This window comes from Pseudoalteromonas sp. S2893 (assembly GCF_005887105.1).
Lineage (GTDB): Bacteria > Pseudomonadota > Gammaproteobacteria > Enterobacterales > Alteromonadaceae > Pseudoalteromonas > Pseudoalteromonas atlantica.
In genome coordinates this window covers 57,672-115,342 of sequence record NZ_PNCY01000005.1, presented here as the reverse complement: position 1 = coordinate 115,342, position 57,671 = coordinate 57,672, and the positions used below count along the sequence as shown (strand labels likewise).

The following is a 57,671-nucleotide window of genomic DNA, read 5'->3' as shown; positions in this document are numbered from 1 at the left end:
GCGCTTTACGCCATGACCGCTACATTCGCCCCAAATTTAGCTATTTGGCTAAGCGGGCAGTGGGCTGATGTGTTATCGGACTGGCGCTGGATTTACTGGCAAGTTATTCCGCTTTGTATTATTGCAGGCTTACTAACTGCGTGGGGGCTCCCAAAAGAGGGTGTTAAATATGCGCGCTTTAAAGAAGGAAACTGGTTAGGCCTAGTATGCGGCGTATCGTCTTTGACGTTAATTGCCACCGCGCTTGATCAAGGTGTGCGTTTAGATTGGTTTAATTCATCGCTTATTAGTGTGTGTTTTTTTGGTGGGCTAATTTTATTTGGCTGCTACGTATTAACCGAGTGGCATCACAAAGCGCCATTTATGAGACCGCAATTATTAGGCCGACGCAATTTAGGTATTGGCTCTGTACTACTTACCATGTTGTTAGTGGTGTTGATGTCGGGCTCAATGTTGCCCTCAACCCATTTAGCCAATTTGCATAGCTATAGAGCACTACAGCTAGCGCCAGTAGGGTTATTAATTGCGCTACCACAACTTGTACTTGGCTCGGTAGTGGCACTGCTTTTATACAAAAAATGGGTAGACGCCCGCATTGTGATGTCAATTGGATTATTTTTAATTGCGCTGGCCTGTTTTAGCTGCGCACAAATTACGCCTTTATGGCATCGCGATCAATTTATCACAGCGCAGCTGTTGCAAGCATTTGGGCAGCCCATGGCAGTGGTCTCTATTTTATTTTTAATGACCAGTGTACTAGACCCAAGCGAAGGGCCGTTTTTTTCGGGAACCATAAACACATTACGTGTGTTTGGCTCCCTTATTGGCGGGGCTGTTGTGGGGCAGCTATTAACGGTGCGCAGTCATTTTCATAACGAAATGCTATTAGACCGCGCCTCTATGGTCGGTAACTCATTGGCAAACACCATACCTAATGAGCAATTAGGCGGCGTTATTGCCCAGCAATCGTTAGTGATGTCGGTAGGTGATGCCTACTTGGTGCTTGGTGTGTTAGCACTTGTATTAATTCCGCTGGCGCTATGTATGAACTTTGTACCAGCCCCGAATCTTAGTAAATCTTAAATTTTAATCGTTGAGTAATATATTATGGCCTTACCAAAAGTAGTTAAATTAACCGTTGCAGCAACTATACTTGCCGTTGTTGCAGGCAGTATTATTTATCTTAATAAACCGGAGTCGCAAAGTGCAACTCAAACAACTGACGATGCCTACGTGCAAGCCGACTTTACCTTTGTGGCGCCTCAGGTATCTGGCACGGTAGATCAAGTACTCATTAAAGATAACCAGCGAGTACAAAAAGGCGATTTAATTGCCACCATAGATAATCGCGATTTTGTAGTGGCCCTAGATTCCGCTAAAGCCCAAGCTAATAGTGCTAAAGCTAGTGTAGCTAGCTTGCAAGCTAAGCTAACTTATCAAGATTCGCTGGTACAACAAGCGCAAGCTGCGGTCGAGGCCGATACTGCATCACTTAAATTAGCGCAGTTAAATTTAAAGCGTTATACCAACTTAGCAACCGATGGCTCAGGCACTGTGCAAGCACGAGAAGAAGCACAAGCAAAGCTGGCTATTCAAAAAGCAAACTTGCATAAAAACCAAGCAGGCCTTGCAGCAGCAAAGCAGCAGATTGAAATTTTACGTGCCGATATTGAAAAAGCCAAAGCTGTGCTTGTACAAGCTAAAGCACGTGTAGTAGATGCCGAGCTTAAGTTATCGTATACCCAAATTACTGCGCCTATTGATGGCATAGTTGGCCAAAAATCGGTGCGTGTAGGGGCGTATGTAAACCCAGGCAGTCCGCTATTGGTTGTTGTACCCCTTGATAAAGTGTTTGTTAGTGCAAACTACCGTGAAACTCAGCTAGCTAATGTAAAAGTAGGCCAAGAAGTTGAAATAAAAGTGGATGCACTACCAGGGCAAATTTTACGCGGCCATGTTGATAGCCTAAGCCCTGCCAGTGGCGTGAGCTACTCAGCCATTGGTGCTCATAACGCCACGGGAAACTTCACCAAAATTGTGCAGCGTTTACCGGTTAAAATTAGCTTAGATGCAAACCAGCCGGCGCTTAAGCAGTTACGAGTAGGTATGTCGGTGGTGCCAAGTATTTCAATAACGCAGTAGCACATTGCGTTAATTACAGGGCCAGTAACCATGTTGCTGGCCCTTAAAATTAGTTACTCCTTCCTTTTGAATATAATGCCAAGATATTTTTGAGTTAGATAGCACACTTTTATACCGACTCCTGTTACAATTGCCACTATTAAAAAATTAGCTATATGGCGTTAATTGTTGTCAATTTATTCACACTAAATTGCTCAAAGCCCAGTTAATAACGATCAACTTAACGGGTTGCCTTGCATACACTCAATGTTATGCATGTAACTTGGCATCAAACTAAAAGAACTTATTAATGGCAGACCAGAATATTATCAACGAAATTAGCAAGCGAAGGACTTTTGCAATCATATCGCACCCGGATGCTGGTAAAACCACCATCACCGAAAAAGTACTTTTGTTCGGACAAGCGATTCAAAAAGCCGGTACTGTAAAAGGCCGTGGCTCTAATCAGCATGCAAAGTCTGACTGGATGGAAATGGAAAAAGAGCGTGGTATATCGGTTACTACCTCTGTAATGCAGTTTCCGTATAACAATGCGCTGGTTAATTTACTTGATACCCCTGGACACGAAGACTTCTCAGAAGATACTTACCGTACATTGACCGCAGTAGATTCGTGTTTAATGGTTATTGATGCCGCAAAAGGTGTAGAAGAACGTACCCGTAAGCTAATGGAAGTTACGCGCCTACGTACCACGCCTATTGTTACCTTTATGAATAAGTGTGACCGTGATATTCGTGACCCAATGGAACTACTCGATGAAGTAGAAACAGAGCTAAATATTGCCTGTGCGCCTATTACTTGGCCAATTGGTTGTGGTAAAGAGTTTAAAGGTGTTTATCACATTCATAACGACGAAGCGGTTTTATACAAAACAGGCCAAGGTCATACTATTCAAGAAGTTCGCACTGTAAAAGGCCTAGATAACCCAGAGCTTGATACCGCCATTGGTGAAGAACTCGCTGAGCAATTACGTGAAGAGCTAGAGCTGGTAATTGGTGCCTCAAATGAGTTTGATCTTGAATTGTTTTTAGCGGGTGAGCTTTCACCGGTGTACTTTGGTACAGCCCTTGGTAACTTTGGTGTAGACCATGTACTTGATGGTTTAACGCAATGGGCACCAACGCCATTACCGCGCGAAACAGATGACCGCCAAGTAATCGCAACAGAAGAAAACTTTACCGGTTTTGTGTTTAAAATTCAGGCCAACATGGACCCTAAACACCGTGACCGCATTGCCTTTATGCGTATTGTGTCGGGTAAATACAGCCAAGGCATGAAAATGAACCACGTACGCCTTGGTAAGCAAATTAGTATTTCTGATGCGGTAACCTTTATGGCGGGCGATCGTGAGCGTGCAGCAGATGCATATGCGGGCGATATTATTGGTTTGCATAACCACGGTACCATTCAAATTGGTGATACCTTTACGCAAGGCGAAAAGCTTAAATTTAGCGGTATTCCTAACTTTGCGCCTGAGCTATTTCGTCGTATTCGTTTGCGCGATCCGCTCAAACAAAAGCAATTATTAAAAGGCTTAGTACAACTTTCTGAAGAAGGTGCTGTACAGGTATTTAGACCGCTTACTAACAACGATTTAATTGTAGGCGCGGTAGGTGTACTACAGTTTGACGTAGTTGTAGCGCGCTTAAAAGCTGAGTACAACGTAGATGCAATTTACGAAGGCGTAAATGTAAATACGGCACGTTGGGTAAGCAGCGACGATGTTAAAAAGTTTGAAGAGTTTAAACGTAAGTGCGAAAGCAACTTAGCACTCGATGGTGGCGATAACTTAACTTACATAGCACCGAGCCGTGTAAACCTTAATTTATCGGTAGAGCGTTACCCAGAGGTAACCTTTAACCATACGCGCGAAAACTAGAATCGACTGACTAAAGTTAACTGAAAGCCTGCTATGGCGGGCTTACAAAGGTAAATAATATAATGAACATTCGTACTATTTTAGTAGAAAAAGCCATTGCCGCCATGACCGCAGCAGGCCTACCAGAAGACACAAACCCAGCTGTTACACAAAGCACACGCCCACAGTTTGGTGATTACCAAATTAATGGTGCAATGGGCGCCGCTAAAAAAATGAAAAGCAACCCACGTGAGCTTGCGCAAAAAATTATTGATAACCTAGATGTAACCGACATCGCTGAAAAAACAGAAATTGCCGGCCCAGGTTTTATTAATATTCATTTAAAGCCGGAGTTTTTAGCCAACAGTGTAAAAGCAGCAAACAACGATGCAAAACTGGCTGTAAACGAGCACGCAAATCCGCAAACTGTCGTGGTAGATTACTCATCACCTAACCTTGCAAAAGAAATGCACGTAGGCCATTTACGTTCAACCATTATTGGTGATGCCATTGTACGTGCGCTTGAATTTAGAGGCGACAAAGTCATTCGTCAAAACCACATGGGCGATTGGGGCACACAGTTTGGTATGCTAATTGCGCATTTAGAAGATCAAATTAGTCAAGGCGTAGACTTAGAGTCGGTAGCGCTTGCTGATTTAGAAACGTTTTACCGCGATGCAAAAAAACGTTTTGACGATGAAGAAGGCTTTGCCGATAAAGCCCGTGACTATGTAGTTAAACTACAAGGTGGCGACGCACACTGTGAAAAGCTATGGAAGCTATTTATAGCGACCTCTGTTAAGCACTCTGAAGAAGTTTACAAACGTCTAAACGTAACGCTTAGCCAAGACGATATTATGGCTGAAAGTGCTTACAACAGTGAGCTTAACGATATTATTAGCCTATTAAAAGATAAAAACATAGCGGTAGAGTCGCAAGGCGCACAAGTGGTGTTTTTAGATGAACTTGCCAATAAAGATGGTGAGCCATCGGCGTTTATCGTGCAAAAATCTGGCGGCGGCTTTTTATATGCAACCACCGATTTAGCCGCGTGTAACTACCGCTCAAATACCTTAGGTGCTGAGCGTATTTTAATATTTGTAGATGCACGCCAAAGCCTTCACTTTAATCAAGTGGAGCTTACCGCACGTAAAGCAGGCCTTTTACGCGATGAAACCAGCTACGAGTTTTGCCCGTTTGGCACCATGATGGGCGCCGATGGTAAACCATTTAAAACCCGTACAGGTGGTACAGTAAAACTTGCTGATTTACTTGAAGAATCAATTAGTCGTGCAGCAACAAAACTTGCTGAGCGTGAGTCTGATTTATCAGATCATGATCGCAGCGAAATTGCGCGTAAAGTAGGTATTGGCGCTGTTAAATACGCTGATCTTTCTAAGCATCGTACCAGCGATTACATATTCAACTGGGACACCATGTTAAGCTTTGAAGGCGCAACAGCACCTTACTTACAATATGCTTATACTCGTGTGCGCAGTATTTTCCGTAAATCAGGTGTCGACGCCGCTACGCTAAATGCAGATGTAGCCATAGCTGAGCCACAAGAAAAAGCACTCGCGCTTAAACTGTTACAGCTTGAAGAAGTCCTTGATTTAATGATCTCTGAGGCTACTCCGCACGTACTATGTAGCTACTTATACGAGCTAGCTAGCCTATACATGACATTCTACGAAGCCTGTCCAGTACTAAAAGAAGGCGTAGAGCCAAACGTACGTGACAGCCGTTTAGTGTTATGTAATTTAGTGGCAGATACGCTAAAAACAGGATTGGATTTGCTTGGCATTGAAGTCATGGAGCAAATGTAATCACCGTCGTATTTTAACCTAATACTGCGTTATCCACCCCAACTTACCCTAATCACATACAAACCGTATGCTCATAGGGATAAGTAGGGGTGAATGCCTTGTCTTAGGCTAAACTACTTAGGTGAACCTTCTGCCTCGTGTAGTTCGCTTTAGCTGCGTTGGTAAAACTATTTATCCTAAGTCACATACAAACCGTATGCTCCTTGGCATAAATAGTTTTACCGCCTTGCTATCACTTCTACACTTGCAGATGGTAGGTTTGACCGTAGGTTGGGTTGAGTGAAACGAAACCCAACATTAACCAAGCACTAACCCAAAATATAAAATTGTTCTTATTACTGATTACTATTGATTGCCTGACCTTAACTTACCCACATACGCTTTAATAAACAGAGAAGGATTTGTTTATGAAACTCGAAGACATCCGCCGTGAATACCTGCAAGACGCGCTAAGCGAAGATAACTTGCAAGATGATCCATTCAAACAATTTGAAACGTGGCTTGAGCATGCTGTGGGCAGTAATATCCCAGACCCAACGGCCATGGTTGTGGCAACGGTTGATGAAACCGGGCAACCTTCACAGCGTATTGTATTGTTAAAACATTTAGATGATAACGGGTTTGTATTTTTTACTAATACCGGCTCACGTAAAGCGCAAGAGCTAAAAGGCAATAACAAAATATCGCTGCACTTTCCGTGGCACCATATGGAGCGCCAAGTGATTGTATACGGCGAGGCAAAACCATTACCGACAGCTGCAGTCGCTAAATATTTTTTATCGCGCCCTAAAGAAAGCCAATTAGCAGCATGGGCCTCAGCGCAAAGCAGGCCGGTCTCATCGCGCAAAGTACTTATGGAAACCTTTGCTAATATGAAGAGTAAATTTGCTAATGGTGAAATTCCATTGCCTGATTTTTGGGGCGGTTACTGCGTAGTCCCTTCTAAAATTGAGTTTTGGCAAGGTGGCGCACATCGTTTACACGACCGCTTTATATATCAGCGCCAAACCGATAATAGCTGGCAAATAACACGTTTAAACCCTTAACCGGTTTACGCTGTGAAGTTTATAGATTCCCACTGCCACCTCGATTTTACTGAGTTTGACGCAAACCGCGAAGCACTCATAAAAGAGTGTACGGCTAAAGGTGTTGAGCGCTTTGTTGTGCCAGGTATTAGCTTGGCGCAATCTCAGCAGCTAATTGAATTTAAAGCTAAATACCCACAAGTACATATTGCCGCAGGGCTTCACCCTTACTTTTTAGATGAGCATAAAGATGCTCACTTAGCGCAGTTATTCGATTTTGCAAAAGCCAATAAAAAGCAGCTGGTGGCAATAGGGGAGTGCGGGCTTGATAGAAGTATTGATGACCTTGAAAAACAAACCAACCTATTTGAACAACACATTACCCTTGCTAATGAGCTCAAGCTGCCGCTTATTGTGCATCACAGACAAAGCCATGATTTAATTGCGCATGCGTTTAAGCGCTGCAAGCCAAAATATGGCGGCGTGATACATGCATACTCAGGCTCCATGCAACAAGCACAGTATTATATTAAACAGGGCTTTAAATTAGGTGTAGGTGGCGTTATTACTTATGAACGAGCAGCAAAAACCCGTGATGTAATTGCTCAAATAGAACCGCAGCATTTAGTGCTTGAGACGGACGCACCCTCCATGCCATTAAGTGGCCATCAGGGAGAAATTAACACCCCTGCGCATATTCCTGCTGTATTTGAAGTTTTATGCAGCTTAAAGCCAAATAGTAATAAAGCCGAACTTGCTCAGCAGCTTTACGATTCTTGCTCTGAGGTTTTTTGCATATAGCGATTTACCTGCCAACGTTTTAGGCCTCGCCCTAGCTGCCATGTAAAAATACAGGCTATTACTAGCATTAATAAAACTTGCCTGCCTAAATCATGAAAGTGATTGTGGCTGTCAGATATTGCCGCGCGGGTTAAATAAGTAATAGATACAAAGCCTAAAGGCTTATCTATGTCGCTTACAACAGGCTCAACAAACGGGGTTTTTAGTTTACTAATCCCTGGGGTGGACTCTGGCAATTGGCCAAATATATGGTGCGATTGCCAGTGATCGCTGCTGGCTATAAGTACGCCTTGCTGATCGTAAATTGTGGCTGAAAGTACAAACTCGTCTTTGCTTATATCATTACACAAAGCTCTAAGCTGTGGCTTATTTTTAGCAAGCAATGGCTCTTTAGCATTAAGTGCCATAAATGAGGTTAAGCTTTTGGCAGTATTATCGGCACTATTATAAAGTAGTTGGTGGCTTTCAAAGCTACTGTTAACACCTACAAAACTCAGTAATACAAAACAGCCCGCAGCCAATAACAAGCGAACGATTCGCTTTCTTTGTGATGCAGACAAAGGGCTTTTTATATGGTTATTTTTCATAGTCACCGTATATGCTACTGACAGCATTTTGATTTGATGTTACAACTACGCTAACTATAACCTTAAATCTACCCCGATGGCGAATTTAGCGTTATGAATACCCTAATTGATACGCCAAATTAGAAAAATAAATAACAAACACGGAGAACCCATGTCGCAAATGAACATGGCACAGCCAGCTGCTGAGCAAGCATTACATTCTTTAACGCTAAACACATGGTTTGATTACAAAGAAGGGAGTTTTACTCCTGCTCAAACAATACCAGATAAAACCGTTGGGTTATTTAGTATTGCGTTTGCGGGCGATTTCGAACTAAAGCATGTAACGAGCATTATCGACTTTTTAAAAACGCACGCGCTTAAAGTAACCGCTGTATGTCAATATCAGCCCGACTTAGGGTTAGCCCCAGCTTTGTGTTTTTATAGCCCAGAGGCAGAGCAAAAAATTAACCCGCTTGCGCTAAGAGAGTTTGCAAACACGCTTGATTTTCAGCTAGTGCAAGTTACAACGCCACCTAACCTATATGAGCCAGGGCTGCTGGTTATGGATATGGACTCTACCGCCATCACCATAGAGTGTATTGATGAAATTGCACGTTTAGCAGATGTATATGACGATGTGGCTTCGGTGACCGCGCTTGCAATGGCGGGCAAACTAGATTTTAGCGAAAGTTTAAATCAGCGTGTAGCAAAGTTAGCCGGCATAGAGCAAAGTTTAATTGAAGACTTAAAAAACACCTTACCATTAATGCCAGGTATTAAAGCGTTATGCCAAATATTAAAGCAGCATAATTGGTATCTTGCTATAGCATCAGGCGGGTTTGTACCCTTTGCCGAGCGTGTGCAGCAGCTGATTAATTTAGATGAAGTACATGCTAATGTGCTTGAATTTGCAAACGATAAACTCACAGGAAAAGTCTCTGGTGCCATTGTTGATGCGCAGCAAAAAGCGGTTGTTTTAGAAACACTGCAGCAAAAGCTGGGCTTAGCAAATACGCAAACGGTAGCCATTGGCGATGGTGCAAATGATTTGCTCATGATGGAAAAAGCAGGATTAGGCGTTGCCGTACATGGTAAACCAAAAGTGGTGGAGCAAGCTCAAGCGGCTATATGTCAGGGCTCGTTACTGCAATTGCTGTATATGCTGGCTATTCCCTTAAATAAGTAACCTGAGAATAACTACCAAAATAAGTTATACCAATCGGGTTAGGTTGTTACACATTTATAGCGATAGATAAATAGCGTGATAACAAGGCATAAATTTCGACATGTAGTTGTTCTACATGAGAAATTTATAATGCCGCTAACGTTTTATTTAGCACGCTATAAACTTTTAAGTCGATTGGTATTAAGCCGCTTAGCGCAAGCGGTTTAACCACAGCAGCTTTCTGCGGCCCATTTGAGCGACCTGCTTTTGATCTAACTCTAAATGACTAAGCGCTTCGTCGGTTATATCTACAATATCACCCACCCCAGATACTGCCCACAGCGCTTCTTCTATGTCTTTTGCTTTGTGCATTGCATATTGGCTTACATATTTAAGTTCGTTTGATAGGTAGTCTGTATCTGGGCGGCCCGTTCGCGATAAGTACAAGCGCATAACAAATACCAGCTCAGACTTAACGCCTGCGCTAATTTGCTCACTAAAGCTTGAATAGTTTTCGCCTAGTACGCATTGGCTCGTCACAGCCTTTTCAATGTTATCTTGTTTAGGGTCAAAATTAATTGCGAGTGTAAACGGTAAAGGCGGGTCTTGTCGGCTACGATCTTTAATGCTTGGGGTGATCACATCAATAATTTGTTGCTGCGTTAAAATATGGCTTAGGTCAGTTTTATTATTTAATAAGCCAAAATTTTGTAAAATCACGTGAATTGGGCTGGCATATAAACCAAAACCTATGGCTCCTGGAATAAAGTGGCTTGCTTCTTTATGTAAATAAAGCGGGAATTGGCACACACTTTTGGTCACCATATTTCTCAGTGCGGTAGAAAGGCCTTCTATTTTAGGGGCTTCTTCAGACACTTTTAATTTATCTTTATTACTTTGAATTAATTGGGTAAAAAAGTTAACCCCTGCATGTGGTAAGTCAGCAACTCTGTTGGCTTTTAAATTAATGGTCGTTAACGACTTACTAATTGCCATCACTTCGTATTTAAGCTCACTTAAATTATGCTTTTTAGTTATTTTTTGTAAATCGGGGAAAGACAGTAAAACAATATCGCCTTTTTTAAAGCTAACCGGCGAGGCTGACTCTAATTGCAAGCCCATAACCGAAAAATCCCGAGTATGAGCCTGATACTGCTTATCCTCAAACGTAAGCTCGGCAGGTGTTTTATATAAGTAACGTTTGTGAGAGCGTAAATTTACATACTCTAGTGGCACAATATCTAAATAAGGAGGCTTATTATGCTTAGCGTGGCCAAAATGTTTAAGCTGGTTAACTAACGCCTTATCGTAGGGCTGCTTCTTATAATGCGCTTGTTCTTCACTGTTGCCAATGGCGGTTAAAACCGCAATGTATTTTACATCTTTTATAAGGCCAGCCACTCTTGGAGAAGGTGGCTTATTTAGCTTTTCTATGTTTTTACCCGCCGAATTAGGCAACGATAATGGAATAAACGAATCATCAGGGTGGCTTGGCATAACTTGTAACTTAAAGCATTGCCAGCTGTCTTTTTGGCTACCAAACCCTAAAAACAGGTTTCTTAATTTAGGGTTGTTATTAAGCTCTGTACGCGTGGCTGAGTAGTAATAAATTTTTCCTGCAGAAACATGAGTAAACGTATATAAGTAATCTTCTTTTACTGCGTTTACTTGGGTAAGCATTTGGCTAATACGTTGATTATTTAAAATGCTATATAAGCAGGGCACTTTTCGTTCATCAGTAAAATAGCGCTGAATAAAAATATTATTTTCAGTGGTTAGGCTTAAACTAGGAACAATTTGTTCGCCTTTTTTACTTAAAAATACGTATAAAGAGGTAACGCGCGGAATATAATATTGCTCATAACCCTTTGAAACAACAGCATCTAGGGTGTTATCTAGGTTCACTTTATAGCGGCGTTTATTACCGTTTATAAAGCTATCTAAAAAATTATCGAATGCTTCATTTTTTTCTATAAAAGTACGCTTTAAACGAATGTGGTTATATTCACGAGATATGTTTTCTACTGCAACTACTTCATATTGAATGCCATTTTTAAGGCCTAGCTCAAAATCTTGCTCAAGCCCTACTAGCCGCATGGCAATTAGCTGCCCTTTTTTTATAATTTGGCGGGTAGGAAGTTTAATTTTACAACCACTCAAAGAGATATCTGAGGTACTCGCGGCAATGTTTTTATTATCGTTGTACTCAATTTTAACTTTAATCGAGTAGTTCATTCGCTCCTCAGAGCGGCTTTCATAAGAGGCAAATTTTATTACGCTGGTAGTCAGAGTGTCGTTTTCAACTTGTGTATCACTTTGCTCTTGTGCTTGTTTTTGTAATACGCGATGGTTGTTTTCGGTATTCATTACCGCTTCGTATACCGCTAAAGTATAGCCGCCGTGTTGTTTTAAGGCTGCCTCAAATACTTCTATGGCGGTGTCATCCATAAAGTGTTGTTTACCATTGTGCTCATACGGGCGAACTTGGCCTGTTACTAAGCCTCGCAGGTCAACAAAACGGGCAACTGGCTGAGATAGGCGCGACATTTCCATTTTCATTAAAAACTGCTCAGGCTTTGTTAAACCTGCCGTTTTAGATTTGAAAATTAGGTCGAACTTTGTGTTACCTAAATAGGTTTTTAGCTCATTTACGAGGTCTTCGTGTTTGAGCAGTATGTCTTCAGCCATTTATAAATCGTCACCGTCTAATTGAAAAGTAGGTATACTGTAAAGTCCATTTATTTGAAAAATTCAATAAACGTAACATCGTGCTATGTTATTAATATAGGTACGATTTTTCGTGTAAGTACAGTTTAACTCTTGTTATTATGTGTTAAATGCCAATTTGTTGGCAAGTTACTTTAAAGTATTTAAAAGCAATAAGTATGCCCTAACTTAAAGTAAAAGAGAAAATTACATGTGTTTGTTTCTAATATAGATCCTTGATTGGCTTTAGCAATGTAGCGCTGCTATGTCGTTCTCCCCATGATAAAATAAACAACTAAATGTATGCATTTTAAATTAAAGAATAGTAGGTAAGGTTATAAATGGCTAAAGCGGCAAAAGTAGAATTTGTTTGTACAGAGTGTGGTATGAACTATCAACGTTGGCAAGGTCAGTGTCGCTGTGGTGCGTGGAACACGTTGGCAGAATTTAAACCCTCTGCAGGGCAAAGTAAAAAAGCCGCTGCGCGAGCAACCGTTGGTGGTTATGCAGGTGGCATTGGTGGCGGCTCTAAAAAAATTGATGATGTAGCCACCACCGAGGCCGAAAAGCAGCTAACAGAAATAGGCGAGCTTGACCGTGTATTAAGCGGCGGCGTAACCACGGGCTCGGTTAATATTATATCGGGCGACCCAGGGGCAGGTAAAACAACGCTATTATCTGATTTAGTAGCCAGAATGTCGCAGCGTATGCCATCACTTTACTGTACTGCTGAGGAGTCGTTGTCGCAGTTTAAAAACCGTGTAAACCGCTTAAAGCTTAACTATAACGCCGATGAGCTTTATTTACTTTCTGAAACTAGCGTAGAAACCATTATTGAAGAGCTTGATAAAAATAAAATTAAGTTTGCTGTTATCGACTCTATTCAAGCTGTTGTAACCGACACTGCAAATGGCAGCCCTGGTTCGCCTTCGCAAGTAAAAAGTGCCGCGCAAGCGCTTACTCAGTATTGTAAGCAAAACGATGTCACTATGTTTATTATTGCCCATGTAAATAAAAACAACGAAATTGCAGGGCCGCAAACATTAGTGCATATAGTGGATGCCTTATTGCACATTGACACGAATGATGGACAGGTACGTACGCTTAGAGCTAACAAAAACCGTTTTGGTGATATTGATACCGTAGGCATTTTTAAAATGTGCGAACGCGGCATGCTGAGTGTTGATAACCCCAGCGAGATTTTTTTATCGGGATCAAGTACTGAATCACCAGGCTCTACTATTACGTGTATCCGAAAAGGTAACCGTAATTTATTGCTCGAAATTCAATGTTTAACCACCGAAACCGAAGCCGAATTTCCGCAGCGTGTGTGCGTGGGTTTAAACATGAACCGAATAAAAATGCTCACTGGTATTTTACGCAAACACACCAAAACTAAAATATTTCACGATACGTTTTTTAATATTGTGGGCGGCTTACGAATCGATGAAACCGAAACCTGTATTGATTTAGCGTTAGTAACCGCGCTTTTAAGCAGCTTAAACGAGTTTGTTGTACCGCGTACAACCTGCATCATGGGTGAGCTTAGTTTAAACGGCGATGTTCGCCCAATCGACAGCGGTGTACCACGGGTTAAAGAAGCGGCTCAGCATGGGTTTACTGAAATATTTATTCCGTTTCGTAATTACCATAAATCGATGGAAGGACTAGGAGCTAAAATTACGCCAGTAAAAACCGTGCACGAGTTACTGAGTTTAATTAATTAACGCTTACAGCGGCTGCTGTGCAATGTTACTCTTGAGCAAACACAATTTATATACAGATCAGAATAAGGAAATAGCATGAAAAAACTCGTAATAGCCATAGCCATTGTTGCAGCTGGCGTAGGCGGTGTTAGCTACGCAAACTATGTAGCAACTCAAGAAGTACGTACCGAAGTAGACAAGCAGCTTGCTTTAGTGAGCGATCAAACCGGTGCAACATTTAAATACGCGGGTTTATCGGCAAGTGTTATTTCTCAAAGTGTTGAAATTACTAACATGGAAGTAATTAGCCCTGAAGGTGATAACGTAGCGCATATTCAAAGTATTGAAGTAACCGGTTATGAAACCGATAAAATATCGCCACATACATCGTTTACAGTAAAAAGCTTTCAGTTCGATAAAGACTTTGTAGCAAAACTACCTGCTGATACAAACGAAATGCTTGCCTCTGCAAGTTACGACTTAAGCTCATCACTCGATTACGATGAACAATCTGGCGACAGTGACGTAGTTTTAAAACTAGATGCAAAAGATATTGCTAGTTTTAATATGGATGTAGGCCTTGCCAATTCTAAAGCATTAATGGACGCATCCCTTGCGATAAGCAAAGCACAGCAAGAAGCAGGTGACACGCCACTTACGTACGAGCAAGAGTTACAACAGCAAACCTTAGTTATGCAAGCTATGAGTAAGCTTGAGCCACGAAATATTAATTTAGTACTTAATAACCAAGGCAAATTAAAAGAGCTATTTGTGAGCGAGCTTGAAAAACAAGGTATGACGCTTGAGCAAATGCAAATGACGCTACAGCAACAGTTACAGCAAGCTCCCGTAACTGAAGAAATTGCACAGGCGCTAACTGATTTTGCCAAAGGTTTAAACTCATTAAGCATATCGGCAAAATTGCCTGAAGGTAAAACCATGATGGAAGTAAACCAGCAAATAATGATGTTAGCTGGCCAGCCAGAAGAGCTAGTTAAATTTGTCAATTTAGAAGTTAAAGGCGAGTAAAGTCGTTTTAGCTTTGTAGTTGCCTATATGGTTGGCTGCAAACAATGAAGTTGTTAGAGCGTGGGTATATCTCACGCTTTTTTGTGCAATATAATAATCTGTTTTTAAATGCTTTTTCATTGGTTGAACTGCTTGTTTTTTAGTCTCTGTTTGGCTAGTGTATTAATTATACATACGGAAATGGACCTAATTATGCGCTTATTTTTAATTCTTACCCAAGTAATAACCTTATCACTTTCGCCTACCTTATCAGCAAAAACTAATTTTGAGCACAATATCAAGGTGGAGTCATGCTCTTCAGAAAAATGTAAGGAAGAGTTTAAAAAACTAAAGCGATACTCACGTCAACAGATCCCACTTGCTCAAGAGATGTTGGGCACTTTTTATTATAATGGTTATGGTGTAGAGCAAGATTTAAAAAAAGCAAGAAGGTACTTTTATGAAGCCGCTCGTTGGGGGCTGCCTAATAGCCAGTTTAAACTTGGCATAATGATGATTGAAGGCCAAGGTGGTGAAGTTAATAGAAGCCTTGGCTTTACAAACTTACGACACGCCGCTAAAAAGTTACCAAAAGCAAATTATTATATTGCAGCATATATGCTAACTAATAACCCGACAAAAGATGATGCTTTAGAAGCAAAAGAAAAGCTAGAACTGGCAGCAAATAAGGGCTATGTGAGGGCAAATTTTTTACTAGCTAAAGTGTATGAATCAGCAATTTTAGGTCAATCCAATAAAGAAAAAGCAATTAAGCATTATAAAAAGGCGGCTATAAAAGACCCAAGGGCAAAACTAAAGCTTGCCTCTTTAGGCATTGATTTACCAAGAGAGCCTGAAAATAAAGATATTGAGCGTATAACCGTTGTCAGAGAAAAGCAAACAATGGGTAATTTTATCACTAATATAAAAAATATGCCTAGTATGCGAACCGCCGTATCGAGTCGTATTAAAGGAGGTAAATGCGAGGATAGCATCAGCTGTGAAAGTATAAGTGGTTATGAAAACTTGAAACTGTTTAAGCAAGGCGCTACTCAAGGTTTATAATGGGCACCTAGGTAAATGCGTTGAAATGAGAGCCTAAAGTTAAGTTAGCTTTAAAATAAAAAAACACCGTATTTATTTTAAACACGGTGTTTATTTAATTATTTTTTACACTTCATCTTTTAGTGAAGAATACGCGCTCTAATTGTACCTTCTACTGCGCTTAGCTCTTTAAGTGCAACTTCTGACTGATCGGTATCTACGTCAATAACTACATAACCAATTGATTCATCAGTTTGTAAGTACTGCGCGGCAATGTTAATACCGTGCTGGGCAAACGCTTGGTTAATTTGTGTAAGTACGCCAGGGCGGTTGTGGTGTACGTGCAATAAGCGGCTACGGTTAGCAAGCTCTGGAAGCGAAACCTCAGGGAAGTTAACCGCTGTAATAGTTGAACCATTATCTGAGTATTTAGCTAATTTACCGGCTACTTCAATACCAATGTTTTCTTGCGCTTCTTGGGTTGAACCACCAATGTGCGGCGTTAAAATAACGTTGTCGAATTCACGCAGTGGCGATACAAATTCTTCTTCGTTAGATTTTGGCTCAACAGGGAATACATCAATAGCTGCGCCGCTTAGCTTTTTCTCGCTAAGTGCTTCAGCAAGTGCATCAATATCCACTACAGTACCGCGTGAAGCGTTAATTAGTATTGAGCCTTGTTTCATTACGGCAAGTTCTGCTGTGCCAATTAGGTTTTTAGTTTGCGGTGTTTCTGGTACGTGTAAACTAATAATATCAGCGCGCTGTAAAAGCTGTGTTAGGTTATGAATTTGTGTTGCATTACCTAAAGATAGCTTATCTTCAATGTCGTAATACTCTACGTTCATACCTATGTTTTCAGCCATAATACCAAGCTGGGTACCAATGTGGCCGTAACCAATAATCCCGAGCGTTTTACCGCGCGCTTCAAACGAGCCGGTTGCTGTTTTTAACCAGCCGCCACGGTGCGCTGCTGCATTACGCTCTGGAATACCACGTAATAGTAATAGTATTTCGCCAAGTACAAGTTCAGCCACTGAACGAGTGTTTGAAAACGGTGCATTAAATACTGCAATACCGCGCTCGCGAGCTGAGTTTAAGTCAACTTGGTTAGTACCAATACAAAAACAACCAATGGCTACTAGCTTTTCAGCTGAGTCTAAAACTGCTTGGTTAATATGAGTACGAGAACGAAGCCCTACAAAGTGCACATCTTTAATACGCTCTTTAAGTTCGTCCTCAGGTAGCGATGTTTTTACGTAGTCGATGTTGCTGTAACCATTACGTTTAAGCGTTTCTACTGCGCTTTGGTGAACACCTTCAAGCAAGAGAATTTTAATTTTGTCTTTTGCTAACGATACCTTACTCATAACCTCATCCTATTTAATTTGTGGCCCATTTTTAGTGCCGATAATCACTTTATCAGCGCCGCGCATCGCAAATAGGCCGTTGGTAACTACGCCAACAATTGAATTAATTTGTGTTTCAAGTTGTTTGGCATTACTAATACTTAAATTGTGTACATCTAAAATAACGTTACCGTTATCGGTTACTACGCCTTGGCGGTACACAGGGTCGCCACCAAGTTTTAATAATTCACGCGCTACGTAGCTGCGTGCCATGGGTATAACTTCTACCGGAAGTGGGAAGTCACCCAATGTATCTACTAATTTTGTGTCATCAACAATACAAACAAATTGTTTTGCAACGGCTGCGACTATTTTTTCGCGGGTAAGTGCTGCGCCGCCGCCTTTGATCATTTCGTTTTGGGCATTAATTTCATCTGCGCCGTCTACGTATACATCAAGAGCATCTACATCGTTTAGCTCAAACACTTCAATACCTAACGCGTGTAAACGCGCTGTTGAAGCCTCAGAGCTAGATACCGCACCCGTTATGGTGTCTTTTACTGTGCCTAGGGCATCAATAAAATGATTTACGGTAGAGCCTGTCCCCACACCAACAATGGTGTTTTCTTTTACAAACTCGAGTGCAGCCCACGCAGCTGCTTTTTTTAATTCGTCTTGCGTCATTGTTATGCTCATATTTCAAATGTGTAGTGGGTGTTTATTACCAGTGATAAATTTTATCGGGAGTAATAATGGTTTTAAGTGGAACATCCCACGATTCAATTGGCAGTGCATCTACTTTTTGGCAGCTATGTGCTAAGCCTATAAGTTGCGGTTTTTGCCAATTGTAAGCGTGTAATTGCGCCAGTGTTTTATCGTAAAATCCACCCCCCATTCCTAATCGATTACCTTGATTATCAAATGCTACAAGTGGCATCAGTAAGTAATCTAAATCAGTTAATGGGCATATTTGAGAGCAGTTCAGCTTAGGCTCCAAGATACCATAGCGATTTGCTCTCATGGGTGAGTTTTTTTCATAGCGTTGAAACAGCAAAGTAGCCCCATTAAATGGGTGTATAACGGGTAAGTAAAGGGTGTGGCCTTGTTGCCATAACTCATTAATTAACAATGAGGTATCTAATTCTCCATCGTTACTAAAGTAAATGGCTATTTGTTTTTTTGAGGCTGTTTTATCGCTATTTAGCTGTTGAGTAAAATTCAACTTTAACTGTACCGCGGCTTTTTCTTGCTGTTTTTTTGATAGATTATTGCGTAATTGGCGAATAGATTGGCGTATGTGTGTACGTTTATTGCTCATTGTAATTACGCACCTTTGATTAAATAGACACTAAATCAGGAAAAGCTAAGTAAACAGCAAGCACAATAAGTAGTAAAACGGCGGTGGCAATCAGTGAATATAACAAAATATTGCTACGCGTTTTAACAGGTTCATCGAGCTGCTCGTCAAGCATAAGATCATCTTCTTGCCACTCATCGCTTTCGTCTGTAGGGCTTTTTAGCTCATTGGTTGGAAGCCTTTGTTCTAGCTCTTCTAGTTTTTCTTCTAGGCGGATCAGGCTGCTCGTTATGTAATCAAGGGCATCAAAAATCCGTTCATCGCGCTGACTAGCTGCGCTAGGGCTTTGAGTGGGCAACTCACCTGTGGCTTGTAACTTACTTTTAATGCCTAGGCTTGCTAGTAATTTGGCCTGCTTTAGGGCTTTGTCTTTATTGCTAGGTGCAAAGAGTGCTTTGCCATTAAAAAACTGAGTTACTTTATCTTCAGACGTTTTTAGCTTACTTGCTAAATTTACGCAGGCCGTTTTAGCCTCAGTGCCCTCGGCGAGTCCTACAAACATAACGCGAAAATTATTGGCCATTTACTTATCCCTTAAGCTTTTATTATGCAAAGAGTATATACCTAAAACCGTACGAAATTCGAGGGCTAGCTAATACCAATTTAATTCAAAACACGATTAGTTTAGCGTATTAAATAGCGCACTGACTGCGTTAAAATTATTTATATAAAATAACTGTACGCCGTAAATTCCTTTGTTATTGCACTATTTACAGGGTGCTATGATAAATAACTAAATTAATGCAATTGATATAAAGCGCATAATTAGCCTTTGCTTTAGATATAAAAACGGCCCTTAAAAGGGCCGTTTATTATTTAATGCATTTTGGCTTAAAGGCCAGCAGCTGCGCGAAGTGCGTCTGCTTTATCTGTACGTTCCCATGGGAATTCGTCACGACCAAAGTGACCGTATGCCGCTGTTGGTTGGTAAATTGGGCGCTCTAAATCAAGCATTTGAATTAAGCCGTAAGGGCGTAGGTCAAAGTGCTCACGAATAAGCTCAATTAAACGACCTTCTTCAAGCTTGCTTGTACCAAAGGTTTCAACGCTGATAGAGGTAGGCTCTGCTACACCAATTGCGTAAGATACTTGTAGCTCACACTTATCAGCAAGGCCTGCAGCCACTACATTTTTAGCTACGTAACGTGCAGCGTATGCAGCTGAGCGGTCAACTTTTGATGGATCTTTACCTGAGAAAGCACCACCACCGTGACGTGCCATACCACCGTATGTATCTACGATGATTTTACGGCCCGTTAAACCACAGTCGCCCATAGGTCCGCCAATTACAAAACGACCCGTTGGGTTAATGAAAAATTTAGTCGCGCTAGTAATAAGCTCGGCAGGAAGTACCGGCTTAATGATGGTTTCCATCACGGCTTCTACTAAGTCATTTTGCGAAATTTCTTCAGCGTGCTGAGTAGAAAGCACAACTGCATCAATACCTACAGGCTTGCCGTTTTCGTATGCAAAAGTTACTTGAGATTTTGCATCTGGGCGTAACCAGTTAAGCTCGCCGCTTTTACGTACTTGCGCTTGGCGCTGTACTAAACGGTGTGAGTAAGTAATTGGCGCAGGCATTAGTACTTCTGTTTCGTTACATGCATAACCAAACATTAAGCCTTGGTCGCCAGCACCTTGTTCTTCTGGGCTAGTACGGTCAACACCTTGGTTAATATCAGGAGACTGCTTACCAATTGTGTTTAAAATTGCACACGAGTCTGCATCGAAACCCATGTCTGAATGCGTGTAGCCAATTTCACGTACTGTTTTACGTGTAATTTCTTCAATATCAACCCATGCGCTAGTGGTAATTTCACCACCAACCATAACCATACCGGTTTTTACGTAAGTTTCGCACGCAACACGGGCATGAGAGTCTTGCTCTAGGATAGCATCAAGTACCGCATCAGAGATTTGATCGGCGATTTTATCCGGATGACCTTCAGAAACAGATTCAGAAGTAAATAAATGTTTTGCCATTGTATTTCTGCTCACAAATATTGCGCTTCACAAACGTCGGTATTAGCGCTAAAAAATTAAGGGGCGTATTTTATCTAAAACAAAACACCTTGCATAGTGTTTTTACGCCTAGACGTCTAAATAAAATGAGTAATAACTTTTTGGTCTTAAAAAATATTCATAATAGCCCATTTTTATGGGGTTTTTAATTGCACACTGCACCCACATTAAGTAAGAATGGTTGCTATAACAGCTCTTAAGTTACTTAAGGGTATTAACGAACACATAAGTACCCGCGCAAATACACATAAAGGTAGGAGAATTCATGCCATCTCGCAAAGAACTTGCAAATGCTATTCGCGTCTTGTCAATGGACGCAGTACAAAAGGCCAAATCTGGCCACCCTGGAGCCCCAATGGGCATGGCCGACATCGCAGAAGTATTATGGCGCGATTATCTAAAGCATAATCCAACTAATCCAGAGTGGGCTGACCGTGACAGATTTATTCTTTCAAACGGCCACGGTTCAATGCTTATCTATTCTCTATTGCACCTAACTGGCTACGACTTACCACTTGATGAAATTAAAAACTTCCGTCAAATGCATTCTAAAACGCCAGGCCACCCTGAGTACGGTTATGCACCAGGAATTGAAACTACTACGGGCCCGCTAGGTCAAGGGATCACAAACGCGGTAGGTATGGCGATTGCTGAAAAAGCGCTTGCTGCACAATTTAACCGTGAAGGCCACGACATTGTTGATCACTACACGTATGCATTTATGGGTGATGGTTGTTTAATGGAAGGTATTTCTCATGAAGCATGTTCACTAGCAGGCACATTAGGCCTTGGCAAGTTAGTGGCTTTTTGGGATGACAACGGTATTTCAATCGATGGTGAAGTAGAAGGTTGGTTTAGCGACGATACACCAGCACGCTTTAAAGCGTACGGCTGGCATGTAATAAGTGACGTTGATGGCCACGACAGCGATGCTGTTAGTGCTGCAATAGCAGAGGCTCAAAGTGTTACTGACAAACCATCACTAATTTGTTGTAAAACAGTGATTGGTTACGGTTCACCTAACAAATCTGGTAGCCACGATTGTCACGGCGCGCCATTAGGTGATGACGAAATTACAGCGTCTCGCGAATTTTTAGGCTGGTCTGGCGGTGCATTTGAAATCCCTGATGATATTTACGCACAGTGGGATAACAAAGAAAAGGGTCAACAGCTTGAATCTAGCTGGGACGAAAAATTTGCAGCATACGCAAAAGCATACCCAGAGCTTGCAGCTGAATATAAGCGCCGTATTAACAACGAACTTCCAGGCGATTGGGCTGAAAAATCTCAAGCGTACATAGAGCAACTACAAGCAAACCCTGCAAATCCTGCATCTCGTAAAGCGTCGCAAAATGCATTAAATGCATTTGGCCCGTTATTACCAGAATTCATGGGTGGCTCAGCCGATTTAGCTGGCTCAAACTTAACAATTTGGGATGGCTCTAAAGGGCTAACTGCAGACGATGCAAGCGGTAACTACGTTTACTACGGTGTACGTGAGTTTGGTATGTCGGCAATTATGAATGGTATTGCCCTTCATAAAGGCTTTATTCCTTACGGTGCAACGTTCTTAATGTTTGTTGAATATGCAAAAAATGCGGTACGTATGGCTGCACTAATGAAGCAACCAAGCATTTTTGTATACACGCATGATTCAATCGGCCTAGGTGAAGACGGTCCAACTCACCAACCGGTAGAGCAAATTGCTAGCATGCGTTTAACGCCAAACTTATACAACTGGCGCCCGTGTGACCAAGTTGAGTCGGCAATTGCATGGCAACAAGCTATTGAGCGTAAAGACGGTCCTACATCACTTATCTTTACTCGCCAAGGCCTTGAGCAACAAGCGCGTGACGCTCAGCAATTAGCAGATGTTAAAAAGGGTGGTTACATCCTTAGCTGTGACGGCGAGCCAGAGCTAATTATTATTGCAACAGGTTCTGAGGTGCAACTAGCACAAGACTCTGCAGCAGAGCTACGCAGCCAAGGTAAAAAGGTACGTGTTGTATCTATGCCATGTACTGATGTATTTGAAGAGCAAAGCGCACAGTACAAAGAAAGCGTACTACCGGCAGCCGTTACACGCCGCGTAGCAGTAGAAGCAGGTATTGCTGATTACTGGTACAAGTACGTGGGCCTTAATGGCGCAGTAGTAGGTATGACTACCTTTGGTGAGTCGGCACCTGCTGGTGAGCTGTTTGAGTACTTTGGCTTTACAGTAGAGAACATTGTAAATAAAGCAAACGCGTTGTTTTAACCGTTAGCTTTAATATTTAAAAGCCCGCCCTGTGTAAAACAGGGCGGGCTTTTTTGTTTGCTGACTGAGTTATAAAGCGGTGTAGTAGCCTTAAGATACTGCATCACATTGCTTGTAATACGTAGTACTTTTTTAGCTTAAAGCCTTTGGTGTTTGAATTTCAGATGAGTAATTTTCACAGCGCTTTTCTTGCAAGGCTATGACCTATCAGGCAAGGTGGTGGCCGATTAAATAAAATAATACAACAGGAGTGAGGATGTCTCAGTTTGAAAATGTAAGCGTAATTAAAAAAGCGAACGTGTATTTTGACGGTAAAGTATCAAGCCGTACCGTGGTATTTAACGATGGCACAACCAAAACGCTAGGTTTTATGCAGCCAGGCGAATTTGTATTTGATACAAGCAAAAAAGAACTCATGGAGCTGTTAGGCGGCCAGTGGGACATTTTATTACCTGGCGAAACGCAGTGGAAAACATTTATCGCGGGCGAATCATTTAACGTTGATGCCAATGTTAGCTTTAAAGTAAAAGTGAGTGATTTTGCTGACTATTGCTGTTCGTACACAGACTAAACGCTAAAGGCTAGACGTCTGAAAGCCCATACTCTATGGGCTTTGCATAAACTTTGCACAACTTATAATTTAAATCAGTTTAAGTAACAAATTAATTTCAAAAATCAGTGCTTTTTCCTTGTGTTAATCTAAATAGCCCCCAATACTATTTATGAGGTAACAAATAAAAGGATACCCTATGAAAATTAATCTTTCTGGTCACCATGTAGACGTTACTAACTCTATTAGAGAGCATATCAACGAAAAGTTTTCAAAAATCGAGAGCCACTTTCCATCACTTATCGCACTCGACATTATATTGTCTAAAGAGCATCACAAAATCCAAGCAGAAATTAGCACAAATTACGAAGGTGCGCGTATATCGGTAAAAGGGGAAAACGAAGTTATGTACCCGGCGATTGCAAGCGCAGCTAAAAAACTCGATGCAGCACTAAAACATCGAAAAGGGCAAATAAAAGCAAATTTACACGAAAAGCCTGTAAGCACAACGCCAGAAATAGCGCACGAAATCATCCAAGAGATGGAACTAAAATAAGATTTAGTCCCAAAGTACTATAAAAAAGAGCCTTACGGCTCTTTTTTATTGCCTTTAATTTAGGTAAGTTATGCAGCCTTCGGTGTTATTAATTATTAAAATTAATAACCAGAGCGAATAATACACATAATTTGAGAAATTAATGCAGCAAACACACACCTCTTGGAAATCTCGATTGGGCGCACTAGGCCCTGGTATCTTAATGGCAACCGCAGCAATTGGCGGCTCTCACTTAGTTGCATCTACTCAAGCTGGCGCGCTATTTGGCTGGCAACTGTTTTGGCTAATTCTCGTTGTTAACGTATTAAAGTACCCGTTTTTTCGCTTTGGTATGGAATACACCTTAGCAACCAAAAACAGTTTAGTAGAAGGCTATAAAAATAAAGGCCCTGTCTATTTTTATAGTTTTATTGGCTTAAATATACTGGCCGCCATAGTTAATACCGCAGGGGTGTTATTACTGACTGCAAGCTTGCTTCATTATGCACTGCCAATAGTGATAGAAGTCACGCTACTGTGTTGGATATTGCTCGGTGTGTGTTTAGCTATTTTATTACTTGGGCACTTTAAAGCGCTCGACAGCGTTGCTAAAGGCATTATGGGACTATTAACGCTTGCTACTGTTATTGCACTGGTTATCGCGTTTAGTAACGGCCCAATGGCGCCAGCTGATTATGTTGGCCCGTCTCCGTACGAGCTGGCTATGCTGAGCTTTATGGTCGCGTTAATGGGCTGGATGCCAGCACCCATAGAAATATCAGCCCTTAGTTCGCTATGGCTTAAAGAAAAACAAACTCAGCAAACGGTTACTAAAAGCCAAGGCTTATTCGATTTTAACGTAGGCTATTGGCTAACAGCCTGTTTAGCATTGGTATTTTTTAGCTTAGGTGTGCTGGTGCAATATGGGCAAAGCAGCAGTATTGAGCTTGGCGGTGTTGCCTTTGCTAAACAGCTTATTGATATGTATGCACTGACTATTGGCGAGTGGGCAAGGCCGCTTGTATCAGCCATTGCTTTTTTATGTATGTTTGGCACTACACTCACCGTGCTTGATGGCTACGCCCGTACGCTTAACGAGTCACATAAACTACTTGGCTTTAAGCAATCTAAACACAGTTTAAATATTTGGTTAGTACTGCAGGCATTTGCCGGTATGGCAGTGATTTTATTTTTTAAATCGGCCCTTGGCCCCATGCTTACCTTTGCCATGACACTTGCTTTTGTCACTACCCCCGTTTTTGCATGGCTTAACTTTAGCCTAGTGCGCTCAGAGCCTGCCATTAAACACAGCGTACTATTGCGCAGCTTAACCTGGTTAGGCTTAGTGTACTTAGTTGGTTTTGCTGTTGCGTTTGTGGTGTGGAAATTAGCAGCCTAAAAATAGCTGTTTATTTTAGGGCTTTAATTAAAGCCCTAAAGCATTAAATTCTAGGATTAAACGAGGTATAAATGGATATTAGAATAGGTGAGCTTTCAAACCCACACGTTATAAAGTTACTACAAGCGCATCATAACGATATGCTGAAGCACTCACCTGTTGAGAGCGTACATGCACTTGATGTGAGCAAACTCACTCAGCCCGATATAATTTTTTATAGCTTATGGATTGATAATAATTTAGCGGGTGTTGGTGCTTTAAAAGCACTAAATACAACGCATGGCGAAATTAAATCAATGCGCACCTCAAGCAACTATTTACGCCAAGGCATAGCCGCTAAGTTACTCACGCATATTATTGAGCAAGCAACACTGCGAGGGTATAAAAAGTTAAGCCTAGAAACTGGAACAGAAAAGGCATTTTTACCTGCGCAAAAGCTTTACACTCAATTTGGTTTTAAAAAATGCGAACCATTTGAGAATTATCAGCTAGATCCGTACAGCTTGTTTATGAGTAAAGTGCTTTAAAGTGAGTAGGGGATATTATGGTTTATAACGTTGAACTGAAAGCTCCAGCACAGGATGAATTTGCTAATTTACGTACACAAGTAAAGTGGCAAAACCCTGACGATAAAACATTAAAAGCAAGCATCGAAAATTCATTGTTTTGGGTTACAGTGTACGACAATGATAAGTTAATAGGCACTGGCAGAGTGGTTGGTGATGGCGCAATGTATTTTTATATTCAAGATATAATTGTTGCGCCAAGCTATCAAAAACAAGGCATTGGTCATTTAGTAATGACCCACATTGAAAACTACCTAAGCAGCACCAGCTCTAATGGCGCTACAATCGCTTTATTAAGTGCTCATGGTAAAGAAAGCTTTTATACACAATATGGTTATGTAAAACGCGATGGCGATAGTTTAGGGTTTGGAATGTGTAAATTTATTAGCAAGTAATAAATATTGCTGTATGAAATCAAGATTAATAAAATCGCTTTTAGGGGGATGGCGTAATGAGAAAACGTGATTTATTTTCAGAATTAACGACAGGACTTGATGATGCCAAAGCGCATTCACAAGAAAAACTTACGTTACGTACTCATGCGGTAAATGATATTAACGATCTTGCTATCTCACCCGATGAAATAGTAAATATTCGAGAAACATTTAATATGTCGCGCGGTGTATTTGCAAACATTCTACATACATCAGCAAGAACACTCGAAAACTGGGAGCAAGTGCGTAGTGCACCGAATGGGCAAGCAATTACCTTGTTAAAGCTTGTGCAGCGACATCCTGAAACATTGAATCATATAGCTGAATTGTAGGGCTCTAGCTGCTCTTTTTCTATCATTCTAAGGGACTAAAATGGATAACACTAACTTTATAATACGTGTGCTAAAGTGGGCAACACTACAAGAAGAGTTTACTTTTCAGCAACTATGTAAAGCTGTCCAGCTAAATGAAAAAGAGCAGGAGCAGTTAAAACGGTTAATTCATGATAAATTACTTTTGTTTCACTCACACTCATCATTCTATGGTTCGGTAGCTAGACCTGGGTCGGATATTAAATTATTTGCAAGCGCAGAAGATCACTTTAGATTTTTAGAGTATGTAGAGCTTAATGAAGCTAGGGAATCAGCAAAAGATGCGAATAGGAAAGCTTTATTTGCGATATGGATAGCTATTTTATCTACGGTCGTATCGATTTTTCTATCTATACTGTCAATCAAATCGGATTTAAATATACCGGATAAGCTATATTCAACCATAAATAAAACAAATAAAAGTGTTTTGGGAGAGCTGACAGAAATTAAGAATGATAATTACGAGCTAAAGGAAAAGTTAATCTCGAATTCTGTTTGTTTAATTAATTCTGACCCTACCTATAAATAACAGGGTAAGTCGGGTTGTTTCTAGTTAATGCATCATTTTTGTCGGATGGCGTGGCTTCGCCACTTATCCGACCTACGTCAAAGGTAGGTTGGTTAAGCCAAAGGTGCCACCCAACAACGTTATAGGTTCACGCCTGAAGCTCCGCTGCTAGCGCTGAGCTGAGGTAAATTAATATCTAACTCAGCTCTTTTATCGCGCTACTTATTCCATCTAAACTCAGCGGGTACATTCTGTTATCCATCAGCTGCTTTATAAAATCAATTGACTGATAGTACGGCCAGTGTTCAACGGGCTGTGGGTTGAGCCACGCGACTTTATCAAAGTGATTTGTTATACGTTGCAACCATGCACTGCCGGGCTCTTCATTGTAGTGCTCTACCGAGCCGCCAGGGTAGGCTATTTCGTAAGGGCCCATAGTGGCATCGCCCACAAAAATTACTTTGTAGTCGCTGGTAAATTTATTAATCAGCGTCATGGTGTCAATGATGTTTGAATGGCGACGCGCATTGTCTTGCCAAACGTGCTCGTATAAGCAGTTATGAAAGTAGTAAAACTCTAAATGTTTAAACTCGCTGTGGGCGGCGCTAAATAGCTCTTCGCAGGTATGAATGTAGTCATCCATTGAGCCGCCAATATCAAACAGCATTAATACTTTAACGGCATTGTGGCGCTCGGGTGCCATTTTTACATCCAGCATGCCGCCTTGTTTGGCGGTAGCGCGAATGGTCTCGTTTAAATCAAGGGTGTCACTTGCGCCTGTGCGGGCAAATTTACGTAATTTTTTAAGGGCGAGTTTAATAGTACGAGAGCCAATTTCGCGATCAGAGTCTAAATTGCGGTATTCGCGCTTATCCCACACTTTTACCGCTTGGCGATTACGGTTACCGTCTTGCCCTATACGCACGCCTTCTGGGTTATAGCCGTATGCACCAAAAGGTGATGTACCACCAGCGCCCACCCATTTATTGCCGCCTGCGTGGCGTTTTTGTTGTTCTTCTAAACGCTCTTTTAGGGTTTTCATTAGCTCGTCGAGCCCGCCCATGGCTTTTATCTGGGCTTTTTCTTCATCGCTTAGGTGTTTTTCAAACTCTTTGCGCAACCAGTCTTTAGGTAAGTTGTGCTGTTGCTTTAAACTTTCAAGCAAATCAAGGTCGGCAATACCGCTAAAGTAGTCGCTGAACGCTTTGTCGAACCTGTCAAAATGGGTTTCGTCTTTTACCATTATGGTGCGCGCTAAATGGTAAAAGCCATCTACATCGGCAAATATAACGCCTTTTTTTAAGGCGTTTATTAAATCGAGTAGCTCGCGCAGGCTTACCGGTAAGCGGTATTTGCGCAGCTTGAAGAAAAACTGTACTAACATGTTAGCGACGACTCATAAACGCAAGTTTTTCGATGAGGCTTATGTCTTGCTCGTTTTTAAGCAGTGCGCCAAACATCGGCATTAAGCCGCCTTTTTGGGCTTTATCGTGCAGCGTTTTAGCGTCTATATCTTCGGCCATTAAAAGCTTTAACCAATCCAGTAATTCGCTGGTGGAAGGTTTCTTTTTAAGACCGTTGGCTTCACGTAAGTTAAAAAATACTTCGAGTGCTTGGCGAACTAAATCTTGTTTAACGTTAGGGTAGTGCACATCAACGATTTGCTGCATTTCTTCGCTGCTTGGAAAATCAATATAGTGAAAAAAGCAGCGGCGTAAAAAGGCATCTGGTAGTTCTTTTTCGTTGTTTGACGTGATGATCACAATAGGGCGTTCTTTCGCTACAATGCGCTCGTTAGTTTCGTAAACATGAAACTCCATTTTATCAAGCTCTAGTAGTAAGTCGTTCGGGAACTCGATGTCGGCTTTGTCTATTTCGTCGATTAAAAGCACTGGGCGTTTGCCGTTAAGTTCAGCATAGTTAAACGCTTGCCACAGCTTGCCTTTAACAATATAGTTGCCAATATTATGTACGCGCTCATCGCCTAATTGGCTGTCGCGTAGGCGCGATACCGCGTCGTATTCGTACAAGCCCTGTTGTGCTTTAGTGGTTGATTTAATGTGCCACTGAATAAGCTCGGTATCTAAGCTTTTAGCAAGCTCTTCAGCCAGCATGGTTTTACCTGTACCTGGCTCACCTTTAATTAATAAGGGCTTTTCAAGCATAATAGCGGCATTTACAGCCTGTTTAAGCGAGCTGCTAGCGATGTAGTTGTCGGTAGAATTAAATTGCACGGGTTCCCCTTGCCTGGTCTGATCAGTGTTGTATGTGATTATAATGCCATAGTTAATCTGCAGCTCCAAGGTAGGCAAAGCGTGGAATAGTGTGTCCATCTTTTTCAACGGTTTCTAAAAACATACTTAGTGGGCGTGCCCACATGCCGTACTCGCCATACAGGGCTTGGTATATAACTAGTTGCTCGTCGGTTTCACTGTGTGTTGCTACGTAAAATACTTTGTATTGTGGGCCTTTGTAGTGTTGATATATGCCTGGTTTGAGGGAAAGCGGTTTTATTGCTGTAGTCATGTTTTGATCTCTTGTATAATTGCGTTTGCTTTTTATTATGCCAAAGAATACACCAACACTATGAATTATATTTCGCTCGATGATCACAAAAAAGCCTGGGTTTTTCGTCATAAAGACCTCCCTGTATCTGAAGAAGACGCTGCGCGTATTAAGCCAATGACCTGCGAACGTGCTGCGGTGCTTTGGAGCACTATGGTGAGCCGCGAGTTCGACCACCCCGATTTTTTTGATAAAACTGATTGGTGCGGTAAAGAAGAAAGCTTTAGCGATGAAGTAAATTGGGAAGATGCGTGGGAAAATGGCGACGAAAGCTTACCGCAAGCTATTTTGGAACATTTAGATTGGCAGGCTAATACCACTGTTTATTTTTGTATGGCACGCGATAACGTTATAGAAACCACCTTTGATGTATTTAAACGTAATTGGCAAAACTTTATGTTTTTAGCTGATGGCAGTTTATTAATTGGTAAAAAGCGTAATACCGTGGTGCAATTTTTAGAAAGCGGCATTGCTAAATTAGGTGAAAAGCCAAGCGCTTAAATTGCCAAGTACGCTTAAAAAATAGCCGCTATTGTGCTATAAAACAGCTACCTAATTGTTTTTTGAGTATAACTATTGGTAGCGAAGAGTCAGCCACTTGCAGCTCAGCAGCAAGAAATATGGCAAAGTGATGCGCAAAAAGTGCTGTATGCACAATTGTGCAATGCGTTTTATCAGCGAGAGGTACAGCGCTTAGTTGCTGAGCCTAATGCCGATAAACTACGCCGCCAATTAAAAAGCTTACCGTATTATATAGAACGGGCGGCCACTTTGGTTGCCAATGGGAGTTCGCCGTTTACGCTCGACTCACAAAATGGCTCTTGGCTTGAAAAACAAAAGCCAACACCGCCAGAGGTTAACGCTCAGGCAAATGAACTTTTTTATAAAAAATATGCCCAAGTGGGGCTAATAGTGCCGGTGTTAATAAATAGCCATGACCAAGTGAGGCTAAGAATAGACAGCATAGATCAAGTAAGCGACAATAAACTGCACTGTAATGAACTAGGCTGGTTCGATTTTTTTGGCAAGGGTCTAGAGCAAGCAAATGCGCAGTTGGTAAAACCCAGTAAAATGAGTTTAACAGCGGCGTGTTGCGGGCATCAGTGGCAATTTTCAAAACGCTGCGCACCTAGGTTGCTTTCACTTAGAGAAATGTTATTAGCGGGTAATATTAATTGGCGTAATATAAAACGCCCACGAGCCTAATTTTATTCAAAAACGAATAGGGAGTGTTAAATGCGGTTTTTTCAGCTTGGCCTGTTGTGCTTAGCACTGTTTATACAATACCGACTTTGGTTTGGTCATAACGGGGTGCAAGACTATACGCGTTTAAAAGCAGCCGTGGCTTCTCATCAACAAACTAATGAAAAACTAATTAAGCGCAATAAAGTACTTACCGCCGACATAGAAGATTTAAAGCTTGGTCAAGAAGGCATAGAAGAGCGCGCTCGTAACGAATTAGGAATGATTAAACCGGATGAAACATTTATACGTGTTTTACCGGGCAAACAACATGAAAAATAATAATTCAATAGCTGCCATTGTACCTGCTGCCGGCGTAGGCAGCAGAATGCAGCACAGTGCACCTAAGCAGTATATTAAATTGGCAGGAAAAACTATTTTAGAGCACACGCTCTGTAAGCTTTCGCAATTACAAAGGTTAAGCCAAATAGTTGTAGCTGTTAGTCAAACTGACCCTTATTTTGACTCGCTTGCGCATATAGACTCGCGAATTTTACGCGCGAACGGCGGGCAAGAGCGAGCAGACTCAGTGCTTAATAGCTTATTATTTTTAGAAAATAACCCTCCTGAATGGGTGCTGGTGCACGACGCAGCCCGCCCCTTAGTCACTATTAACGATATTGAAACCTTAATAGCGCATTGTATAGCCGACGACGAAGGCGGTATTTTAGCAAGCAAAGTAAAAGACACCATAAAGCGTGGTAACACGCATAGCGAGCAAACCGTGCCTCGTGATGATTTATGGCAAGCGCTTACGCCGCAATTTTTTAAATATGACGAGCTTAAAAGTGCGTTGCAACGTGCGCTTTGTGAAGGCGTAACTATTACCGATGAAGCCAGTGCCATTGAGTGGGCAAATAAACCCGTTAAGCTAATTGCAGGGCGCAGCGACAATATTAAAATAACCACGCCGGAGGATTTAGACCTGGCGGGGTTTTTATTAAACAAACAACAAAACGAGCAAGCATTATGATTCGAATTGGCCATGGTTTTGACGTACACAAATTTGGTGGCGAAGGCCCAATAACAATTTGCGGCGAAAAAATAGATTACCCGCAGGGCTTTTTAGCACACTCAGATGGCGATGTTGCTATTCATGCATTATGCGATGCTATTTTAGGCGCGTTGGCAATGGGCGATATTGGTAAGCATTTTCCGGACACGGCGAGCGAGTATGAAAATATAGATAGCCGTATTTTACTTCGCCATGTTGTTAGCCTTGCCAAAGAGCAAGGTTATGTACTGGGCAATGGCGATGTCACTATTGTGGCGCAGGCTCCTAAAATGTTGCCACACATCCACGCTATGCGCTCTAATTTAGCCAGCGATTTAAATTGCGAGCTTTCACAAATCAATGTTAAAGCGACCACCACCGAAAAGCTCGGCTTTGAAGGGCGTAAAGAAGGTATTTCTAGCCATGCGGTGGTTATTATGAGCAAAGCGCCTGAGAGTACAGCAAGCGCATGAGCGATTTAAATTACCTATACGGTGCACCGCTTTCAAAAGCAGACTTTAAAACCGTTGCTGAAGATTTTATGGTTGATGAAGACCTCGGCATAGAATTTACCGGCAGTGGTGAGCATGTATGCTTACAGATCGTTAAAAAAGGTGAAAACACGCAATACGTGGCCAAGTTAATTGCACAAAAGGCTGGAGTGTCACCGCGCGAAGTAAGCTATGCCGGCATGAAAGACCGTCACGGCGTGTGTAGCCAATGGTTTAGCGTAAAAGTACCCATTAAAAAGCATATTGATTTTAGTGAACTCAATAGCGACAGCATTTTTGTGGTTTCGCAACAGCGCCACGAACGTAAATTACGCACCGGTTGCCACAAAGGAAACCGATTCACTATTACGCTTCGTAATGTAACCCAGCCGCTTGATATTTTATGCCGCATTAATGCTGTACGTGCCGGTGTGCCTAACTACTTTGGCGAGCAGCGCTTTGGCCGCGATGGGCATAATTTAGTTATGGCCGAAAAAATGTTTGCCGGCGAGCGCATTCGCGATAAAAAACTACGCGGTATTATTATCTCCGCTGCCCGTTCACATGTATTTAATCAAATAGTGAGCTTACGTGTTAAAGAGCATGGGTTAGCTAAAACCATGCACCGTGAAGTATTTATGCTAAGCGGTAGTAACGCATTTTTTGAAGATGCAATAAGCGATGAAAACATAGCACGTTTAGCCTCTGGCGATATTATGATGTCGGCTCCTATGGTTGGTAAAAGCGAAAAGGGCTTAACTGATCAAGAAAAAATATGGCTAAAACCATACCAAGCATGGTGTGAGGGCTTAGGCGAATTAGGCCTTAAAAATGAGCGCCGTATGCTGCGCCTCATTCCGCAAGATTTAACCATAGAAACACTAGACGAAACGACTTTAAAATTAAGCTTTGGATTGCCTAAAGGGTGTTTTGCTACCGCACTTTTACGTGAGCTGGTGGATTACACCGATGCAAGCCCTAATGAGCGAAAAGAAAAGGACAGTCAAAATGAAGATACTGCTAAGTAACGACGACGGTGTAAACGCTAAAGGGATTGCTGTTTTATACCAGGCTCTTACGCAAATTGCCGATGTAACCCTTGTAGCCCCTGATCGTAACTGTAGTGGTGCCAGTAACTCGTTAACGTTAATAAATCCACTGCGCTCTACCACGCTTGAAAACGGCTTTATATCGGTTAATGGCACACCTACTGATTGTGTTCATTTAGGGGTTAATCAGTTAGTTGATGAAACGCCTGATTTAGTCGTAGCAGGTATTAACCACGGCGCTAATTTGGGCGACGATACATTGTATTCAGGCACTGTGGCAGCGGCGACCGAAGGGCGCCATTTAGGCTTGCCTGCTATTGCCGTGTCGCTTTGCTCGCACCATGGTGAGCACTTTGAAACCGCAGCAGCTGTGACCGTTAATATAATTAAAGGGCTGGCATCGCACCCCCTGCCTAAAGATCAAATTATCAATGTAAATGTACCCGATATACCTCTAACTGAGCTAAAAGGGGTGCAAGTTACGCGTTTAGGCGCTCGACATAAAGCCGAAACCATGACCAAACAAACGGACCCATGGGGGCGTGATATTTTTTGGTATGGCTCGCTTGGTATTGAAAGCGATGCCGGAGAGGGTACTGATTTTTACGCTGTTAATAATGGCTATGCTTCAGTTACACCGTTAAGCGTTGATATGACAGCAAAAGAAAGTATTGAAGCGGTTGGGCAGTGGTTAGCTGAAATGGAGATAAACCGTGCTGGCTAATTACTCGCGCAGTGCTATTGCGCTTTCTAAGCTATTAGAGCAAGAAGGGGTAGAAGACAAACAGGTATTAAAAGCCATTGCAGATATACCACGTCATGCCTTTATTGATGATGTACTAAAACACAAGGCGTACGAAAACACGGCGTTGCCAATAGGGCAAGGGCAAACTATTTCGCAGCCTTATATTGTGGCGCGTATGACCGAGCTGCTTCATTTGGCTGGCGTACGCGACAAAGTGTTAGAAATTGGCACAGGCTCTGGTTATCAAACCGCAGTGTTAGCCAAATGTTTTAATAAGGTGTATTCGGTCGAGCGTATAAAAGCACTGCAATGGCAGGCTAAACGCCGTTTACAGCAACTTGATTTATACAATGTAACCATGAAACACGCAGATGGCTGGCAAGGCTGGCAATCACAGGCCCCGTTTAATGGTATTATAGTTACCGCGGCAGCATTAAAAGTACCCCAAGACTTACTTGCACAACTAGCTAATGGCGGTGTACTCCTTGCCCCCATTGGAGAGCAAGAACAAAAATTAACCATGGTTATTCGCCAAGGCGATAGCTTCACAGAGCATGTTATTGCACCAGTACGGTTTGTCCCTCTCGTCCCTGGTGATATTGAATAGGAATTCACGTTGAAATTGTTTACTAAGTTATACGATATGGCCCTAGTGTGGGCAAAACACCGCTTTGCTGAGCGCTATTTAGCAGCCATGAGCTTTGCTGAGTCTGTTTTTTTTCCGGTACCACCGGATGTAATGCTTGCTCCTATGTCGCTTGCTCAGCCAAGTAAAGCGTGGCGCTTTGCAAGCTTTGCAACAGTTGCTTCAGTACTTGGGGGGATTGTAGGTTACTTTTTAGGTTACTGGTTATTTGAGCCTGTTGTACAGCCCTTTATTGAGCAGATGCACTGGCAAGAAAAGTTTGAAACAGCGCTTACATGGTTTAAAGAGTATGGCGTGTGGGTGGTATTTTTAGCGGGCTTTTCACCTATCCCTTATAAGGTATTTACTATTGGTGCAGGGGTATTACAAATGGCATTTTTACCATTTTTAATAGCGTCTGCCGTTGGCCGTGGTGCGCGTTTCTTTTTAGTTTCTGCTTTAATGAAGTGGGGCGGGGTTAAAATGGAGCAAAAATTACGTCAATATGTTGAAGTACTTGGCTGGAGTTTAGTTATATTAATAGCGGTTGCTTACTTTTTATTACGCTAACAAGCAAAAGTAGTACTTTTTAAATTTCGGAGCAAAACACCTTGAATAGTCAGTACGCATTATATGTAATTGTATTTATTGTTGTTTTGCTTTCGGGGTGTTCATCTCGCCATATACCTGCTCCAGTTAGTAGCCTCAATACTAATGTTAATGACTTTCAAAAAGGCATTAACATTAATGGCAATAAATACACAGTACAAAAGGGGGATACTTTATATTCCATTGCCTTTAGTGCAGGGCAAGATTTTAGGTCGCTTGCAAAAAACAATTCAATTCCATCACCTTACGTTATTTATCCTGGGCAAGTTGTTTCGCTTGCAGCCACCACTAGCCATGCGCTTGCTAGCAATTCACCCGTTAAACAAAAAATAACATCCACTAAAATAAAACAAAAAACTAACAAAAAATTAAAGAAAAATCTTGATCAGCCGAAACAACGAGAGTATGTTCGAAAACAAGCCAATGAAATAGTTAGTAATGCTAAACCTTCGTCGAGCAGTAAAGTAAAGTGGTTTTGGCCTGCAAAGGGCAAAGTGACTAAACGCTTTTCTAATAAGGAAAACGGTTACAAGGGTTTACAGATTACTAACCGTACAGGGGCTTCAGTTTTAGCCGCAGCACAAGGAACGGTGGTGTATGCGGGTAATGCGCTTCGAGGGTACGGTAATTTAATCATTTTGAAACATAATGATGATTACCTAAGTGCTTATGCACATAACTCGAAACTACTTGTTAGAGAAAAGCAGAAAGTTAAGGCAGGACAAAAAATAGCAGAAATGGGCAAGTCAGAATCTTCGGTCACTGCGCTTCGTTTTGAAATTCGCTACCGTGGGCAAGCTGTCAATCCTGCTAAATACCTTCCCTAATTTTTAGGTATTGATAATTGCTCGGGAGAAGGCTTATGGCTAACGCAGCAAAACTTGACAAAAACACCACCGACGAAAAATTTGATGACACCGCAGTAGAAGAAACTGCAGCATTACTTGAAGAGGTTGATAACGAAGAAGAGATATTTGCAAAAGAGGAAGTAACTAAAAACCTTGATGCAACCCAACTTTATTTAGGAGAAATTGGTTTTTCTCCCCTACTTAGCGCTGAAGAAGAAGTCTTTTTTGCCCGCAAATCGCTACGTGGATGTGAAGCATCTCGCAAGCGTATGATTGAAAGTAACCTACGTTTAGTTGTAAAAATTGCCCGCCGTTATAACAACCGAGGATTAGCACTTCTAGATTTAATTGAAGAAGGTAACCTAGGTTTAATTCGCGCTGTTGAAAAGTTTGACCCAGAGCGCGGTTTTAGATTTTCGACTTATGCAACGTGGTGGATACGACAAACAATTGAACGCGCCATTATGAATCAAACGCGCACAATTCGCCTGCCAATACATGTAGTTAAAGAATTAAATGTTTACTTGCGTACAGCACGCGAGCTGACACAAAAGCTAGACCATGAGCCAACTGCTGAAGAAATTGCTGAAAGCTTAGGTAGACCCGTAGAAGACGTAACTAAAATGCTACGCTTAAACGAAAAAATTGCCTCTGTTGATATGCCAATTGGCGGTGAGAACGACAGCGCACTGTTAGACATTATTGCCGATGAAAAAAGCGCAGGCCCTGAGGGCGAAGTTCAAAACAATGATATTAACAAACATATTGTCGATTGGTTAGGTGAGTTAAACCCTAAACAACGTGAAGTATTAGCGCGTCGCTTTGGTTTACTTGGCTATGAGCCATCAACACTTGAAGATGTTGGCCGTGAAATTGGTTTAACGCGAGAGCGCGTAAGACAAATTCAGGTAGAAGCATTACGTCGTTTAAAAGATATTTTACAACAAGAAGGGTTAAGCACAGAAAGTTTGTTTGACCAGTTCTCGTAACTCCCTTTTATACTGTCTATGTGTTTAAAAGCTGAAGGATAAAACCTTCAGCTTTTTTTATATCTTACGACCCCCAAGAAATACTATTTACAGTATTATCAGCCTCTTAACCACCGCTCAAGTTATCTATGTTTAAAGTAGTGCTTTTAATTTATAAAGAAGTTCGTGTGCTTGACGCGGCGATAGATTATCAGGGTCAATGGCACTGAGCTGCTCCTCAACCTCTGAAGGCTCAGGCGCAGGTAACTCATTAGCAAATGAAAACGCCTGCTGCTCAGCATTAGGCGCTGTTACACTCTGGTGGTTTTCGAGCAGTTTAAGCTTTTGCTTTGCTTGGGTTATCACGGCTTTAGGCACGCCGGCAAGCGCTGCGACCTGTAAGCCAAAGCTTTTACTTGCTGCACCATCAAGCACAGTATGCATAAATGCAATGGTGTCGTTGTGCTCTATGGCATCTAAGTGCACATTCACCAGCCCAGTTTTTTGCTCAGCAAGTTCCGTTAATTCAAAGTAGTGCGTAGCAAATAATGTTTTAGCAGATATTTTTTGTGCCAGATGATCAGCCGTTGCATAAGCAAGCGACAAGCCATCGTAGGTACTGGTGCCTCTGCCTATTTCATCCATTAATACCAAAGATTGCGCAGTTGCATTATTTAATATTGTGGCGGTTTCGGTCATTTCTACCATGAAAGTAGAGCGACCAGAGGCTAAATCGTCGCTTGCACCAATGCGAGTAAATATACGGTCAATATTACCAATTTTTGCACTATCAGCAGGGACATAACAGCCAATATGCGCCATCAATACGATAAGTGCTGTTTGGCGCATATAGGTTGATTTACCACCCATGTTTGGACCGGTAATAATCAACATTTTACGTTGGCTATTTAGCTCCACAGGGTTGGCAATAAAAGGTTCTTTCATTACTTGCTCTACCACGGGGTGGCGACCTTGTTTAATACTTATATTGTCATCATCGCATAGCTGGGGTTTAGCATAGTTAAGCGTTTGTGCTCGCTCTGCTAAGTTATTCAATACATCTAAATCAGCTAATGCGCCAGCCATCATTTGAAGCTGTTCAATATGCGGGGCTATAAACTCAAATAGCTCTTCATATAATTGTTTTTCAAGCGCAAGAGCTTTTGATTGGCTGCCAAGCACTTTGTCTTCGTGCTCTTTTAGTTCAGGTATTATGTAGCGTTCATTATTTTTAAGCGTTTGGCGGCGAATATAATCAGCAGGTACTAAGTGTGAATTTGCACGACTTACCTCGATAAAAAAGCCATGTACCTTGTTATAGCCAATTTTTAATGTGCTGATCCCGGTGCGCTCTCGCTCTCTAAGTTCTAGTTGCTCAAGTATATCGGTAGCGCCTTTACTCAAGTTTCGCCATTCATCGAGTTCGCTGTTGTAGCCTGGTGCAATAACGCCCCCATCGCGAATTAGTACTGGTGGGTTATCAATAACAGCACGCTCAAGTAAAGCTTGTAGTTCAGGTAGCTCTGGAGAATGGCGAACAATGCTAGCGATACGCTCATCATTAGCATCGTTTAATAATGCGTGCAGTGGTGCGAGTGCTTGTAGGGCACTGCGCAGTCGGGTTAAATCTCGCGGGCGTGCAGTGCATAAAGCAAGTCGTGCTATTACGCGTTCTATGTCACCAATTTCTTTTAATGAATCGTGTAACTCGCCATATAATTGCACATCTAAAATAGCGCTAATGGCATTTAAACGTGAGTTAAGCTCATTTTTATTACGCACAGGTGTATGAATGCGGCGTTTAAGTAAACGCGACCCCATGGCCGTAGCGGTTTTATCAAGTACCTGCGCTAAGGTGTTTTCAAAGCCGCCCGATAAATTAACGGTTAGTTCTAAATTTTTGCGTGTTGCCGCATCTAATATAACTGCGTGCTCGTTATGCTCAAGCGTAATAGCGCGAATGTGAGGTAGCGCAATACGTTGTGTATCTTTTACGTATTGCATTAAACAACCCGCAGCGACCAAAGCAGCATGCGCTTTATCTACACCAAAACCAACTAAATCTTTGGTGCCAAACTGCTCGCACAGTAAGTGTTGCGCGGTGTCTAGGTCAAACTCCCACTCAGGGCGTCGCCGTGCCCCTTTTATATGCTCAATTAAATGTGTGTTTTCAAAGCTTTCACAGTATAAAAGCTCAGCGGGTGATAAGCGCTGTAGGGTTGAAGTAAATGCTTCGTCGGTGTTAACTTCAACTACGTTGAAGCGCCCTGAATTTATATCAAGGTAGGCAATACCGTATAGCCCTTTTTTATTTTGCCATACGCTAGTGAGTAAGTTATCTTGGCGTTCTTGCAATAGCGCTTCATCTGAAATAGTACCCGGTGTAACGATACGTACGACTTTGCGCTCTACTGGCCCTTTACTGGTTGCAGGATCGCCAACTTGCTCACATATAGCAACCGATTCGCCCATTTGTACTAAACGAGCTAAATAGTTTTCTACTGCATGATAAGGGACACCCGCCATAGGGATTGGATCGCCGCCGGCTTTACCGCGATGCGTTTGCGAAATATCGAGTAGTTGGGCCGCGCGTTTAGCGTCGTCAAAAAAGAGTTCATAAAAATCCCCCATACGATAAAACAATAAAATATCGCGATGCTCTGATTTTATTTTTAGATACTGCTGCATCATAGGGGTTTGTTGTTTTATAGTGTGCGGTGCATAAAGATCAAACGACATGTATTTACCCAAAGGCTGAATATGGAATTACATCAAGAGATTAAAACACTTGCTGCGCAATTGGGCGTTATTTTAACGGATAAACGCTTATGGATCACTACCGCTGAATCATGTACTGGAGGCGGAGTGAGTTATGCGCTTACAGATACGCCAGGTAGCTCAGGTTATTTGGGCCGCGCATTTGTTACTTATAGTAATGAAGCTAAGCATGAACTGCTTAATGTGGCCAATACTACGCTAGAGCAATTTGGTGCGGTGAGTGAGCAAACAGTAAAAGAGATGGCTTTTGGTGCCGCAAGCGTTGCCAAAGCTGATGTTGCCGTGGCAATTTCGGGCATTGCTGGGCCAGGTGGCGCTACGTCCGATAAACCAGTTGGCTTTGTGTGGTTTTGCATACAAATTGCCAATGAACAATTTACGTTTAAGCAAATATTTAACGGCGATAGAGCGCAAGTTAGAATGCAAGCTATTGAATTTGCATTGAAAAGCACTATCGAGAAGATAAAATTATAAATTTCACTTGATACTGTGATTTCATACAGTATACTTGTTCGCATTAGCCGGATTTGGAGAACAGAATGAACGATAATAAACAAAAAGCGCTGGACGCTGCACTATCACAAATTGAGCGTCAATTTGGTAAAGGATCAATTATGAAACTGGGCGATAACAAAGCCCTAAATATTGATGCTGTATCTACAGGCTCACTTGGGATTGATATTGCTTTAGGCATAGGTGGTTTGCCTATGGGGCGTATTGTTGAAGTGTATGGCCCTGAGTCTTCAGGTAAAACAACGCTTACTTTGCAAGTTATCGCGCAGGCTCAAAAAGAAGGCAAAACATGTGCCTTTGTTGATGCTGAGCATGCTCTTGATCCGGTATACGCACAAAAGTTAGGTGTTAACATTGATGAGCTGTTAGTGTCTCAGCCAGATACCGGTGAGCAAGCATTAGAAATTTGTGACATGTTAGTACGTTCAAGTGCTGTAGATGTTGTTATTGTCGATTCTGTTGCAGCGCTTACACCAAAAGCTGAAATTGAAGGCGACATGGGCGACTCGCACATGGGCTTACAAGCACGTTTAATGTCGCAAGCACTACGTAAGCTTACAGGTAATATTAAACGCTCAAATACGCTATGTATTTTCATTAACCAGATTCGTATGAAAATTGGTGTAATGTTTGGTAACCCTGAAACAACAACAGGTGGTAATGCACTTAAGTTTTACGCATCAGTGCGTATTGATATTCGTCGTATTGGCTCTGTTAAAGAAGGCGATGAGGTAGTCGGTAACGAAACCCGCGTTAAAGTAGTTAAAAACAAAGTTGCACCACCGTTTAAACAAGCTGAGTTCATCATTATGTATGGTGAAGGTATTTCTAAACAAGGTGAGTTAATTGATTTAGGTGTTAAGCACAAAATTGTTGAAAAAGCAGGTGCTTGGTACAGCTACAATGGCAATAAAGTAGGCCAAGGTAAATCAAACTCTATTAAGTTTTTGAAAGAAAACGTAGAAATTGCAGATGAAATTGAAGGTAAGTTACGTGATATGTTGCTATTAAAAGCAACGGTTGAGCCAGAAGATGGCGAAGACGTATTAGGCGCTGAGTCTGACCTTTAAGTGTAAACGTTCTCTAAGCTTGATTTGACCCGAGCTTTAAAAGGCGCTAACCAGCAATGGTTAGCGCCTTTTTGTGTTTAATGCACGCTAAAACGATAACCTTACAGGCTTTAATAGATGCAGTTTAAATAGCACTTAGCCATATTTACAGTGAGGCTGGCTAACAAGTTCGCGTTTTAATTGAGGCGCGTAATAAAAGCATGGTATTGCAATTACTTTGCATAAAGTAGATAGCGCAAGGAAGGGGATAAGTGCTTTAACTTAAAGGGGCTTAAAACAAAAACGGCACTAAAAAGTGCCGTTTAAATTTAAAAGCCGTACTTTAAAAAAGCGACTTATAGCTGCCAGTTTACCGATAGCGCGTAGTTACGCGGCGCACCGTAATAACCTTGAGCCCAGTATAGGCTGTGTAGGTATTTTTCATCTGTGGTGTTATTAACGTTAAAAGTAACCCCAACGTTTTCTGTAATTTTGTAGTTAGCCATTAAATCAAGAATACCGTAAGCATCTTGGTTTGTGGTTACAAGTGCAGCGCCGGTTGCATCTTCAACTTGTACGCGGCTAACAGAGTCTTGCCAACGATAATTTGCACCAAATGTTAAGCCTTCAACAAATGGTACTTGGTAAGTTGCAGCAAGTTTTAGCTGGTTCTCTGGCGTGTAATCTTCAACTAAATCATCACCATCAATACTTAAATTACTAAAGCTGATGCTCGCACTTAAATCCTCGGTTACTTTACCACTTAATTCAATTTCAAAACCGTCACTGGTGATACCATCAGCACCATAATAACGAGTATCGCTTGGTAATGAGTCAGGTAATGCAACAGCTAGGTTTTCTTGTTTTGCATCAAAGTAAGCAAAAGTTACAAATACTTGGTCGTCTAAAAGCTGTGCTTTTAAACCAATTTCGCTACTTTTACCTGTAATTGGCGCCAATTGCTCAGCATTAATATCAAGCTCTTTTTGTGGCACAAAGGTCTCTGTGTAACTTGCGTAGGCTGAAAGCGATTCATTAAAGTCATACACAGCCCCCACATACGGAATAACTTCGCTGTCGTTACGTGTTTGTTCTACACCATAAGCAGTGCCGGATGTTTCCCAATCAGTGTAACGTACACCTGCTAATACGCTTAGCGGAGCGCTTAATTTAATGCGAGTAGACATATAAGCTGATTGCTGTTTGTTTTCTATGTCACTGCCATTTAAGCCATCAGCAAGGGTTGCTTCAGGTACTACGCCATCCCACGTATCAAGCGAAGGCATTGCTGGGAAGCCGTTACCCGTGGTGTAATCGTAAAGCGACTGCTCGTTGTAATCCATTTTTGCTTGGCTAACACCAAATGACAGGTCGTGTTCTTGGCCAAATAAATCAAATTTACCGCTGGCGTATAAATCAAATAAATCGTGCTTATCTTCGTAGTCGTAACGGCTTGCGTAACCTGTTAAACCAAGGCCAGTTTCGCTATCAGGTGTGCCATATACGTAAAATAGTTCTGAGTCTTGCTCGTTTTCTATGTGTGCGTAACGCGCTGTTGCAACCCACGTAGCCGATAGGTTTTGCTCAAGTGTTACATATACTTGCTCTGCGCTGTTATCCCAGTAAGACCAATCAGATGCCGTACTTGTAGAGGCGTCGTAGTTTGTTGCTGTGCCATCGGTGTAATAAAGAGGGAGTGCGCCCCAAAGTGGGCTATCGGCATCTTTTTGTTGGTTAACATAGTTGATGCTTAATGTCGTGTCGTCGGTTAGCTTGCCTTCGTAAGCAAGATAAGCAATTGTTTTATCTGTTTCGTAACGATCTAGGTATGACTCCGCTTTTTGCTTGGTAAATACGGCGCGTACAGCGTGGTCGTCGTTAATTGGCGTTGAAACATCTACCTCTAAACGCTTGTTGTTCCATGAACCATACGATGCAGATGCATGCGCTTGAGTTATGTAAGTTGGTTTTTTTAATACCATATTTACGGTTGCAGATGGGTTACCTGCGCCAGTCATAAGGCCGTTTGCACCACGTACAATTTCTACACGGTCGTAAATAGACGTATCTAAAGTGCCCTGAATAGAGCCTGAGCTTTGTGGGATGCCTAAACCATCAACCTGAAAGTTTGTTATTTCAAAGCCACGGGCTTTAAAATAAGTACGGTCAGTTTCTATTTGCTCTACAGTTACACCGGGGGTGCTCTCTAGCACTGAGTTAATATCATCTAGTGAAAAATCATCCATTAAAGCGCGAGAAACAACAGAAATACTTTGTGGGGTTTCTTTGATTGTTAGGCCTAATTTTGTAGCAGATTGCGCATCTTCTGTGATGTAGTTTTTATGATGCTGGCCATATACTGCTATTTTTTCTAATGAGTCATCTGTATTTGTTGTAGTTTCTTGTGCAAATGCATGACCAGATAAAACAAGTGAAGTAATAAGGCTTAGCTTAGATAAACGCAAAATTTGTTGGGACGACATGTGTTTTTCCAATAGGTTCAAAAAAGAAGTGCATAACATAATCTAAATGAGAGTGATTTTCAATAACATGTTTGTTGTTTGTGCAAAATAATTAGTAGTTATCCGAAATTGTGGGGATTTAGTGGATTTTAGCAACTAAATAGCCGCTTAGTTTAGCGCTAAGGTAATATCCCTTAATCGCAAAGAGAGTGTTATTTCTGTGCAAACTTTTATCTGAGCTCTACCAAATGCTGCTATTTAAGCTTATTTAAGCTTATTTAAGCGCTAACCGTGTTTAATTTACTGAAAATCTCAGACAAAAAAGCATTCTTAAATACCATTACTACCACAGTACTATTAAACCTTTTAAGCAGAGTTCAAGTTGTATAGCTAAAAAAAAGCGGCCTAAGCCGCTTTATTGTGATCACTATGTTTAATTAAAAATTGTATTTTACAGAAAATTGTAAGCGCTCTAAATCGCCGTCAATACCACTTTCTGTTTCGCGCTCGGCATGTTTAAACTCTGCACCAAATGTTAAACGCTTAACCGGTGAGTATAAAATATTTGCACTAAAGCTTTGGCTTGATTCAACAGGGTCACCTGATATTGTTAATAGATCGGTGTTGTTGTCAGCACTAAAGAAAGAATATAAGAAAGTTGAGCGCCACTGGCTTGTCCATTTATGTTGATAAGCAACAAAACCAGATGTTGAGTCTATTGCATCTAGTTCATCGCCATTAAGCACTGCACCATGGGCAACATTTAAGCCCACGTAACGGCCAAGGCCTTTACCTTGAGTAAGCATAAATTTAAGGTAGTCTTCGCCAAAATTTACACGGCCCGAAGCGCTAATACCAAACGAGGTTTCATCAGCGTCAACATCGCCTACTTTATAAGTAAGTTGGCGAGCAAGTGCTGCAACTACAAAGTTACCCCAATCGGCATTGTGTGTGTAGCGCGCAGTAAAATCAGGAAGTGACGCATCATCTGTTTCTACACGTGCGCCACCTTGAGTGGTAATTGTGCTTTCTGGGTTTTCTAGTGAGAACGACCAAGCACCGGTTGTGTACTTAATTTGCGTTTGGCGAACAAAAACAGTGCCTTCAGCAGGGCCTACAAAATCAAGTGTTTCTGCAAGTGCACCCACGTTTTGAAAGTTTGACCATGTTTGACCAAATAACCAGCCATCGTAAGTTACAAATGCATGGCGAATACGTGGCGCATAAGAGTTTGATACGCGCTCGTTACCGCCAGGGGCTGAAGCTAAAAAGTCTAACTCAATTTTAGTTTTAACTGTTTTACCGTTATCCATTAACGTTGACGTACCAAAGTTAAAACGTGACTCACGTGCATGCATATCAAATACGGCATCCGAATCATCGTCATCGCCTACTGGCAGTGTGCTTGGTACGTAAAAATCACGCCCTACATTCGAGCCATCAGGAGCGCCTGCAGAGTAATCACTCCACATTGTATCTAGCTTAATGTATCCGCCGTAAGTAAATTCGGTGTTACCTACTTTAGCTGCAGTTGCCGCATAAGCCGTGCTTGTTAAAGCACATAATACAGCACTCGCTGCAAGAGTTTTTAATGGGGTAAATTTCATTGTGGTGTCCTTTAAAGGCTACTTGTTGTTTGTTGCTTTTTAAACGTTCAAATGTATTACTTGCTACAGGTATTACTTACGAATAAAAATTTATTTATCTTGCATCACGCTACGAGTTCGTTAAATAAGTGTTTAACTTGCATGGCTGCATCATTATTTTAATGTCCGAAAACCACTTTTAAATATGTGCAAAATTTACTCAATTACCTATTGGTCTATAAGACGAAGGTTTAAGAGTAATTCAATGGCCACTTACTTATATTTAACATACTGTATTTCTATGTAAAAAAGTCATGAGCGGCGAGATTATAAACCACAAAACGTTAATTAGAAGGGTTGTACAACTAAGGTCTAATACTTAATAAAGTACTGCTGAGTAATCCTTTAATCATGGCAAGTTATTAAAATGGAGACTGAGATGTCACAAAGTATCTATCCTGTTCCTGCACATATTGAAAAAACGACGTTAGTTGATAACGAAAAATATAATACACTCTACAAACAGTCGATTGATGACCCACAAGGGTTTTGGCGTGAACATGGTCAGCGCTTAGATTGGTTTACTCCGTATACTAAAGTAAAAAACACCTCATTTGATAAAGGCCATATCGATATAAAATGGTACGAAGATGGAGTTTTAAATGCCTCTTATAACTGTATTGACCGCCATTTAAAAACCAAAGCCGATAAAGTTGCGCTTATTTGGGAAGGAGACAACCCAAACCAAAGTGAAAACATTACCTACCAACAATTACATGATGAAGTGGCACGCTTTGCTAATGGTTTAAAAAAACTGGGCGTACAAAAAGGTGACCGAGTTGCTATTTATATGCCGATGACGCCGCAAGCAATTTACGCCATGCAGGCCTGTGCACGTATTGGTGCTATTCACTCGGTTGTATTTGGTGGTTTTTCGCCCTCAGCCATTGCAGATCGAATTAAAGACTCTGGCGCTAAAGTGGTGATCACATCCGATGAAGGCCGCCGAGCTGGTAATTGTGTTCCTTTAAAAGCGAATGTTGATGAAGCCGTAGCACAAGAGTCGGTGACAAGCATTGAACACGTTATTGTACATCAGCTAACCGGCGGCGAAGTTGATTGGAACGAGCACGATATTTGGTGGCATGAGCTTGTAGCCGACCAACCGGCGCAGTGCGAACCGGAGCCAATGAATGCAGAAGATCCACTCTTTATTTTATATACTTCGGGCTCTACCGGCCAACCAAAAGGGGTTGTGCATACTACAGGGGGTTACTTAGTTTACTCATCAATGACCCACGAATACGTATTTGATTTACAAGAGGACGACGTATATTGGTGTAGCGCCGATGTAGGTTGGATCACCGGCCACAGCTATATTGCTTATGGCCCACTGGTTAATGGCTGTACGCAAGTGGTATTTGAAGGCGTGCCTACCTACCCAACCGCAGGGCGTATGGGAGAGGTGATTGATAAGCACGGCGTAACCATTTTATACACTGCACCAACCGCTATTCGAGCGTTAATGGCTAAAGGCGATGAGCCAACCGCGTCATCTAATCGTCAAAGTTTACGCATTTTAGGCTCGGTGGGTGAACCCATCAACCCTGAAGCATGGACGTGGTATTACGAAAATATTGGTAATGCTAATTGCCCAATTGTAGATACGTGGTGGCAAACCGAAACGGGCGGCATTATGATCACCCCGCTGCCTGGTGCCACCCAAACTAAGCCAGGTTCAGCAACGCATCCGTTTTTTGGTATTGCGCCGGCTCTATTTGATGCAGAGGGTAATACACTAGAAGGTGCCGTTGACGGTAATTTAGTGATATTAGATAGCTGGCCTTCACAAGCGCGTACTGTTTATGGCGACCACGAACGTTTTGAACAAACCTATTTTAGTGCTTACCCCGGTGTTTACTTTACAGGTGACGGCTGTCGTCGTGATGAAGATGGCTATTACTGGATCACAGGGCGTGTTGATGACGTGCTTAATGTATCAGGGCATCGCTTAGGTACCGCTGAAATAGAAAGCGCGCTAGTAGCGCATGAAGCTGTAGCAGAGGCCGCAGTAGTCGGTTATCCGCATGATATTAAAGGCCAAGGTATTTATGTTTACATTACGCCAAATGAGGGCGTTACTGTAAGTGATGAGCTGACAACTCAAGTACGTAATTGGGTACGTAAAGAGCTAAGCCCAATAGCTTCCCCTGATATGATTCAATGGTCGCCAGGCCTACCAAAAACGCGTTCAGGTAAGATTATGCGTCGAATTTTGCGTAAAATAGCCGCAAATGAACACCAACAGCTCGGGGACACATCAACACTTGCAGACCCAACCGTGGTAGATGAGCTCATAGAAAACCGATTAAATCGTTAAATGCGCGTTAAAAACTTGATTACAAGTTGATTCTAAACGTAGTATATCGGCTGTCAGTAAGTACTTTATACCTTATTGGCAGCCGAATTTATTAGGAGCGAACCATGAGTCAGTTTTTAATAGCGGATGATCATCCGTTATTTCGCGAGGCACTAAAAGGAGCATTAAGTGCTAAGTTTGACGATTTAGAGGTATTTGAATCATCAGATTTTGACAGCACACTGCAAGTACTTAGCGAACAAGAAGATCTTGATATATTACTGCTAGATTTACACATGCCAGGTAATGGCGATTTATATGGCCTGATCCGCATTCGCGAAGACTACCCAAGCTTACCCATAGCGGTTGTCTCAGGGAGTGAAGACATAAACATAGTGTCTAAGGTAATGGGTTATGGCGCAATGGGCTTTATTCCTAAGTCATCATCTTCAGATGATATTGCAAATGCTATAAACCAAATACTAGAAGGCGATACGTGGCTTCCAAAAGAGTTAAAAAATAAAGTAGCTGAAATAGAAGGAGAAGACAGAGAAATTGCCGCGCAGGTTGCATCGTTAACGCCGCAGCAATATCGCGTATTGCAATACCTTCATGAAGGGTTACTAAACAAACAAATAGCCTACGAACTACATATTTCTGAGGCAACAGTCAAAGCACACATTACCGCAATTTTTAGAAAACTTGGCGTTTATAACCGTACCCAAGCCGTTCTTATTGCAGCTAAATTACAACTAGAACCAATAGAGCAAGCTTAAAATATTAAAAGCGCTAAAATCTGTTTATCGTTTAGGCAAAGCCGTGCCTAGCTAATGAGCTTATTGCCTGTTAATAGGTGATAAGCGCTTACAAATACCTGATATGCGCTGCTCTGGGTGATATGGCAAGACTGAATAAACTTCAATCCACAAAAGCCAATACACTCAAAGCAGCGCTTTTTAAACTTAAAACCTACACGTCATTTACCTTTTATACATGATCTCTTTTGCAAACAATGCTAGGTTAGCGCAATTTTGTAATTTATAGAGCCAAGTATGACAGACTCCACACACTCACCTAATAATCAACCTAAAGACAATAACGGCTTATTTAATCGCTTTTTAGCAACCGTTGAGTTTTTAGGAAATATGCTTCCTCATCCCATTACTTTATTTGCGATATTTGCAGTTTCAATTGTGCTAATAAGTGGTATTGCCGATTGGTTTGGGCTAAGCGCAATTGACCCAAGACCGATTGGGGCAGCAGGGCGTGCGCCTGATGGAGTAATTGAAGTTGTTAGTTTACTCAGTGCTGAGGGGCTACAGCGTATTATGGCTGGCTTGGTTACTAACTTTACCGGTTTTGCGCCTTTAGGCACAGTATTAGTGGCACTACTTGGGGTCAGTGTTGCAGAGCATTCAGGGCTACTCTCTGCTGCTATGCGAGGCATGGTTATGGGCGCGTCAAAGCGTTTAGTTACCTTTATGGTGGTGTTTGCGGCCATAATGTCTAACACAGCTTCTGAGCTTGGCTATGTGGTGTTAATTCCGCTTGCAGCCATGATATTTCATAGTTTGGGGCGCCACCCTTTAGCTGGCTTAGCGGCTGCATTTGCTGGTGTTTCTGGCGGCTATAGCGCTAACTTACTACTTGGCACAATAGACCCATTATTAGCAGGTATAACTACGCCTGCAGCACAAATGATTGACCCAACGTACGAGGTTGGCGCCGAGGCTAACTGGTATTTCATGATGATATCAGTATTACTTATTGCCGCACTGGGTACACTCGTAACCGAAAAAATAGTAGAGCCGCGTTTAGGTAAATATAACCCCGATGAAGCCAGTATCGACTTGTCACAAAACAATATTGATACACTTACCACGTTAGAAAAAAACGGTCTAAAATGGGCGGGCGTTGCTCTGTTAGTGGTGCTGTCGTTATTTGCTTGGACGATTATTCCTGCCGATGGTATTTTACGCCATCCAGAAACAGGCCAAGTGGCAGGCTCGCCTTTTTTAAAAGGAATAGTCGCAATTATATTTGTAACTTTTAGTGTGCCAGGCTTTGTTTACGGGCGTGTTGTTGGCAGCATGAAAAACGATAAAGACATTATTAACGCAATGAGCAAAAGCATGAGCTCAATGGGTTTATATATAGTATTAGTATTTTTTGCAGCCCAGTTTGTGGCCTTTTTTAAATGGACTAATTTAGGCACTATTTTGGCAATTAATGGTGCAGCACTATTACAAGCGTTAAACCTTACCGGCCCAGAAGTGTTTGTATTGTTTATATTAATGTGTGCAATGGTTAACTTGAGTTTAGGCTCGTCATCGGCGCAGTGGGCGATTACAGCCCCTATTTTTGTGCCTATGCTTATGCTTATTGGTTACGCGCCAGAAACCATTCAAGCGGCGTATCGTATTGGTGACTCTGTGACTAACTTAATCACCCCAATGATGAGCTATTTTGGCTTAATTTTAGCGGTAGCAGTTAAATATAAAAAAGACATGGGTATAGGAACGTTAGTGGCCACTATGCTGCCATACAGTATTGTGTTTTTTATCGGTTGGGTCATTTTATTTTACGTATGGGTGTTTGCTTTAGGCTTGCCAGTAGGGCCTGAGTCACCTATTTATTACACACCTTAATGGTGGATGCCAATTTACAATTAAATACGGTGTCGGATAAAACACAGCTACAGCTAATATCTGACTCTAATTAAGCTGTTAGGCATAAAAAAGCCAGCAAAAGGGGAGAGCCCTGTTGCTGGCTTTATAGTATGTAAAAAGGTGTCTTATACCAATCCGCAATAATACTTAATCATTTTCAGGGGCTAAACGTGTCGCTATCTGCGTTAAAAAATTCTCATTTAGAGCAACTAAATAGCGAATTTTTTGCCTTGCTATCAACACGTTTATCCATCCTCAAAATAGATCACTTAATTATGCGCAATGGTATTAGCTAAATACCACGGTTTTATTACCGTTAATAAATAGTTTGTGTTCAGAAGCTAGTTGTAAGGCTTTACTAAACACGGTTTTTTCTACGTCTTTACCCATTTTAGCCATCATTTCAGCGGTATTAGCGTGCGTTACGCTGGTAACGTCTTGTAAAATAATAGGGCCTTCATCTAGCTCATTATTTACAAAGTGAGCCGTAGCACCAATAATTTTTACGCCGCGCTCAAATGCTTGATGATACGGTTTAGCGCCAATAAAGGCCGGTAAAAACGAGTGGTGAATATTAATAATTTTGTTCTCAAAGCGACCCACAAACTCAGGACTTAGTATGCGCATGTATTTTGCTAAGCCAATAATGTCAGGGTTATAAGAGGCAATTAAATCACCTACTTTTTCATCATGCTCGGCGCGACTTAGGCCTACGTGCGAAACAACATGAAAAGGCACATCAAAGCCTTTTGCTAATGGCTCTAAATCTGGGTAGTTGGCAATCACAGCTAATACTTCAATATTTAACGCTTGCTCAAACTGTTTAAGCAATACAGACCCTAAGCAATGTGCTTCTTTTGTTGCAAGCAGTACCACTTTAGTTTTTGTATCATCATGTAGAGCAAGTTGTGCACCCTCAGGTAATAAAGCGCGTAATTGCGATAAAAAGTCACTTTGTGGCTCGCCGGTTAGTTCAGTGCGCATAAAAAAGCGCTTGGCGTCTTTATCTACAAATTCGTTATTACGTGTAATATTTAAATTGTGCGCGTGGCAAAGCCCTGTAATTTTGGCAATTAGGCCTACATCGTCGGCACATTGGGTGGTTAGTATATAGCTCATTTTCCTCATTCTTACCCAGTTTATAATTGCTTCATTATTTGGTTTTTAACGCATAAAGCAAGGGGTTTATGCGTAAATTTAGAATTAATCGGTCAAATAGGTATAAATGATTCAATAAAGTGAAGGACAATTAAAAATACGTTAATAATAAGGCAGATAAACACCATAAATTTTAACAAGCTGGTATTTAAAAAAGGTTTAGTGGTAAGTATTTAGTGCGCGCACGGTTTGTAACCTAGTTACCTAGATTAAAACCGCGGCGCAGTTTAGCTTTTACAAATATAGCAAAGCGATTATTAAGCTTTAGGCTCTGGTGTCAAGTTCTCTTCTTGCCTTAGGTAACCTGCGGCCTCTTCATCCTCTTTTGTTATTGCTTGCTGAGTAGGTATTGCACGGGTTTGTTGGTTTAATTGATGTATTTGCGATGCATTGCCTAAATCGCGCTCACTGGTAATTGAAGCAATCGATTCGCGGTCTTTTAGAAAGGCAATTACATCATTTTTAATGGCTTGTAATTGACCTTCATCTTTGTGCATTTCCATTATATGGCGAGGATGCTCAAGGTTTTTCATACCGGTGGCAGCAAACGTGCTCGTAATAACACGAGAGACAATGACCCATGGCGTGATACTGCTGCGCACTAAGGTGTTTTCTGAGCGGGTGCTGTCGTGAATACCTGTCCCCGTTGAAATTTTAGATTCGGTAAATGTGCCTTCACATTTAAAGTACACAAGTAATGATTCAAACTGCATTTCGGCAAAAAATAAATGAGCACAGTTAGCCAGTAAACGAGCAAAGGCTTTAATAATCACTGCTATTATTAAAATATGAACACTGCTCATTAGTAAGCTACTAAACTGTATAACGTTTTGATTATTAAACGCTTGCTGTAAATTATTAATATTAGCGCTATCTATGTAGTAATAAATATCTATTAATGAATAGGCTAACCACACCGTTAATACTAATGCCACAATATAAAGTAAATTAGCACTTATTAGCGCAACTAATCTGGCTAGGGTAAAGTTTTTACCTAGCTCCATAGCATGTAGTTTAGGCTGAACCTCTTGAATCATTTCGCCTTTAAAACCGCCTTTACCCTCTATTTGCTCTTGCAATTTGGGGTCTAGCTCTCGGTAAACTCTATTAGGCACTTCTTTGTAGCGTCTATTTGCCATGACAAGATTATCAAGGTTTATAAATACTTCATCAGGGTGAACAGACTCTTGCCAGTTTTCACGTAATTCTGACACTTCGGCGGTAGGGGTCACTGCGTTTAAGCGTGCTTTGATCATTGTAAATACTAATGCGCAGCTTAATGTTGCTAATATAATAATGGCAATGAGGTATATGCCAGAATGCAAGTTTGGCAGTTGTGCCAGCCACGCGTCTATTTCTTGTTTGCTGATATGTTGCTCTTGCATTAGCCACGACATAGAAAGGCCAATAACAATAGGCAAAATAAATGACAACGAAATAATTTTAGCTAATGTACCGCCTCCCAGCGCTTCAATGTTTCTTTCAGCATTGCGAGAGATAGGTTTGCTACTTGAGCGCCAAGAAAAAAGCACATAAAACATTAAAATAGCACTGTAAACCGGAAAGGCCAATTCGCCAGCTTCCCCAGTAAAGCCCGACAGCGAAACAAACGCTACAAGCCCATAAGCAACTAAAGCAACAAGCGTGCTCACCCATGAGCCAAATAATCGCTGCGCTACATTTCGAATTGGGTAAGGTAAAAATAACAGTTTGGGAATTAAGCTGTGTAACAAACGAGATAAAAATCCGTTAGGCTCTTTAAAGGTACTGTTTTTACGACCAACCAGCATTTCTTCGAGTGATTGGGCGTTATAGGCTACTTCTTTTTTTTCTTCTTGCGCGGTAGAGCTCTCAGACTTACTAAAATTATACGCAAGCGATGTAGGGTGGTTTCTACCTACAAAGTATTTTAAGGTGGCATAAATACCTGACGATAAAGAGCGAATACCCAGCGCTAAAATAAACATGCCAAATAGCATTAAAACCCAGCCTGCGGTGGTGCTTTCTTTCACCGAGCTTGCAGCTATAACAAGTAAACTTACGCCTGCTACCGACTCAATAATACCTCTTAGCGCGGTTACTTTACCTTCCAACTTAAAGGGGTTTTTTAACCCAAGATCAATAGAACCATAATCAAATGCCATTGTATGCTCCTTGTAAACAGCACATTATTTAAGGGGGGTTACCAGTTTTGCAATAATACTTAATCATTTGCGGGCCCAAACCTAGTGTTAGCTATGTTTTTCCGGGCTCAAATAGACTAATTAATTAAGCGAGTTGGTATTATTATCCGTGTATATTTTGGCCAAAATGAGCATAGCTAAACGGTACCAAAAGGTGCAGTTTATATACTTAAGCAGGTAATTAAACTAAACGGATTTTTATATTATTGTTCAATTTTTGATTATATATCAATAACGTTGTTCAGTTTAAGGTTATTTTACAGTGATACATTTATTGATGGTGGTTTAAGTTGCTAGGAGCATAAATGAAATTAATCTACGTCGATGATAATTTACCCGGTATAACCCGTAAGCGTAAAAACAAAACGTGGCTGTACTTTGACCCAATAGGAAAGCAAATTACCGATCAAAAAGTGATTGATCGTTTAAATGCGTTAGCGTTTCCTCCCGCCTACAAAAATGCTTGGTTTTGCCCTGAAGAAAATGGCCATATTTTAGCGACGGGGATAGATAGTAAAGGCCGTAAGCAATACCGCTACCATGAAGATTTTAGAGCTCAGCAAGAGGCGAAAAAATACCAAGCCTGTGGGGTGTTTGGCAATAAGCTGCCATTACTGCGCGCCCGTTTAGAAAACGATTTACAAGGGGATGAGCTCAGCGTAGAGCGCACATTAGCTGCGGTAGTTAGGCTTATGGACTTAGGTGCATTGCGGGTAGGTAACGAGCGAAATGTAAAGCAAAACAAAAGTTTTGGCGCCACAACCCTGCGCAATCGCCATGCTAAGCTTACGGGTAAAAATATACAGCTACGGTATCGGGCTAAATCGGGCAAAGAGCGCGAGGTAAACATAACCGACAGAGTGCTTAGCCATGTAATTAAAGACCTACAAGATTTACCCGGTCAGCATTTGTTTCAATATATAAGCGATGGAGAGCGCACAAACGTAACCTCTAGTGAAATTAACCAGTATATTCAACAAATAATGGGTGAGGACTTTAGCGCTAAGCACTTTAGAACCTGGCGAGCCAGTGTTATTGCCTTTAAGCAGCTTGTAAAAGCAAAAGGCGCACTTAGTTTAAAAAGTATGCTCGAGAGCGTGTCTGAGCAGCTAGGTAACACGCCCGCTATTGCCCGTAAATCGTATGTTCACCCAGATTTAATTGCCTTGTGTAAAGAGGATGAACAAACCCAAACAGCGTGGCGAGAGTCGCTTTCTTTACCGCGAAAAACAAAATACTTGAGTCGTTATGAACGTGGCTTTTTAGCCTTTTTAAAAGACTAATTGCTATAGCAACTTTACACACTACAGCAACCAAATTACATAATTGCGTAGTTGAAGTATTTTTTAACCATCATGTGAAATCTTAAAAAGTTATTATTTTTCATAGTGTTGTGATTTTATTTTATTTTGGCACCTGCATTGCACCTTCAAATTACTGTTAAACAGTAAGTACAAAAGCATTTATCAATGATATTTAGCGAGGAGGTACAAAGTGAAGGGGTTATTTTCAAAGGCATTGTCTACAAAGGTAAAACACATTACGTTACAGGCTACGCTCGCAGGTTGCGTTAGCACCATGCTAACAGGGCAAGCGCTAGGCAGTGCAGATCTTGAAAGTGTGGCACTTGCCAACTCTTCATTAACCACTTACAACTCGCAACAACAATTGCAAAATGGCGATTATTATTTTGATCAAAATGCAGCACAGTTAATAGCGCGCACCGAAAAAGCAATTAACTGGTACACAGAAATAGTTAACAGTGGCGGGTTTACCCCTTTATACATTAATGAGTTGCTTGAACTTGGCAGCACCAGCAAGGCGGTGAGTCAGTTAGCACTGCGTTTATATCAAGAGCGTGACTTAACCAGCAATGTATGTGACACCGTAATGTGCACATTTGATAAAACCATTGAGCAGGCTGTGCAACAGTTTCAGCGTCGCCACGGTTTAAAGGTTGATGGGCGAGTAGGAAAGCGCACCTTAGCTAAGCTTAATGTACCCGCTAAGAAAAAATTGGCTAAATTAAAGCTTAACTTTTACCGCATAACTAACTTCGCAGGCTCAAGTGATTCGCAGTATGTGTATGTAAACATACCTGAATACACATTGCGCTATGTAAAAGCAGGCGAAGTAAAACTACAAAATAACGTTATTGTGGGTAAGCCGAGTTGGGAAACACCTGCCTTTAGTGACGAAATCGAAAAATTTGTAGTAAACCCTGAGTGGCGCATACCAACCTCTATTGCAACCAAAGAAATAGCACCAAAGGTGGCAAAAGATCCCCAGTACCTTGCTAAAAATAATATCGAAGTTAGAAAAAACAGCTACCTAGATTCTAAAACAGTTAACCCCAGTAATATTGATTGGCAGGCTATTAAACCCTATCAATTTGATCACTTTTTAGTTAAGCGTGCAGGGGATGAAAACCCACTTGGCGAAGTGAAATATCTGTTTCCAAACCCTGAAGCCATTTATGTTCACGATACGCCAGCAAAGCAGCGTTTTAACCAAGCGCAGCGTGCGCTATCACATGGCTGTATAAGGGTTGAAGAGCCATTTTCATTGGCGCGTGAAATAATTAAGCACCAAGGTGAAGAGCGCACCCTTAAGCAAGTGGATAAAGCCAGAGATACTGATACCACTCAAACTTTTTATTTAAATGAGCCCTTACCTATTCATTTAGTGTATTGGACGGCGTGGGTTGATGAAGACATGCTCGTTAATTTTAGAGACGATATTTATCAACACGACGCAAAAGCATTACTTAAAAACGAAGATCAGTCAGTCATTGCTGCATTGATTAAATAGACTATGAGAGGAATTATGCCGTTTATACAGTGTATTTTAGGGGGCGTATTAGCGCTTTGCGTAAGTGTAAGTAGTTATGCCGCCGAGCCCGTGAAAAAAGCACACCCAAGCGTTGATATTCAAAATAAAGCAAATTTTGAAGATGCAGAGTTTAGCCTAAAAATTAACGACATAGTAATGCCGTATTCGGTGTTTTCTGTATTTGTGATGCCTAATGAGGCAGTTGAATTTGAAGTGCTTTACGCACAATCAAAACGACCCTATTCATTTATTAATAACCATAGCAACGCCACCTTAACTGATACAAACCGCTGGCAGTGGCAGGCGCCTAAAAAGCCTGGCTTAACACGGGTAATTATTGAATCCCCCGACAAAAAGCAACGTATGACAATTAATGTGTTTGTTAAAGTACCTGCAGATGAAGTACAAGGTGGAAAGCTTAAATATTACCACATTGGTCATTACCCAACGCCCTCACAAATTAAAGATAGTAAGCATTACATAGTGCCCGATGGTTTTGTAAAGGTGACCCCAGAGAACGAAAATATAAAAATATCACCGCATTTTTCTCTTAAAGAATTTGTGAGTAAGCAACGAAGTAAGCACCCTAAATACTTATTTTTACAAAACAAGTTGTTACTTAAACTTGAAAAAATACGCAAAGAGCTGATTTTAGAAAACATACCGGTTAAAAATATGGTGGTAATGAGCGGCTACCGCACCCCTTATTACAACAAAGCCATTGGTAACGTAAAGCTTAGCCGCCATG

52 protein-coding genes (2 of these 52 cut by a window edge) are annotated in these 57,671 nt (G+C 41.5%); 37 read left to right on the top strand and 15 right to left on the bottom strand.

Annotated features, from left to right (window positions below; translation table 11 throughout):
• The 6 genes from CWC04_RS01895 to CWC04_RS01870 form a co-directional block, all read left to right on the top strand.
• A protein-coding gene (locus CWC04_RS01895) for an MFS transporter (RefSeq protein WP_138684468.1) crosses the window boundary here: on the top strand, nt 1–1,083 show its 3' portion. 462 nt of this gene lie to the left of the window's left edge; the window shows 1,083 of its 1,545 coding nt (coding positions 463–1,545); its start codon lies beyond the left edge, outside the window; it ends in the stop codon at nt 1,081–1,083.
• A gap of 24 nt (nt 1,084–1,107) precedes the next feature.
• A complete protein-coding gene (locus tag CWC04_RS01890; RefSeq protein WP_054982739.1) occupies nt 1,108–2,142 on the top strand; it encodes an HlyD family secretion protein in 1,035 nt (344 codons plus the stop codon).
• 289 nt (nt 2,143–2,431) lie between these two features.
• The gene (prfC, locus tag CWC04_RS01885; protein WP_004586154.1) at nt 2,432–4,021 is read left to right on the top strand and encodes a peptide chain release factor 3; all 1,590 of its coding nucleotides are present in this window, start codon (nt 2,432–2,434) and stop codon (nt 4,019–4,021) included.
• 62 nt (nt 4,022–4,083) lie between these two features.
• Complete coding sequence (gene argS, locus CWC04_RS01880) at nt 4,084–5,826, top strand: arginine--tRNA ligase (RefSeq protein ID WP_138684467.1); 1,743 nt, start codon at nt 4,084–4,086, stop codon at nt 5,824–5,826.
• A gap of 407 nt (nt 5,827–6,233) precedes the next feature.
• The gene (pdxH, locus tag CWC04_RS01875; protein ID WP_004586156.1) at nt 6,234–6,872 is read left to right on the top strand and encodes a pyridoxamine 5'-phosphate oxidase; all 639 of its coding nucleotides are present in this window, start codon (nt 6,234–6,236) and stop codon (nt 6,870–6,872) included.
• Nucleotides 6,873–6,884: 12 nt separating this feature from the next.
• Complete coding sequence (locus tag CWC04_RS01870) at nt 6,885–7,652, top strand: TatD family hydrolase (protein WP_138684466.1); 768 nt, start codon at nt 6,885–6,887, stop codon at nt 7,650–7,652.
• On the opposite strand, the gene CWC04_RS01865 is transcribed toward CWC04_RS01870, so the two are convergent.
• Complete coding sequence (locus CWC04_RS01865; protein WP_004586158.1) at nt 7,619–8,239, bottom strand: AhpA/YtjB family protein; 621 nt, start codon at nt 8,237–8,239, stop codon at nt 7,619–7,621. The genes CWC04_RS01870 and CWC04_RS01865 overlap by 34 nt on opposite strands.
• Nucleotides 8,240–8,390: 151 nt before the next feature.
• On the opposite strand from CWC04_RS01865, the gene serB reads away from it, so the two are divergent.
• Complete coding sequence (serB, locus tag CWC04_RS01860; protein ID WP_004586159.1) at nt 8,391–9,407, top strand: phosphoserine phosphatase SerB; 1,017 nt, start codon at nt 8,391–8,393, stop codon at nt 9,405–9,407.
• 189 nt (nt 9,408–9,596) lie between these two features.
• On the opposite strand, the gene CWC04_RS01855 is transcribed toward serB, so the two are convergent.
• The gene (locus tag CWC04_RS01855; protein WP_138684465.1) at nt 9,597–12,074 is read right to left on the bottom strand and encodes a PilZ domain-containing protein; all 2,478 of its coding nucleotides are present in this window, start codon (nt 12,072–12,074) and stop codon (nt 9,597–9,599) included.
• A gap of 359 nt (nt 12,075–12,433) precedes the next feature.
• On the opposite strand from CWC04_RS01855, the gene radA reads away from it, so the two are divergent.
• The 3 genes from radA to CWC04_RS01840 all read left to right on the top strand — a co-directional run bounded on the left by radA (nt 12,434) and on the right by CWC04_RS01840 (nt 15,871).
• Nucleotides 12,434–13,819, top strand: coding sequence for a DNA repair protein RadA (gene radA / locus CWC04_RS01850; protein ID WP_004586161.1), 1,386 nt, complete (start codon nt 12,434–12,436; stop codon nt 13,817–13,819).
• Nucleotides 13,820–13,894: 75 nt separating this feature from the next.
• Nucleotides 13,895–14,827: an aq_1923 C-terminal domain gene (locus tag CWC04_RS01845; RefSeq protein WP_029774278.1), complete on the top strand. Its 933-nt coding sequence runs from the start codon at nt 13,895–13,897 to the stop codon at nt 14,825–14,827.
• A gap of 192 nt (nt 14,828–15,019) precedes the next feature.
• Nucleotides 15,020–15,871: a tetratricopeptide repeat protein gene (locus tag CWC04_RS01840; RefSeq protein ID WP_126007984.1), complete on the top strand. Its 852-nt coding sequence runs from the start codon at nt 15,020–15,022 to the stop codon at nt 15,869–15,871.
• A gap of 119 nt (nt 15,872–15,990) precedes the next feature.
• On the opposite strand, the gene serA is transcribed toward CWC04_RS01840, so the two are convergent.
• From serA to metK, 5 genes are all read right to left on the bottom strand, one after another.
• Nucleotides 15,991–17,220 (bottom strand): phosphoglycerate dehydrogenase, encoded by a 1,230-nt coding sequence (gene serA, locus CWC04_RS01835; protein ID WP_004586164.1) that lies wholly within the window; start codon nt 17,218–17,220, stop codon nt 15,991–15,993.
• A gap of 9 nt (nt 17,221–17,229) precedes the next feature.
• Nucleotides 17,230–17,883, bottom strand: coding sequence for a ribose-5-phosphate isomerase RpiA (gene rpiA, locus CWC04_RS01830; RefSeq protein ID WP_004586165.1), 654 nt, complete (start codon nt 17,881–17,883; stop codon nt 17,230–17,232).
• A gap of 37 nt (nt 17,884–17,920) precedes the next feature.
• Nucleotides 17,921–18,517, bottom strand: coding sequence for a 5-formyltetrahydrofolate cyclo-ligase (locus CWC04_RS01825; RefSeq protein WP_126007982.1), 597 nt, complete (start codon nt 18,515–18,517; stop codon nt 17,921–17,923).
• 19 nt (nt 18,518–18,536) lie between these two features.
• Nucleotides 18,537–19,079 (bottom strand): hypothetical protein, encoded by a 543-nt coding sequence (locus CWC04_RS01820; protein ID WP_055252842.1) that lies wholly within the window; start codon nt 19,077–19,079, stop codon nt 18,537–18,539.
• A gap of 308 nt (nt 19,080–19,387) precedes the next feature.
• Nucleotides 19,388–20,539 (bottom strand): methionine adenosyltransferase, encoded by a 1,152-nt coding sequence (gene metK, locus CWC04_RS01815; RefSeq protein WP_004586168.1) that lies wholly within the window; start codon nt 20,537–20,539, stop codon nt 19,388–19,390.
• A gap of 304 nt (nt 20,540–20,843) precedes the next feature.
• Here metK and tkt point away from each other — a divergent pair, with 304 nt between their 5' ends.
• The 8 genes from tkt to CWC04_RS01775 all read left to right on the top strand — a co-directional run bounded on the left by tkt (nt 20,844) and on the right by CWC04_RS01775 (nt 27,219).
• Nucleotides 20,844–22,835, top strand: coding sequence for a transketolase (tkt, locus tag CWC04_RS01810; protein ID WP_138684464.1), 1,992 nt, complete (start codon nt 20,844–20,846; stop codon nt 22,833–22,835).
• A 256-nt stretch (nt 22,836–23,091) separates the two neighbouring features.
• A complete protein-coding gene (gene ppnP, locus CWC04_RS01805) occupies nt 23,092–23,406 on the top strand; it encodes a pyrimidine/purine nucleoside phosphorylase (protein ID WP_024033130.1) in 315 nt (104 codons plus the stop codon).
• A gap of 178 nt (nt 23,407–23,584) precedes the next feature.
• The gene (gene hpf, locus CWC04_RS01800) at nt 23,585–23,941 is read left to right on the top strand and encodes a ribosome hibernation-promoting factor, HPF/YfiA family (RefSeq protein WP_024033129.1); all 357 of its coding nucleotides are present in this window, start codon (nt 23,585–23,587) and stop codon (nt 23,939–23,941) included.
• A gap of 142 nt (nt 23,942–24,083) precedes the next feature.
• A complete protein-coding gene (locus CWC04_RS01795) occupies nt 24,084–25,319 on the top strand; it encodes an NRAMP family divalent metal transporter (protein WP_054982730.1) in 1,236 nt (411 codons plus the stop codon).
• A gap of 71 nt (nt 25,320–25,390) precedes the next feature.
• Nucleotides 25,391–25,846 (top strand): GNAT family N-acetyltransferase, encoded by a 456-nt coding sequence (locus tag CWC04_RS01790; RefSeq protein ID WP_138684463.1) that lies wholly within the window; start codon nt 25,391–25,393, stop codon nt 25,844–25,846.
• Nucleotides 25,847–25,863: 17 nt separating this feature from the next.
• A complete protein-coding gene (locus tag CWC04_RS01785; RefSeq protein WP_138684462.1) occupies nt 25,864–26,280 on the top strand; it encodes a GNAT family N-acetyltransferase in 417 nt (138 codons plus the stop codon).
• Nucleotides 26,281–26,336: 56 nt separating this feature from the next.
• Entirely contained in the window at nt 26,337–26,651 is a 315-nt protein-coding gene (locus CWC04_RS01780; protein ID WP_138684461.1) for a helix-turn-helix domain-containing protein, read from the top strand.
• A 40-nt stretch (nt 26,652–26,691) separates the two neighbouring features.
• Complete coding sequence (locus tag CWC04_RS01775; RefSeq protein WP_138684460.1) at nt 26,692–27,219, top strand: hypothetical protein; 528 nt, start codon at nt 26,692–26,694, stop codon at nt 27,217–27,219.
• A gap of 175 nt (nt 27,220–27,394) precedes the next feature.
• Here CWC04_RS01775 and CWC04_RS01770 read toward each other — a convergent pair whose 3' ends face one another.
• The 3 genes from CWC04_RS01770 to CWC04_RS01760 are packed head-to-tail and all read right to left on the bottom strand — an operon-like array spanning nt 27,395 to nt 29,724.
• Nucleotides 27,395–28,582 (bottom strand): vWA domain-containing protein, encoded by a 1,188-nt coding sequence (locus CWC04_RS01770; RefSeq protein ID WP_138684459.1) that lies wholly within the window; start codon nt 28,580–28,582, stop codon nt 27,395–27,397.
• Nucleotide 28,583: 1 nt separating this feature from the next.
• Complete coding sequence (locus CWC04_RS01765; RefSeq protein WP_004586178.1) at nt 28,584–29,432, bottom strand: AAA family ATPase; 849 nt, start codon at nt 29,430–29,432, stop codon at nt 28,584–28,586.
• Between the two features lie 52 nt (nt 29,433–29,484).
• Nucleotides 29,485–29,724 carry a DUF1653 domain-containing protein gene (locus CWC04_RS01760; RefSeq protein ID WP_029774266.1) on the bottom strand — a complete coding sequence of 80 codons (240 nt, stop codon included), beginning with the start codon at nt 29,722–29,724 and terminating at the stop codon, nt 29,485–29,487.
• Nucleotides 29,725–29,784: 60 nt separating this feature from the next.
• Here CWC04_RS01760 and CWC04_RS01755 point away from each other — a divergent pair, with 60 nt between their 5' ends.
• The 11 genes from CWC04_RS01755 to rpoS all read left to right on the top strand — a co-directional run bounded on the left by CWC04_RS01755 (nt 29,785) and on the right by rpoS (nt 37,355).
• Nucleotides 29,785–30,264, top strand: coding sequence for a DUF2947 domain-containing protein (locus CWC04_RS01755; RefSeq protein ID WP_138684458.1), 480 nt, complete (start codon nt 29,785–29,787; stop codon nt 30,262–30,264).
• A gap of 75 nt (nt 30,265–30,339) precedes the next feature.
• Nucleotides 30,340–30,969, top strand: a complete 630-nt coding sequence (locus CWC04_RS01750) for a hypothetical protein (RefSeq protein ID WP_024033119.1) — start codon at nt 30,340–30,342, stop codon at nt 30,967–30,969.
• Between the two features lie 30 nt (nt 30,970–30,999).
• On the top strand, nt 31,000–31,287 hold the full coding sequence (gene ftsB, locus CWC04_RS01745; protein ID WP_004586182.1) for a cell division protein FtsB: 288 nt from the start codon (nt 31,000–31,002) through the stop codon (nt 31,285–31,287).
• Entirely contained in the window at nt 31,277–31,978 is a 702-nt protein-coding gene (ispD, locus tag CWC04_RS01740; protein WP_138684457.1) for a 2-C-methyl-D-erythritol 4-phosphate cytidylyltransferase, read from the top strand. Before ftsB ends, ispD begins: the two co-directional genes overlap by 11 nt.
• A complete protein-coding gene (gene ispF, locus CWC04_RS01735) occupies nt 31,975–32,472 on the top strand; it encodes a 2-C-methyl-D-erythritol 2,4-cyclodiphosphate synthase (protein WP_138684456.1) in 498 nt (165 codons plus the stop codon). Before ispD ends, ispF begins: the two co-directional genes overlap by 4 nt.
• Nucleotides 32,469–33,518 (top strand): tRNA pseudouridine(13) synthase TruD, encoded by a 1,050-nt coding sequence (gene truD / locus CWC04_RS01730; protein ID WP_024033116.1) that lies wholly within the window; start codon nt 32,469–32,471, stop codon nt 33,516–33,518. Before ispF ends, truD begins: the two co-directional genes overlap by 4 nt.
• Entirely contained in the window at nt 33,499–34,263 is a 765-nt protein-coding gene (surE, locus tag CWC04_RS01725) for a 5'/3'-nucleotidase SurE (protein WP_054982722.1), read from the top strand. The genes truD and surE overlap by 20 nt, the downstream gene beginning before the upstream one ends.
• Nucleotides 34,253–34,891, top strand: a complete 639-nt coding sequence (locus CWC04_RS01720; RefSeq protein WP_138684455.1) for a protein-L-isoaspartate(D-aspartate) O-methyltransferase — start codon at nt 34,253–34,255, stop codon at nt 34,889–34,891. The genes surE and CWC04_RS01720 overlap by 11 nt, the downstream gene beginning before the upstream one ends.
• A 9-nt stretch (nt 34,892–34,900) precedes the next feature.
• Nucleotides 34,901–35,479 carry a YqaA family protein gene (locus tag CWC04_RS01715; RefSeq protein ID WP_138684454.1) on the top strand — a complete coding sequence of 193 codons (579 nt, stop codon included), beginning with the start codon at nt 34,901–34,903 and terminating at the stop codon, nt 35,477–35,479.
• Between the two features lie 41 nt (nt 35,480–35,520).
• Nucleotides 35,521–36,345, top strand: coding sequence for a peptidoglycan DD-metalloendopeptidase family protein (locus CWC04_RS01710; RefSeq protein WP_024033115.1), 825 nt, complete (start codon nt 35,521–35,523; stop codon nt 36,343–36,345).
• 35 nt (nt 36,346–36,380) lie between these two features.
• Nucleotides 36,381–37,355, top strand: a complete 975-nt coding sequence (gene rpoS / locus CWC04_RS01705) for an RNA polymerase sigma factor RpoS (protein ID WP_024033114.1) — start codon at nt 36,381–36,383, stop codon at nt 37,353–37,355.
• 132 nt (nt 37,356–37,487) lie between these two features.
• Here the strand turns inward: rpoS and mutS are convergent, their stop codons facing one another.
• Nucleotides 37,488–40,073 carry a DNA mismatch repair protein MutS gene (gene mutS, locus CWC04_RS01700; protein ID WP_126007961.1) on the bottom strand — a complete coding sequence of 862 codons (2,586 nt, stop codon included), beginning with the start codon at nt 40,071–40,073 and terminating at the stop codon, nt 37,488–37,490.
• 21 nt (nt 40,074–40,094) lie between these two features.
• On the opposite strand from mutS, the gene CWC04_RS01695 reads away from it, so the two are divergent.
• Nucleotides 40,095–40,586 (top strand): CinA family protein, encoded by a 492-nt coding sequence (locus tag CWC04_RS01695; RefSeq protein ID WP_004586192.1) that lies wholly within the window; start codon nt 40,095–40,097, stop codon nt 40,584–40,586.
• Between the two features lie 65 nt (nt 40,587–40,651).
• Nucleotides 40,652–41,695: a recombinase RecA gene (gene recA / locus CWC04_RS01690; RefSeq protein WP_004586193.1), complete on the top strand. Its 1,044-nt coding sequence runs from the start codon at nt 40,652–40,654 to the stop codon at nt 41,693–41,695.
• 335 nt (nt 41,696–42,030) lie between these two features.
• Here the strand turns inward: recA and CWC04_RS01685 are convergent, their stop codons facing one another.
• Nucleotides 42,031–44,157 carry a TonB-dependent siderophore receptor gene (locus tag CWC04_RS01685; RefSeq protein ID WP_096739201.1) on the bottom strand — a complete coding sequence of 709 codons (2,127 nt, stop codon included), beginning with the start codon at nt 44,155–44,157 and terminating at the stop codon, nt 42,031–42,033.
• A 416-nt stretch (nt 44,158–44,573) separates the two neighbouring features.
• Nucleotides 44,574–45,743 carry a DcaP family trimeric outer membrane transporter gene (locus tag CWC04_RS01680; protein ID WP_004586195.1) on the bottom strand — a complete coding sequence of 390 codons (1,170 nt, stop codon included), beginning with the start codon at nt 45,741–45,743 and terminating at the stop codon, nt 44,574–44,576.
• Between the two features lie 418 nt (nt 45,744–46,161).
• Here CWC04_RS01680 and acs point away from each other — a divergent pair, with 418 nt between their 5' ends.
• The 3 genes from acs (at nt 46,162) to CWC04_RS01665 (ending at nt 50,729) form a co-directional block, all read left to right on the top strand.
• Nucleotides 46,162–48,102 carry an acetate--CoA ligase gene (acs, locus tag CWC04_RS01675; RefSeq protein WP_024033109.1) on the top strand — a complete coding sequence of 647 codons (1,941 nt, stop codon included), beginning with the start codon at nt 46,162–46,164 and terminating at the stop codon, nt 48,100–48,102.
• A 104-nt stretch (nt 48,103–48,206) separates the two neighbouring features.
• On the top strand, nt 48,207–48,857 hold the full coding sequence (locus tag CWC04_RS01670; protein ID WP_004586197.1) for a response regulator transcription factor: 651 nt from the start codon (nt 48,207–48,209) through the stop codon (nt 48,855–48,857).
• Between the two features lie 276 nt (nt 48,858–49,133).
• Nucleotides 49,134–50,729 carry an AbgT family transporter gene (locus tag CWC04_RS01665; RefSeq protein ID WP_126007954.1) on the top strand — a complete coding sequence of 532 codons (1,596 nt, stop codon included), beginning with the start codon at nt 49,134–49,136 and terminating at the stop codon, nt 50,727–50,729.
• A 309-nt stretch (nt 50,730–51,038) separates the two neighbouring features.
• On the opposite strand, the gene purU is transcribed toward CWC04_RS01665, so the two are convergent.
• Both purU and CWC04_RS01655 read right to left on the bottom strand, forming a co-directional pair.
• Complete coding sequence (gene purU, locus CWC04_RS01660) at nt 51,039–51,869, bottom strand: formyltetrahydrofolate deformylase (protein ID WP_024033106.1); 831 nt, start codon at nt 51,867–51,869, stop codon at nt 51,039–51,041.
• A 296-nt stretch (nt 51,870–52,165) separates the two neighbouring features.
• A complete protein-coding gene (locus CWC04_RS01655) occupies nt 52,166–54,052 on the bottom strand; it encodes a hypothetical protein (RefSeq protein WP_138684453.1) in 1,887 nt (628 codons plus the stop codon).
• Nucleotides 54,053–54,396: 344 nt separating this feature from the next.
• Here CWC04_RS01655 and CWC04_RS01650 point away from each other — a divergent pair, with 344 nt between their 5' ends.
• The 3 genes from CWC04_RS01650 to CWC04_RS01640 all read left to right on the top strand — a co-directional run.
• Nucleotides 54,397–55,374 carry a DNA topoisomerase IB gene (locus tag CWC04_RS01650; RefSeq protein WP_138684452.1) on the top strand — a complete coding sequence of 326 codons (978 nt, stop codon included), beginning with the start codon at nt 54,397–54,399 and terminating at the stop codon, nt 55,372–55,374.
• A 211-nt stretch (nt 55,375–55,585) separates the two neighbouring features.
• The gene (locus CWC04_RS01645; RefSeq protein WP_138684451.1) at nt 55,586–56,902 is read left to right on the top strand and encodes a L,D-transpeptidase family protein; all 1,317 of its coding nucleotides are present in this window, start codon (nt 55,586–55,588) and stop codon (nt 56,900–56,902) included.
• 15 nt (nt 56,903–56,917) lie between these two features.
• A protein-coding gene (locus tag CWC04_RS01640; protein ID WP_138684450.1) for a D-Ala-D-Ala carboxypeptidase family metallohydrolase crosses the window boundary here: on the top strand, nt 56,918–57,671 show its 5' portion. 248 nt of this gene lie beyond the right edge of the window; the window shows 754 of its 1,002 coding nt (coding positions 1–754); the start codon lies at nt 56,918–56,920; its stop codon lies beyond the right edge, outside the window.

Excerpts from the sequence above, each read along its gene's own strand:
- CWC04_RS01890 (WP_054982739.1), top strand. The coding sequence starts at position 1,108 with ATGGCCTTACCAAAAGTAGTTAAATTAACCGTTGCAGCAACTATACTT.
- prfC (WP_004586154.1), top strand. The coding sequence starts at position 2,432 with ATGGCAGACCAGAATATTATCAACGAAATTAGCAAGCGAAGGACTTTT.
- argS (WP_138684467.1), top strand. The coding sequence starts at position 4,084 with ATGAACATTCGTACTATTTTAGTAGAAAAAGCCATTGCCGCCATGACC.
- pdxH (WP_004586156.1), top strand. The coding sequence starts at position 6,234 with ATGAAACTCGAAGACATCCGCCGTGAATACCTGCAAGACGCGCTAAGC.
- CWC04_RS01865 (WP_004586158.1), bottom strand. The coding sequence starts at position 8,239 with ATGAAAAATAACCATATAAAAAGCCCTTTGTCTGCATCACAAAGAAAG.
- serB (WP_004586159.1), top strand. The coding sequence starts at position 8,391 with ATGTCGCAAATGAACATGGCACAGCCAGCTGCTGAGCAAGCATTACAT.
- CWC04_RS01855 (WP_138684465.1), bottom strand. The coding sequence starts at position 12,074 with ATGGCTGAAGACATACTGCTCAAACACGAAGACCTCGTAAATGAGCTA.
- radA (WP_004586161.1), top strand. The coding sequence starts at position 12,434 with ATGGCTAAAGCGGCAAAAGTAGAATTTGTTTGTACAGAGTGTGGTATG.
- CWC04_RS01845 (WP_029774278.1), top strand. The coding sequence starts at position 13,895 with ATGAAAAAACTCGTAATAGCCATAGCCATTGTTGCAGCTGGCGTAGGC.
- CWC04_RS01840 (WP_126007984.1), top strand. The coding sequence starts at position 15,020 with ATGCGCTTATTTTTAATTCTTACCCAAGTAATAACCTTATCACTTTCG.
- serA (WP_004586164.1), bottom strand. The coding sequence starts at position 17,220 with ATGAGTAAGGTATCGTTAGCAAAAGACAAAATTAAAATTCTCTTGCTT.
- rpiA (WP_004586165.1), bottom strand. The coding sequence starts at position 17,883 with ATGACGCAAGACGAATTAAAAAAAGCAGCTGCGTGGGCTGCACTCGAG.
- CWC04_RS01825 (WP_126007982.1), bottom strand. The coding sequence starts at position 18,517 with ATGAGCAATAAACGTACACACATACGCCAATCTATTCGCCAATTACGC.
- CWC04_RS01820 (WP_055252842.1), bottom strand. The coding sequence starts at position 19,079 with ATGGCCAATAATTTTCGCGTTATGTTTGTAGGACTCGCCGAGGGCACT.
- metK (WP_004586168.1), bottom strand. The coding sequence starts at position 20,539 with ATGGCAAAACATTTATTTACTTCTGAATCTGTTTCTGAAGGTCATCCG.
- tkt (WP_138684464.1), top strand. The coding sequence starts at position 20,844 with ATGCCATCTCGCAAAGAACTTGCAAATGCTATTCGCGTCTTGTCAATG.
- ppnP (WP_024033130.1), top strand. The coding sequence starts at position 23,092 with ATGTCTCAGTTTGAAAATGTAAGCGTAATTAAAAAAGCGAACGTGTAT.
- hpf (WP_024033129.1), top strand. The coding sequence starts at position 23,585 with ATGAAAATTAATCTTTCTGGTCACCATGTAGACGTTACTAACTCTATT.
- CWC04_RS01795 (WP_054982730.1), top strand. The coding sequence starts at position 24,084 with ATGCAGCAAACACACACCTCTTGGAAATCTCGATTGGGCGCACTAGGC.
- CWC04_RS01790 (WP_138684463.1), top strand. The coding sequence starts at position 25,391 with ATGGATATTAGAATAGGTGAGCTTTCAAACCCACACGTTATAAAGTTA.
- CWC04_RS01785 (WP_138684462.1), top strand. The coding sequence starts at position 25,864 with ATGGTTTATAACGTTGAACTGAAAGCTCCAGCACAGGATGAATTTGCT.
- CWC04_RS01780 (WP_138684461.1), top strand. The coding sequence starts at position 26,337 with ATGAGAAAACGTGATTTATTTTCAGAATTAACGACAGGACTTGATGAT.
- CWC04_RS01775 (WP_138684460.1), top strand. The coding sequence starts at position 26,692 with ATGGATAACACTAACTTTATAATACGTGTGCTAAAGTGGGCAACACTA.
- CWC04_RS01770 (WP_138684459.1), bottom strand. The coding sequence starts at position 28,582 with ATGTTAGTACAGTTTTTCTTCAAGCTGCGCAAATACCGCTTACCGGTA.
- CWC04_RS01760 (WP_029774266.1), bottom strand. The coding sequence starts at position 29,724 with ATGACTACAGCAATAAAACCGCTTTCCCTCAAACCAGGCATATATCAA.
- CWC04_RS01755 (WP_138684458.1), top strand. The coding sequence starts at position 29,785 with ATGAATTATATTTCGCTCGATGATCACAAAAAAGCCTGGGTTTTTCGT.
- ftsB (WP_004586182.1), top strand. The coding sequence starts at position 31,000 with ATGCGGTTTTTTCAGCTTGGCCTGTTGTGCTTAGCACTGTTTATACAA.
- ispD (WP_138684457.1), top strand. The coding sequence starts at position 31,277 with ATGAAAAATAATAATTCAATAGCTGCCATTGTACCTGCTGCCGGCGTA.
- ispF (WP_138684456.1), top strand. The coding sequence starts at position 31,975 with ATGATTCGAATTGGCCATGGTTTTGACGTACACAAATTTGGTGGCGAA.
- truD (WP_024033116.1), top strand. The coding sequence starts at position 32,469 with ATGAGCGATTTAAATTACCTATACGGTGCACCGCTTTCAAAAGCAGAC.
- surE (WP_054982722.1), top strand. The coding sequence starts at position 33,499 with ATGAAGATACTGCTAAGTAACGACGACGGTGTAAACGCTAAAGGGATT.
- rpoS (WP_024033114.1), top strand. The coding sequence starts at position 36,381 with ATGGCTAACGCAGCAAAACTTGACAAAAACACCACCGACGAAAAATTT.
- mutS (WP_126007961.1), bottom strand. The coding sequence starts at position 40,073 with ATGTCGTTTGATCTTTATGCACCGCACACTATAAAACAACAAACCCCT.
- CWC04_RS01695 (WP_004586192.1), top strand. The coding sequence starts at position 40,095 with ATGGAATTACATCAAGAGATTAAAACACTTGCTGCGCAATTGGGCGTT.
- recA (WP_004586193.1), top strand. The coding sequence starts at position 40,652 with ATGAACGATAATAAACAAAAAGCGCTGGACGCTGCACTATCACAAATT.
- CWC04_RS01685 (WP_096739201.1), bottom strand. The coding sequence starts at position 44,157 with ATGTCGTCCCAACAAATTTTGCGTTTATCTAAGCTAAGCCTTATTACT.
- CWC04_RS01680 (WP_004586195.1), bottom strand. The coding sequence starts at position 45,743 with ATGAAATTTACCCCATTAAAAACTCTTGCAGCGAGTGCTGTATTATGT.
- acs (WP_024033109.1), top strand. The coding sequence starts at position 46,162 with ATGTCACAAAGTATCTATCCTGTTCCTGCACATATTGAAAAAACGACG.
- CWC04_RS01670 (WP_004586197.1), top strand. The coding sequence starts at position 48,207 with ATGAGTCAGTTTTTAATAGCGGATGATCATCCGTTATTTCGCGAGGCA.
- CWC04_RS01665 (WP_126007954.1), top strand. The coding sequence starts at position 49,134 with ATGACAGACTCCACACACTCACCTAATAATCAACCTAAAGACAATAAC.
- purU (WP_024033106.1), bottom strand. The coding sequence starts at position 51,869 with ATGAGCTATATACTAACCACCCAATGTGCCGACGATGTAGGCCTAATT.
- CWC04_RS01655 (WP_138684453.1), bottom strand. The coding sequence starts at position 54,052 with ATGGCATTTGATTATGGTTCTATTGATCTTGGGTTAAAAAACCCCTTT.
- CWC04_RS01650 (WP_138684452.1), top strand. The coding sequence starts at position 54,397 with ATGAAATTAATCTACGTCGATGATAATTTACCCGGTATAACCCGTAAG.